Origin of the sequence: Pseudoalteromonas piscicida (assembly GCF_000238315.3) — a bacterium.
Classification (GTDB): Bacteria; Pseudomonadota; Gammaproteobacteria; order Enterobacterales; family Alteromonadaceae; genus Pseudoalteromonas; species Pseudoalteromonas piscicida.
The window spans coordinates 722,501-780,171 of the sequence record NZ_CP011924.1 but is presented as its reverse complement, the minus strand read 5'-3'; the positions used below and the strand labels follow the sequence as shown (position 1 = coordinate 780,171).

The 57,671-nt window shown below is 43.6% G+C and carries 38 protein-coding genes, 2 rRNA genes and 1 pseudogene (2 of these 41 running past the window's edge); 11 read left to right on the top strand and 30 right to left on the bottom strand.

Translation table 11 applies throughout. From position 1 onward, the window contains the following. A protein-coding gene (locus tag PPIS_RS03640; protein ID WP_010378037.1) for a response regulator crosses the window boundary here: on the top strand, positions 1–3,700 show its 3' portion. 32 nt of this gene lie to the left of the window's left edge; only the last 3,700 of its 3,732 coding nucleotides appear in the window; its start codon lies off the left edge, out of view; it ends in the stop codon at positions 3,698–3,700. A 99-nt stretch (positions 3,701–3,799) separates the two neighbouring features. Here PPIS_RS03640 and PPIS_RS03635 read toward each other — a convergent pair whose 3' ends face one another. After that, on the bottom strand, positions 3,800–4,474 hold the full coding sequence (locus PPIS_RS03635; RefSeq protein ID WP_010378035.1) for a DUF3334 family protein: 675 nt from the start codon (positions 4,472–4,474) through the stop codon (positions 3,800–3,802). 115 nt (positions 4,475–4,589) lie between these two features. On the opposite strand from PPIS_RS03635, the gene cmoA reads away from it, so the two are divergent. The 3 genes from cmoA to PPIS_RS03620 all read left to right on the top strand — a co-directional run bounded on the left by cmoA (position 4,590) and on the right by PPIS_RS03620 (position 6,949). Continuing rightward, positions 4,590–5,315 (top strand): carboxy-S-adenosyl-L-methionine synthase CmoA, encoded by a 726-nt coding sequence (cmoA, locus tag PPIS_RS03630; RefSeq protein WP_010378032.1) that lies wholly within the window; start codon positions 4,590–4,592, stop codon positions 5,313–5,315. Positions 5,316–5,323: 8 nt separating this feature from the next. Then, positions 5,324–6,292 carry a tRNA 5-methoxyuridine(34)/uridine 5-oxyacetic acid(34) synthase CmoB gene (gene cmoB / locus PPIS_RS03625; protein WP_010378030.1) on the top strand — a complete coding sequence of 323 codons (969 nt, stop codon included), beginning with the start codon at positions 5,324–5,326 and terminating at the stop codon, positions 6,290–6,292. Between the two features lie 183 nt (positions 6,293–6,475). Continuing rightward, positions 6,476–6,949 (top strand): hypothetical protein, encoded by a 474-nt coding sequence (locus tag PPIS_RS03620; RefSeq protein ID WP_010378028.1) that lies wholly within the window; start codon positions 6,476–6,478, stop codon positions 6,947–6,949. 76 nt (positions 6,950–7,025) lie between these two features. On the opposite strand, the gene adk is transcribed toward PPIS_RS03620, so the two are convergent. The 6 genes from adk to glk form a co-directional block, all read right to left on the bottom strand. Next, positions 7,026–7,670, bottom strand: a complete 645-nt coding sequence (gene adk / locus PPIS_RS03615) for an adenylate kinase (RefSeq protein ID WP_010378026.1) — start codon at positions 7,668–7,670, stop codon at positions 7,026–7,028. 168 nt (positions 7,671–7,838) lie between these two features. Continuing rightward, positions 7,839–8,843, bottom strand: coding sequence for a type I glyceraldehyde-3-phosphate dehydrogenase (gene gap / locus PPIS_RS03610; RefSeq protein WP_010378024.1), 1,005 nt, complete (start codon positions 8,841–8,843; stop codon positions 7,839–7,841). A gap of 17 nt (positions 8,844–8,860) precedes the next feature. Continuing rightward, a complete protein-coding gene (locus tag PPIS_RS03605; protein WP_010378022.1) occupies positions 8,861–9,481 on the bottom strand; it encodes a bifunctional 4-hydroxy-2-oxoglutarate aldolase/2-dehydro-3-deoxy-phosphogluconate aldolase in 621 nt (206 codons plus the stop codon). Between the two features lie 23 nt (positions 9,482–9,504). Then, a complete protein-coding gene (edd, locus tag PPIS_RS03600; RefSeq protein ID WP_010378020.1) occupies positions 9,505–11,358 on the bottom strand; it encodes a phosphogluconate dehydratase in 1,854 nt (617 codons plus the stop codon). Positions 11,359–11,881: 523 nt separating this feature from the next. Beyond that, on the bottom strand, positions 11,882–12,901 hold the full coding sequence (locus PPIS_RS03595) for a LacI family DNA-binding transcriptional regulator (RefSeq protein ID WP_010378018.1): 1,020 nt from the start codon (positions 12,899–12,901) through the stop codon (positions 11,882–11,884). A 10-nt stretch (positions 12,902–12,911) separates the two neighbouring features. After that, a complete protein-coding gene (gene glk, locus PPIS_RS03590) occupies positions 12,912–13,913 on the bottom strand; it encodes a glucokinase (RefSeq protein WP_010378016.1) in 1,002 nt (333 codons plus the stop codon). A gap of 318 nt (positions 13,914–14,231) precedes the next feature. Here glk and PPIS_RS03585 point away from each other — a divergent pair, with 318 nt between their 5' ends. Next, positions 14,232–15,251, top strand: a complete 1,020-nt coding sequence (locus PPIS_RS03585; RefSeq protein WP_010378014.1) for a LacI family DNA-binding transcriptional regulator — start codon at positions 14,232–14,234, stop codon at positions 15,249–15,251. Positions 15,252–15,326: 75 nt separating this feature from the next. On the opposite strand, the gene PPIS_RS03580 is transcribed toward PPIS_RS03585, so the two are convergent. The 5 genes from PPIS_RS03580 to PPIS_RS03560 all read right to left on the bottom strand — a co-directional run bounded on the left by PPIS_RS03580 (position 15,327) and on the right by PPIS_RS03560 (position 25,762). Further along, positions 15,327–17,723 (bottom strand): glycoside hydrolase family 15 protein, encoded by a 2,397-nt coding sequence (locus PPIS_RS03580; RefSeq protein WP_010378012.1) that lies wholly within the window; start codon positions 17,721–17,723, stop codon positions 15,327–15,329. Positions 17,724–17,733: 10 nt separating this feature from the next. Continuing rightward, on the bottom strand, positions 17,734–19,233 hold the full coding sequence (locus PPIS_RS03575) for an MFS transporter (RefSeq protein ID WP_010378009.1): 1,500 nt from the start codon (positions 19,231–19,233) through the stop codon (positions 17,734–17,736). Between the two features lie 3 nt (positions 19,234–19,236). Continuing rightward, positions 19,237–21,111 carry an alpha-amylase family glycosyl hydrolase gene (locus tag PPIS_RS03570; protein ID WP_010378007.1) on the bottom strand — a complete coding sequence of 625 codons (1,875 nt, stop codon included), beginning with the start codon at positions 21,109–21,111 and terminating at the stop codon, positions 19,237–19,239. Positions 21,112–21,230: 119 nt separating this feature from the next. Continuing rightward, positions 21,231–22,745 carry a tryptophan halogenase family protein gene (locus PPIS_RS03565; protein ID WP_010378005.1) on the bottom strand — a complete coding sequence of 505 codons (1,515 nt, stop codon included), beginning with the start codon at positions 22,743–22,745 and terminating at the stop codon, positions 21,231–21,233. Positions 22,746–22,903: 158 nt separating this feature from the next. After that, a complete protein-coding gene (locus PPIS_RS03560) occupies positions 22,904–25,762 on the bottom strand; it encodes a TonB-dependent receptor (protein ID WP_010378003.1) in 2,859 nt (952 codons plus the stop codon). A 635-nt stretch (positions 25,763–26,397) separates the two neighbouring features. Between PPIS_RS03560 and PPIS_RS03555 the strand changes: the two genes are divergently transcribed. Then, positions 26,398–28,020, top strand: coding sequence for an alpha-glucosidase family protein (locus PPIS_RS03555; protein ID WP_010378001.1), 1,623 nt, complete (start codon positions 26,398–26,400; stop codon positions 28,018–28,020). Between the two features lie 27 nt (positions 28,021–28,047). Here the strand turns inward: PPIS_RS03555 and PPIS_RS03550 are convergent, their stop codons facing one another. The 7 genes from PPIS_RS03550 to PPIS_RS03520 form a co-directional block, all read right to left on the bottom strand. Further along, positions 28,048–29,658 carry an EAL domain-containing protein gene (locus tag PPIS_RS03550; protein WP_010377999.1) on the bottom strand — a complete coding sequence of 537 codons (1,611 nt, stop codon included), beginning with the start codon at positions 29,656–29,658 and terminating at the stop codon, positions 28,048–28,050. Between the two features lie 110 nt (positions 29,659–29,768). Beyond that, positions 29,769–30,068, bottom strand: coding sequence for an integration host factor subunit alpha (gene ihfA, locus PPIS_RS03545; RefSeq protein ID WP_010377997.1), 300 nt, complete (start codon positions 30,066–30,068; stop codon positions 29,769–29,771). Between the two features lie 2 nt (positions 30,069–30,070). Continuing rightward, complete coding sequence (pheT, locus tag PPIS_RS03540) at positions 30,071–32,458, bottom strand: phenylalanine--tRNA ligase subunit beta (protein WP_010377995.1); 2,388 nt, start codon at positions 32,456–32,458, stop codon at positions 30,071–30,073. Between the two features lie 13 nt (positions 32,459–32,471). Beyond that, on the bottom strand, positions 32,472–33,452 hold the full coding sequence (pheS, locus tag PPIS_RS03535; protein WP_010377992.1) for a phenylalanine--tRNA ligase subunit alpha: 981 nt from the start codon (positions 33,450–33,452) through the stop codon (positions 32,472–32,474). Between the two features lie 83 nt (positions 33,453–33,535). Further along, entirely contained in the window at positions 33,536–34,240 is a 705-nt protein-coding gene (gene hda, locus PPIS_RS03530) for a DnaA inactivator Hda (protein ID WP_010377990.1), read from the bottom strand. A gap of 1 nt (position 34,241) precedes the next feature. Then, entirely contained in the window at positions 34,242–35,303 is a 1,062-nt protein-coding gene (locus PPIS_RS03525; protein ID WP_010377987.1) for a DUF2066 domain-containing protein, read from the bottom strand. A gap of 123 nt (positions 35,304–35,426) precedes the next feature. Further along, positions 35,427–36,599, bottom strand: coding sequence for a sensor domain-containing diguanylate cyclase (locus PPIS_RS03520; RefSeq protein ID WP_019647573.1), 1,173 nt, complete (start codon positions 36,597–36,599; stop codon positions 35,427–35,429). Positions 36,600–36,778: 179 nt separating this feature from the next. Here PPIS_RS03520 and PPIS_RS03515 point away from each other — a divergent pair, with 179 nt between their 5' ends. Continuing rightward, a complete protein-coding gene (locus tag PPIS_RS03515) occupies positions 36,779–37,219 on the top strand; it encodes a VOC family protein (RefSeq protein WP_010377984.1) in 441 nt (146 codons plus the stop codon). A gap of 68 nt (positions 37,220–37,287) precedes the next feature. Here the strand turns inward: PPIS_RS03515 and PPIS_RS03510 are convergent, their stop codons facing one another. The 8 genes from PPIS_RS03510 to dapB all read right to left on the bottom strand — a co-directional run bounded on the left by PPIS_RS03510 (position 37,288) and on the right by dapB (position 48,409). Further along, positions 37,288–38,040, bottom strand: a complete 753-nt coding sequence (locus PPIS_RS03510; protein WP_010377981.1) for a substrate-binding periplasmic protein — start codon at positions 38,038–38,040, stop codon at positions 37,288–37,290. Between the two features lie 226 nt (positions 38,041–38,266). Next, positions 38,267–41,065, bottom strand: coding sequence for a collagenase (locus PPIS_RS03505; protein WP_010377979.1), 2,799 nt, complete (start codon positions 41,063–41,065; stop codon positions 38,267–38,269). Between the two features lie 252 nt (positions 41,066–41,317). Beyond that, a complete protein-coding gene (locus tag PPIS_RS03500; RefSeq protein ID WP_010377978.1) occupies positions 41,318–41,593 on the bottom strand; it encodes a hypothetical protein in 276 nt (91 codons plus the stop codon). A gap of 149 nt (positions 41,594–41,742) precedes the next feature. Then, positions 41,743–42,348 carry a hypothetical protein gene (locus tag PPIS_RS03495; protein WP_010377975.1) on the bottom strand — a complete coding sequence of 202 codons (606 nt, stop codon included), beginning with the start codon at positions 42,346–42,348 and terminating at the stop codon, positions 41,743–41,745. Positions 42,349–42,503: 155 nt separating this feature from the next. Next, positions 42,504–42,980, bottom strand: a complete 477-nt coding sequence (gene greA, locus PPIS_RS03490; RefSeq protein WP_010377973.1) for a transcription elongation factor GreA — start codon at positions 42,978–42,980, stop codon at positions 42,504–42,506. 47 nt (positions 42,981–43,027) lie between these two features. After that, positions 43,028–46,246, bottom strand: a complete 3,219-nt coding sequence (gene carB, locus PPIS_RS03485) for a carbamoyl-phosphate synthase large subunit (RefSeq protein WP_010377971.1) — start codon at positions 46,244–46,246, stop codon at positions 43,028–43,030. A 16-nt stretch (positions 46,247–46,262) separates the two neighbouring features. Continuing rightward, positions 46,263–47,399 (bottom strand): glutamine-hydrolyzing carbamoyl-phosphate synthase small subunit, encoded by a 1,137-nt coding sequence (carA, locus tag PPIS_RS03480; RefSeq protein ID WP_010377970.1) that lies wholly within the window; start codon positions 47,397–47,399, stop codon positions 46,263–46,265. Between the two features lie 206 nt (positions 47,400–47,605). Beyond that, on the bottom strand, positions 47,606–48,409 hold the full coding sequence (gene dapB, locus PPIS_RS03475; protein ID WP_010377967.1) for a 4-hydroxy-tetrahydrodipicolinate reductase: 804 nt from the start codon (positions 48,407–48,409) through the stop codon (positions 47,606–47,608). 434 nt (positions 48,410–48,843) lie between these two features. Between dapB and PPIS_RS03470 the strand changes: the two are divergent. The 3 genes and pseudogenes from PPIS_RS03470 to PPIS_RS03460 all read left to right on the top strand — a co-directional run. Further along, a pseudogene (locus tag PPIS_RS03470) lies at positions 48,844–50,034 on the top strand (Na+/H+ antiporter NhaC family protein); the annotation flags it as partial. A 158-nt stretch (positions 50,035–50,192) separates the two neighbouring features. Next, positions 50,193–51,506, top strand: coding sequence for a Na+/H+ antiporter NhaC family protein (locus PPIS_RS03465; RefSeq protein ID WP_010377965.1), 1,314 nt, complete (start codon positions 50,193–50,195; stop codon positions 51,504–51,506). 73 nt (positions 51,507–51,579) lie between these two features. Continuing rightward, complete coding sequence (locus tag PPIS_RS03460) at positions 51,580–52,359, top strand: hypothetical protein (RefSeq protein ID WP_010377963.1); 780 nt, start codon at positions 51,580–51,582, stop codon at positions 52,357–52,359. A gap of 313 nt (positions 52,360–52,672) precedes the next feature. Here the strand turns inward: PPIS_RS03460 and PPIS_RS03455 are convergent, their stop codons facing one another. Continuing rightward, positions 52,673–53,692, bottom strand: coding sequence for a tetratricopeptide repeat protein (locus tag PPIS_RS03455; protein WP_010377961.1), 1,020 nt, complete (start codon positions 53,690–53,692; stop codon positions 52,673–52,675). Positions 53,693–53,884: 192 nt separating this feature from the next. Here PPIS_RS03455 and PPIS_RS03450 point away from each other — a divergent pair, with 192 nt between their 5' ends. Continuing rightward, positions 53,885–55,423 (top strand): FAD synthase family protein, encoded by a 1,539-nt coding sequence (locus PPIS_RS03450; protein ID WP_010377959.1) that lies wholly within the window; start codon positions 53,885–53,887, stop codon positions 55,421–55,423. Between the two features lie 133 nt (positions 55,424–55,556). On the opposite strand, the gene rrf is transcribed toward PPIS_RS03450, so the two are convergent. After that, positions 55,557–55,670, bottom strand: a 5S ribosomal RNA gene (gene rrf / locus PPIS_RS03445). 115 nt (positions 55,671–55,785) lie between these two features. Next, positions 55,786–57,671 (bottom strand): 23S ribosomal RNA (locus PPIS_RS03440) (it continues 999 nt past the right edge of the window).

The following is a 57,671-nucleotide window of genomic DNA, read 5'->3' as shown; positions in this document are numbered from 1 at the left end:
ACTTTTCGCCTTGATGGCAGCCTTAGGAAGCGCAACGCTTATCTACTACTCAACAACCACTCATAGCACACTCGCGACCGACGTTAATACCGCTTATCACAACCACCTCTCACTTGAGATATATAGCAAAGATAAAAACGCCCAATGGCTCAATGATATCAAACCTGCACCAAGTCACTCATTACCACTACCGCTACAACAAATTTATGAAACCCAAGCAAGATTAAAATCTCAATTTTTAGCAAACACGGTTGAACAGGTCTATTTACCTCAAAGTTATCAAAACGCCATCTCACAGCTGCCTCTCATCGCAAACGCTGAACTCGAAACACATACTAATCAACAACTTAAAATACTGTTGATTACTGGCCTTGCTTTCGCGGTGTTAACACTATTTTTAAGCTTTTATGTTTGGTTTATGCGCACTAAACATTTCTCCCCACTCTATCGCATCGTCAATACGTTACGTGAACAAGCGTTAAACGGCGCCCCTCTTTCAGTAACCCCCACAAACAGTGACGCAGATGTAAAACGCCTCACACAAGCTATCCATGCTGCCACCACCTCTCAAAGCCAAAAGTTGGCGTCAGCCGCAATTATCGAAAACTATAATCGCGAACTAAAATCCATCACTGGTTCCGAGCCTATCGTCCGCCACGCACTAGAGTTTATTTCCAATGAGTTCAATGCACCGAGTGTTTGCCTCTATGCCAATTCAGAAGACGACACCTTGTCGTTAGTGAAAAGCCACGGAGTGACACCAAGCCAATCAATTATTGCGTCCACGATAGCGCTTTGCGCAACAAATAATGAACCGCAAGTACAACAAGAACCGTTGTGGCTCAAAGAACAAGAAGTTGAAGTGAAGTTACAAAGCCGTTATTGCTTTCCACTAGCCATCGGTAATCATGTAGTTTATGTGCTACTAGTCGGTAGTGCACAGGCGTTGATAGACAGCCAATTTGAAGCGCTTGAGTACTTGTGTAAGGACTTAAGTCTCGCGCTTGCTATTAATGAAAATATCGAAAAACAACAAAAGACAGAGTCGGCCTTAAGCGAACAACTTGAACTTACCCACCACATTATCAATGCTATCCCAAACCCTACATACTATCGATCTACTGACGGGGTATTTATGGGGGTAAACAAGTCCTTCTTGGCACTGTTAGATCAATTTGAAGTAGACGTGATTGGCGCCAAACTAGACGAGATTTTTGATTTAGGAATAGCCAGTCTATTTGAGTCCAAAGCCCACGAAATTATCACCACAACCCAAGAGCAAACCTACGAAGTACTATTACTCGATGGCCAAGAGCAAGCTCGGGAACTGATTGTATACGAAGCGCCATTTTTTAATGAAAATGGCGCTGTAGCTGGGATTGTTGGTATGTACCTTGACGTGTCGGAGAGGAACCAACTACAACGCGAGCTCATAGAAGCGAAAGACTTGGCCCAAAACTCGGCAAAAGCGAAAAGCGAATTCCTCGCCAACATGAGCCATGAAATTAGAACCCCAATGAACGCGATTATTGGTATGTCTCATCTCGCACTTGCGACCGAATTAAATGCAAAACAGCACGACTACGTATCAAAAATAGATACTGCGGCAAAGCAATTACTGAGATTGATTAACGATATACTCGATTTTTCAAAAATCGAAGCTGGCAAAATCGAGTTAGAATATCAGGCCTTTTCAACAGAAAAACTACTCGACAATGTCGCCACCATCGTCAGTGTAAAAGCCCAAGAAAAACAACTAGAGTTAGTCTTTGATATTGACTCACAAGTGCCCTACTGCGTGATTGGCGATCAGTTTAGAATAAGCCAAGTACTCATCAATTTAGCGGGTAACGCGGTTAAATTCACAGAAACCGGTGAGGTTGTTATTCGTGTTGCCCTCGTCAATGTCGAAAAAGGGTTAGCGAAAATTAAGTTTAGCGTCAAAGACTCCGGTATTGGCATGAATAAACGCCAGCAAAAAAACCTATTTCAATCTTTTTCTCAAGCAGACAATTCAATCACCCGAAAATATGGCGGTACTGGGCTTGGCCTCACAATTTCGCAGCAACTGGTCAAGCTTATGGGGGGAGAAATATATGTTGAGAGTGAGGAAAACGTCGGTTCGGAGTTTTATTTCACATTAGAAATGGAAGTCAGTGACGAGCTGAGTCAGGCGAAAATGGCGTCGACCCACTTATCAGAGCTATCAGCAACAATTATTGACGATAACCAACATGCATTGGACGTGTTAAGTGGTATGCTAACAAACTTTGGTATGCAAGTTTGTTCTTATTTGGACCCTCATAAAGCATTAAATCAATTCGTCCTAACACAAGATTTACCCGATCTTATTTTCGTCGATTGGCATATGCCAAAATTAGATGGCATCGAGATGATCACTAAGCTGCAATCGCAAGTCGATGTGTCACAAAGTAAGTTTATTTTAGTCACAGCTTATGGTCGGGAGTTAAACCTGAGCGACAGCCAAGCCAGTTTAGTCGATGGTGTACTTTTAAAGCCGATTAATCCGTCAAACCTTGTGGACGTTATTCAAAATGCCGTATTTGACTCACCAGAAGTAAGAACCACTATCACCAAAAAAGAACAAACGATTAGTAAACAAGCACTAAATGGTTTATCGATTTTGGTTGCGGAGGATCAACCTGTTAACCAGGAGATCGCAGTGGAGATCTTATCTAGCTTCGGAGCTCAAGTGGCGGTCGCTGATAATGGGCAAGAAGCCATTGAGCAAGTTCATAGCAAACATATAGATATTGTTTTAATGGATATGCAAATGCCAGTGATGGATGGCATTACCGCGACGCAAAACCTTCGTATAGAGTTCGATAAAAATACACTTCCTATTCTCGCGATGACCGCCAATGCCATGGAAGAAGACATCCAGACTTGCATCGATGCTGGTATGAATGACCATGTCACCAAACCCATCGACGTAGAGCAACTCGTTAAAAGCATTTTGAAATATGCAAGCGCTGAGACCAGTAACCTTTTAGCAACGCCAGTAGCAAACCCAACAGAAGTCACAGCAGAGGTAGAGGAAGTTGATGAGGTCATTGAATTTGAAGGCATTGATATTGCCGAGGGTATTGCTCGAGCCGCGGGCAACCAAAAGGTTTACTTCGATATCTTAGAAAAGTTCCTATCCCAGCAGATTGAAGAGCTGATCAATTTAAAACAGGCGTTAGCCATTGAGAATTTTGAACTTGCACATAGCATGTTACATGCATTAAAAGGCGCTAGCGCTAACCTTTCGATTGTTAGGCTGACTGAAGAGTTTAAGCACATTGAGGCTTCTCTTAATGTCCGCCCACCTAATGCAAGCGAAATTGACGAGCTGATTAAATACGTTAGATATGCATTAGAACAATGCCAAAAGCGCCGTAAAAAAGAAGCGTCTCAGCAGGTAAAAAATGTAACGAAAAACAACGAAGAAAAAGGTGGCAATATTCAATTAGAGGAACTCATCCAGCTTGCGTGTGCGTTAAGAGATTATGATACTCAAGCCACAGAGCTAGTAGACTCAATTTCAGTAAGTAGCTATTTGACGGAACCAGAACTGCAGAAATTAAAAACTGCCATCGCCCGCTTTGAGTTCAATGAAGCCTTTATGATGCTAACATCCATTAAGCATGTAGAAGAAGCACCTGAGCTTAATGCAGGAAAAGGCGCACTGCATTAGTGCCATTACTATATATTTTATCCGAGGGCGAAATGAAGATTTTTACCTAGCAGAAAGGCCACATCTGTGGCCTTTCTGCTAGGTGCTCTAAATACGGTTTTACAGTCCTAACTGATCCATAAAGTCGTCATCTACAACATCTTCTTCCTGCGGCTTCGCTGGCTTTTTCTTCTCAGCCTGACTTGCAATAATGTCATCTGGGTCTACCGACTCTGCAATATCAAAGTCATGTAGCTTAATAAATTCAGTTTTATCCATTGCCAATTCAAGATAGAAAATATTCTGGCCTTGAGTGGTAAAGGTAACGCGTCTTGCCTGCGGGCGATCCATTGTTGTGTCTACCGAGATCTGCACCTGTTTGTTGATAGCCATCATCTTAGGTTGGTTTTGCGTGATAGAGGTATGTAGCTGCTCACGTACTTTGTTGGTGAAATCACCAACAATCTGGTTCATCAACTCACCCAATACATTGGCAACGTCATCGGATAAATGACTATGCGCAATTTCTTCTTCAGGCATGCCCATGTTGCGCATGTAATCGGTATACACCTCCATTGCTGCTTGCGCGGTAAAATTAGTTACGACTAAACCGGTAAAGCCGCCATCAAACAATACGAAACAGCCGATGTCAGGCCTCATACAGGTACGAGTGATCTTTTGTACCATCGCGGAATAGTTAATTTGGTTGCCGCTTGCCGACGACAGAACTTCTGTTACTGAGTGGCATAGCGTTGAGAGAATGTCTTCTGTGCTAATCACTTTGCTTTTCGCCATTTTTGGTCTCATATTTACTTCTTATTATTAATAGTAGCCAAGCTACTGAATTTATCACTGACTATCCAGCATAAAATGCTAAAATAGCGAGATTATTTTCAAAGAGAGATTCAATGTGACGGGCAAAGACAGTATTTATGCCACTGAGCAAGCAGTAAAAGATTTCACTTTCGACGCCAATGTCGTCGAAGTGTTTCCAGATATGATCCAGCGCTCAGTGCCGGGCTACGCGACAATAGTAAGCACAATGGGCAAACTTGCGGGTACTTACGCGCAAAGTAACTCAAACTTATATGACTTAGGCTGCTCTTTAGGCGCGGTCACGCTAAGCATGCGTAGAAATATAGATAAAGAAAACTGTCATATCATTGCCGTGGATAATTCACAGCCTATGGTAGAGCGTTGCCAACTGCATTTAAAAGGCTTTAAATCTGACGTCCCAGTCTCGGTCACTTTAGGTGATATCAATGAAATAGAGATTAGCAATGCATCTGTCGTTGCGATGAACTTCACCCTACAGTTTATCCCACCAGAAAACCGCAAAGCGGTTCTCGAAAAAATATATCAGGGTTTAAAACCTGGTGGCGTACTGCTATTAAGTGAAAAAATCCGCGGTGAAAACGGTACTAAAGACAACTTACTTATCGACCTTCACCACGACTTTAAACGCCACAATGGCTACTCAGAATTAGAGATCAGCCAAAAACGCACCGCGATTGAAAACGTGATGCGCACGGACTCATTAAGTACCCATATGACAAGATTAGAGGATATTGGCTTTAATCAAACTCAAGTGTGGTATCAGTGCTTTAACTTCTGCTCAATGGTAGCAATAAAATAGAGGCAATTATGAATCATTGGTTTACCGACTTTTATGCAACCATTGCGAAAACCCCTTTGAGCCATTGGCTAGAAACGTTGCCTGCGCAGCTTAGCCATTGGCAAAAAGAAGCCCAACATGGCGACTGGCCGAAATGGGAAAAAGTCATTAAAAATCTACCTGAGATCTCAACCACCCATGTTGATATAAAAACCAAGGTTGAGATAGGTACTGGCGAAGACGTCAATGAAGGTCATCAAAAGCAGTTAACACATTTACTAAAACGCATGATGCCATGGCGTAAGGGACCATTTCATTTACATGGCGTCCATATTGATACTGAGTGGCGCAGCGACTGGAAATGGGACCGACTGCTCCCCCATATCAGTGACCTTCATGGCCGTAATGTCTTGGATATCGGCTGTGGTTCTGGTTATCACTTGTGGCGTATGCGCGGTGAAGGCGCAGAGCTTGTTGTTGGCATTGACCCTTCCGATCTATTTTTATGCCAATTCCAAACTATTAAACACTTTAACCCCGATCCAAACGTGCATTTACTACCACTAGGTGTAGAGCAATTGCCGGAGTTAAAAGCATTTGATACTGTGTTTTCAATGGGCGTGCTATATCACCGTCGTTCACCAATCGATTTTTTAGCGCAGCTAAAGTCTCAGCTAAGAAAAGGTGGAGAATTGGTGCTAGAAACACTCGCCATTGAAGGCGATGTAAATACAGTATTGGTGCCGACCGATCGCTACGCCAAGATGCGCAATGTATGGTTTATTCCAAGCTGTGATGCATTAACATTGTGGCTTGAGCGCGTGGGCTTTAAAGACATCAAAGTGGTAAACAAAGACGTTACGTCGTTAGACGAGCAGCGCCAAACTCCTTGGATGGAAACAGAGTCGCTTGCTGATTTCTTAGATCCAAATGACACCAGCAAAACCATTGAAGGCTACCCCGCTCCGCTCCGTGCTATATTTATCGCAAAAGCGTAAAACTGGTAAGGGGCATCAGCCCCTTACTCATAAGACTCATCAAAACAAAACCATAACCCACTGATTTAGTTGCATTAACTTACAATTCCAAGGTTGACCTAAACATTCTCCCTTCATTACAATCACGCCGTTATGCAGTTGCACTGCGTAGCTTGAATTAGACTATACAATAAGGAATTGTTAATGAAAAAGATGTCTCTTACCGCCCTCTTCATTTCTTCACTCGCGCTAAGTGGTCAAGCAATTGCTGACAACTTTATGATCACGAAAGAAAAACAACCTAGTCGGATGCTAGTATTAAGCTCAGCAGGCGGTCTTTCAACCACAGAGTTTTCTGTATTAAACATCGATTTAAGTGATATCCCATATGGAAGTAAAACGGGTACTATCACTGGAGTTAGCTATACTTCAGCGGGTTACGCCGATCCTGGCAATGAAACGGTGGAGCTTTGTTTCAGTCGTGCATACAGCACGACACCTTTCAAGTGTATTGAAATTAATCCTAACGATTCAGGGAATACAACTACGTTTAATGGTGAGGCATTTAAAGCGGGTATTTCAGCCTCTATCGTTCATAGAGTAGAAGCCACAGGCAACTTCCATTATGCAGAGCCAAGTCGAAAAGAAAGTATTACTTTCCACTACAGCACTTATTAAAACGATTTAGCTAGTTTAGAAATAATGTAGGAGTCTCTTTGGACTCCTACATGTTAACCAAGCGAACGCTTAATTATTAACCCAATAGTTCACCTAACTGCTTGCTCACCGCATCAACAGCTTGTGTACCATCTAGTTTGTGATATTGCGTGTTACCAGCATCCGCTTCTGCACTGTAGTAGTCTACTAGTGGTTTAGTTTGCTCATGGTAAATCGCTAGACGTTTACGGACTGTCTCTTCAGTGTCGTCATCACGAATGATTAGGTCTTCACCCGTTACGTCATCTTTGCCTTCTACTTTAGGCGGATTGTAAACGATATGGTAAACACGACCAGAACCTGGGTGTACACGACGACCGCTCATACGCTCAACGATGATCTCATCTGCCACATCAAATTCGATAACATGGTCAACTTTGATGCCATTTTCTTTCATTGCGTCTGCTTGTGGAATTGTGCGTGGGAAGCCATCAAGCAAGAAGCCATTTGCACAATCTTCTTTTGCGATCCGCTCTTTTACCAAGCCGATAATGATTTCATCAGATACTAGTTGACCTGCATCCATGACTTTTTTCGCTTCAAGACCCAGCGGAGTCCCTTCTTTGATAGCAGCACGTAACATGTCGCCTGTCGAGATCTGAGGGATCCCATATTTGTCCATTAGAAATTGAGCTTGAGTACCTTTACCTGCACCCGGCGCGCCTAGCAAGATGATGCGCATAATTGAATCCTCGTTTGGAGTTATTGGTATTTGTGTGGTGAATTTTTCCATATACGCTGCCGATCCTCAAGGAACTTATACTAATTGATAAGGAAGAATGGCAATTTTTCCGTCAAAAACAAAAAAGCTCCGCGATCTGCAGAGCTTTTGGTTAGAAATTAATCCTGATTATAAAAATGCACCTAGTGCTTTAACTTGGTCTAGCATGCGGCAAGAGAAGCCCCATTCGTTATCATACCAAGCCATCACTTTTACCAGCTTTCCATCTACTTTGGTTTGTGTTGAGTCAAACACTGAAGAAGCTGGATTGTGGTTGAAATCGATAGAAACCAAAGGTAATTCATTGTACTCAAGGATTGCACTCATCGCGCCCTCAGCGGCCGCTTTGATTGCTGCATTCACTTCTTCTTTTGAAGTGTCACGCTTGGCAACAAACGTTAAATCAACCAGTGATACGTTGATAGTTGGCACACGAACCGCCATACCATCTAATTTGCCAGCAAGTTCAGGAAGCACTAAGCCAACTGCCTTTGCCGCGCCCGTTTTCGTCGGGATCATAGACTGAGTGGCACTACGCGCACGATATAAATCAGGGTGGTAAACGTCTGATAGATTCTGATCGTTGGTGTAGGCATGAATGGTTGTCATGCTACCTTGATCAATACCAATCGTATCATTCAATACTTTTGCAATAGGCGCAAGACAGTTTGTGGTACAAGATGCGTTAGAGATAATGGTTGATTCAGCATTTAGCACTTCGCTGTTAACGCCATGAACAACCGTTGCATCCATATCTGTGCCCGGCGCAGATACAATCACTTTTTTCGCACCGGCTTCAATGTGTTTAGCCGCAGCTTCACGAGAAGTGAACAACCCAGTACATTCAAGCACGATATCAACGTTTAGCGCTTTCCAAGGAAGATTTGCAGGATCACGCTCTTGCGTTAGCGTGATTTCGTCACCACCGATAACGAGAGTGTTGTCGTTAAGAACAACCTGCTCTTGAAAGCGACCATGTACAGAGTCAAATTGAGTCAAATGCGCGTTTACGTTTGCAGGTGCGAGGTCGTTGATGGCAACGACTTTGATGTCTTTATTCTGACCTGACTCGTACAGTGCACGAAGTACGTTACGACCGATACGTCCATAGCCATTAATTGCGATATTAATCATGATAACTGTCCCCTAATCTATTTTACTTCACTTGCTTGTTTCGCAAGCGCCTCAATGGCTTGCCAGTCTTTGTTTGCGATAAGTGCTTTATCAAGCATCCAAGTACCGCCCACACATACCACATTGTCGAGTGCAAGATACTTAGGTGCAGTTGCCAACGAAATACCACCCGTTGGACAGAATTTTACTTGTGGAATTGGCCCGCCAATGGATTTAAGCATTGGTGCACCACCTGCAGCTTCTGCTGGGAAAAACTTTAAGAATTCAAAACCATGACTCGCAAGCTTCATCACTTCGCTTGGCGTTGCAGCACCAGGAAGAAATGGAATACTTGACGACTTAGCCAGTTCCAATAATTCGTCATTGACACCTGGACTTACCATGAAGTCAGCGCCGGCTTCTACTGAGGCATTAAAGGTTGCCTTATCCACTACCGTACCAGTACCAACATAGGCGTCAGGTAAAGCCGCTTTAATGTCTTTTACCGCTTGCGCTGCCACCGGAGTACGAAGTGTAACTTCAAGTGCTTTTAAGCCACCATTAAACAATGCCGTGGCAAGCGGCACCGCGTCTTCTAGGTTATCAATAACGATAACCGGAACCACTGGTGCTGCTGACAATATCTCTTTAATACTCATGCTCACCCTCATTCCCACTGTTATTATTCTTCGATGCCAAATGAGCATGCGCCTTGATCTGCACTGCTCACTACGTGTCTAAATCCTGAGAATAGCTCTCGACCTGTTCCAAATGTTTGAGATTGCGGTGAAAGCTGTAATTCGCGCTGTGCCATTTCTTCATCAGAAACATGTAGCACTAATTCGCCTTTTGGTGCATTTAAGGTGATCAAATCACCTTCGTGCACTTTTGCAATTGCACCACCTTCAACCGCTTCCGGTGCAAGGTGGATCGCCGCAGGTACTTTACCCGACGCACCAGACATACGACCATCAGTCACAATCGCCACTTTAAAACCTTGGTCTTGTAATGTAGCCATGACAGGCGTCAGTTTATGTAACTCAGGCATACCTTTCGCTTTAGGGCCTTGCTCTTTAATCACGGCAATAAAGTCTTGGTTAAGCTTGCCAGCAGTAAAGGCTTCTTGTAATTCGCTTTGAGAGCTGAATACTTTCGCCGGTGCAGTCACCGTTTGGTGCTGCTCTTGTACCGCAGACACTTTAATCACCGCTTTACCCAAATTACCATTAAGTAGTTGCAAGCCGCCTTGCTTGTTAAATGGATTTGCTACTGGGCGAAGCACTTCTTCATCCAGTGAATTCTCAGGTACTGGTACCCACTTCACTTTGGCAGGACCTTGATTATCGCTGATGATAACATTGCTGTTGATATCCAGTAATGGTTCCATCGTATAAGCATCAAGCCCTTCACCCACAATCGTTTTTACGTCATTGTGTAAGAAGCCGCCATCTCTTAATTCACGCATTAAGAAGCCCATGCCACCAGCTGCTTGGAAGTGGTTTACATCGGCATGACCATTTGGATAAATACGTGTTAACAACGGCACTACTTCAGACAAATCCGCCATGTCTTTCCAAGTGATTTGCACGCCAGCTGCTTTTGCCATTGCGACTAAGTGAATGGCATGATTGGTAGAACCACCAGTAGACAACAGACCGACCAAGCCATTGATCACGGTTTTTTCACTCACGATATCCGCAAGTGCATTGCCGCTTTTACCGTCAAGTAGCTGAGTTAGCATGGTCTCAACCGCACTCGCCGTTAAGCCATCTCTTAATTCTGTGTATGGATTGATAAATGAGCTACCAGGTAAATGAAGACCCATGATCTCCATTAACATCTGGTTCGAGTTCGCCGTACCGTAGAAAGTACAAGTACCTGCACTGTGATATGAAGCACTCTCAGCTTCCAGTAACTCTTCTCGGCTGACTAAGCCCTGTGCAAACTTTTGACGAATGCGTGCCTTTTCTTTGTTCGGGATCCCTGATTGCATTGGACCTGCTGGTAAAAAGAAAATGGGCAAATAGCCAAAAGATAAGGCACCGATTAATAATCCTGGGACGATTTTGTCACATACACCAAGACAGAAAACCCCATCGAAGACATCGTGTGATAATGCCACCGCAGTTGACATGGCAATTACGTCACGAGAGAACAACGACAGTTCCATGCCATCGCGGCCTTGGGTAACCCCGTCACACATAGCAGGTACACCACCCGCTACTTGCGCAGTCGCGTCAAACTTGTTTGCCACTGCTTTAATTAAATCTGGATATTCTTTATAAGGTTCGTGCGCAGACAACATGTCATTGTACGAATTGATAATTGCTAGGTTCGGTTGCTCGTCTTCTTTCAGACGTGCTTTGTCACTGCTTGAGCAAGCAGCCATTACGTGTGCTAGGTTTCCACAGCCCAGTCCTGCTCGTACGCGCGTTTGTTTTTTTGCTTGTTGGATTCGAGCTAAATAGGCTTGACGTGTTGCTTTGCTTCGCTCAATGACGCGTTCGGTGACTTCCTGAATTCGTGGATGCAACATATTACTGACTCTCTAGTGTTAGAGGAAAAAGGCTCTGCACGATTACCAGCATTCGTGGTAATCCTTGTACAGAGCTGCTTTGATTTACCCGTTCAAAGGTACGCTATCAGGTTGTCTCTCACCCCAACCTGACACCGGTGTCACTATATTTACGCATAAAGCTGACACCGGTGTCAACCCTTCTTATAAATTTAGTCTAACTTTTTAAAATGACCAAATTATAACCACTTAAAACTTTACCGGTATCTGCGGTATTAAAATCATTACCTAACTGATTTTATTAGTAATTATTATGACAAAAAGATTAATATTAATGATTGAGCGAAGTCATTATTTGATAGTGAAGTTATCAATGAGCCTAAACTTGGCAACATGACCTTTAATCGATGGACAAGCGAGCCTGATAATCACGACATAAATCTGCGCATTTATCTAGTCCGCAACGTTTTCCCTAGTAGCTGCGAAAATAAAAAGCCCAACGGCTAAGCGTTGAGCTTTGGGGCAAGTATAAAAATTGAAAAAGTTATGAATTCGAGCGCGCTTTCGTCGACTCTCGAGTAATGAGTTTAGCTTCTAAAACTTGCTGAAACGGTGCTTCTTGCGGCTGAGATATATGCTTAATCAGCTCTTCTACCGCTATCCGAGTCATTTCTTCCACAGGCTGTGCTATCGTCGTCAGACCCGGCCAAATATGCCTTGCGATAGGTGCGTTATCAAACCCAGCAATAGATAGCTGCTCGGGTACTTTGATCTCTCGCTGCGTAGCAAGTTTTAACACGGCCGCAGCCATGTAGTCGTTCGATGCAAATACAGCCGTTGGTCTTGGCTCTAAGTCCAATATGGCTTTTGCACTGTCTGCACCTGAGTGATAACTAAAGTTACCTTCTGCAACTAACCGCTCTCGATATTCAATACCATGCTTTGCTAGTGCTTTTTGGTAACCAGAGAAACGATTTTCCGTGGCACTGTGATCAGGGTGACCTTTAATAAAGGCAATTTCGGTATGACCTAAATTAATCAAATGCTCAGTTAACTCAAAAGCACCCTGCTCATCATTACTGCGAATTGAAATCGAATCATCGCCTTCAATGGCTGAAGCAACGCGTGCATAGGGAATATTACGCTGCTTTAAAAAAGCAATAAGCTCGTTGGAGTCTGAAAATGGCGGAGTAAGCACAATACCATCAAGTCTCGATGTGGTAAGCAGCTGATCAACATTGTCGATAAGGTCTTGGCCGCGCAGCTCACAAGGATGTATCAATAAATTGTAACTATGTTTCTGACACGCTTCCAGCGCACCGCTTTGCACTCGCGTGATATAGCTTTTTGATGGGTTGTCGTATAAACAACCGATGATAAAGCTACGATTTTGTGCCAAACCTCGTGCAATAGGGTTAGGCTTATAATTCAGCTCTTCAAAGACCTTCAGGACTTTTTCCCGTGTTGCAGGACTAACATTTGGCTCGTTATTTAATACCCGAGATACTGTCTTTTTAGACACTCCGGCATATTCGGCAACGCTATTAATAGTTACTTTTTTCATCGATTTTCCCTTAAGCTCGGCGTCGCTCATGGATACATGCTGCTGCGCCAATCAGTGGGATATTATCTTGTACCACCAAAGTAACTGGAATTTGGCTTGTGTACTGTGACATCATGCCTTTTTCGGTAAAGCGTTCAACAAAGCTACTTGCTTGTAATCGCTCTTTCATCCGCGGCAAGATCCCACCACCTATATAAACACCACCTAAGGCACCAAAAGTCAGTGCTAAATCGCCAGCCACACTACCCATCCAGTCACAGAAGTGACTCAATGTTGCATCGCACACTTTGCACTCTTTCGCGAGCGCACTGATCTGCGCCGCATTAAGATCTTTTGCTTGCTCACCACGCACTTCTGCCATGGCTTTGTAGAGTCTCGCAATACCTGGGCCTGAAAACACCGTCTCGACTGAGACATGTTGAATACTTGCGCGCAGCACCGTTAACAGTTCTTTGTCTAAGGCGGTAACCGGTGCGAGCGAGATATGTCCCGCTTCACAGCTCATCACCGCGCTGCCATTAATATCTCTAGCAAGACAAGCCGCACCAAATCCAGTACCAGGACCCATTACACCGATATTTGCGCCTAGCTCAGGCTGACCTTGCTTAATCACTAGGTTTTTCTCTAGTGCTAAGTAGGGCGCCGCATAGGCAAAAGCAGCAAAGTCGTTGATCACGGCAAGTTCGGTAAAATCGAACTGGGCTTTGATGTCTTCGGAATTAAAATGCCAACCTAAATTAGTTAAATGAACTTGCTGAGATTTGATAGGACCGGCAACCGCGAGACAAGCTCGGCTTGGCTGCGCTACAGGTAGCTCAGTTAAATATTTTTGGATAGCGGATTCAAAAGACTGGAATTCAGCACTAGGAAAAGTGGCTTGATGCGTAATTACAAAATGGTTAGTTCGCGTATCGAAATCTGACACGATTGCAAATCTGGCGTTTGTTCCCCCGATGTCGGCAACGACAATCGGCTCAAACGGCACGGATGAATGGCTTGTTGTCTGGCTCATATTATTATCTCTTTATCACTGCGATTATGCTTGGGCTAACATCAGGGCTGCCAGCACACGTCCTGCAATTTATTGTCTCAACTCGCCAAAATTTGCACGCCTTGGCTTTTGTTCTTACCTGTTATTCTGTTAATTTGGTAAAAAAATGCTGCCCTTGGCATGGGGCAGCCAAATACGTTTTGACAACAAAATGATAAAACATCGACATTATGACACCGGTGTCAGACTGTATCAATAAAAATTTGCAAATTCGGTGAAATTGGTTGAAAAAAAAATTGAATGGCTGACAATGTCATTGTCTTAAGCGTTGAGAAGAACATGAAAGGTAAAGCAACTTCATTTGATATCGCCCATTATGCTGGCGTTTCGCAATCTACGGTGTCGCGCGCCCTAAGAAATAGCCCTTTGGTTAACGAAGAAACTCGTCGTCGCGTTCATGAGATTGCTAAAAAGCTTAACTATAAGGTCGATAAAAACGCGAGTAATCTGCGCACTCAGCAAAGCAGTACATTAGCTTTGCTGTTATTTGAAGACCCCACAGAAGATGAGTCGCAAATTAATCCTTTCTTTTTAAGTATGCTTGGCAGTATTACCCGAGCGTGTGCAAAAGAAGGCTATGACCTTTTAGTATCGTTCCAATCGACGAGCAGTGATTGGCATGCCGATTATGAGGATAGTCACCGTGCTGACGGGTTAATTTTACTAGGCTATGGTGATTACATCGATTACCAGTCAAAGTTACAAACTCTACTCGACAACCACACAAAGTTTGTTTGTTGGGGGGCAACGGTTGATAACCGTCCAGACCTCACTGTGAGCTGCGACAATTACGGTGGTGGTGTATTGGCTGCAAAGCATTTAATCGACATGGTCAGAACAGATTGTGCTTTTATTGGCGATGCTTCGGATCACAGCCCAGAATTTTTTGCGCGCTTTAAAGGCTTTAGAGACACCCTTAAAGCAAAAGGTATTGAGGTGAGCGACCGTAAGATGGCAAATGCGATTTCCACAGAAGACTCTGGGTATCATGCAACTCGCTCCTTAATCGCCAACAATGTTAAATTTAACGCGCTTTTCGCAGCTAGCGATCTCATTGCTATTGGCGCGATTAAGGCGCTTCAAGAAGCAGGTGTTCGCGTCCCTCATGATGTCCATGTCGTTGGCTTCGATAACATTGCCGCAGCGGGTTATGTTTCTCCCTCTTTAACTACTGTGCAGCAAAACACCACATTGGCAGGACAAATGCTGGTCGATAACTTACTTACGCTTATCCGAGGTGAAGCGGTAGCCTCTACCCTCTTACCGCCCAAACTTATTATTAGACAATCTTCGCGATAGCTAGATCTTCAGCGGAATCGAATAAAAAATGCCGAACCCATCTTCGGCATTTTTTATGTGTTTACTTACTGTTTGTTATTTCAGTTTACTTTCTACGATTGGGTAGTGATCCCACACTTGTTTTTCATTAAGAGAACGTACTAACTTTACGTATTCAGCATGTGTCCAGGCCAAAGGCGTCGCCGAGTTCGTTCCTTCGCCAAGTTGATAGCCAAAGGTATTTTTACCCACACCATCCCATACTTGCTCAGGTAACATCATGCCTTCATTAGCAAAGTGCTCCATCCCCTTCACATAAGTATTTTGTATTTTGCTCTGTTCATCCGCACTTAACTCACCATCAAGCAGCGCCAGCGCAATATCATAGTGACCACGCTCTCCGGTAAAGAAAGGCCACACTCGACCGCGTTGGCCATCGGTATTCTGACCATTTTCGGCATAGTTGATACCGCGCTTCTCATCTTCACCATAACCGTCGTTACCGTAACGGCGGTACCCTGGATAACTATTAACATCGCCGTCAAATTTAAAGCTATATTTTACTCTTAAGTTTTCAGCTATCGATTCATCATCGTATTCAGGTATAGTAGCCACGATGCTCGGAGCGTCAGCCCCTCTAACCCCGTATCGCACAAGTTCTAAGAAGCCACCGTCGATGATCTGCTTCTTATCCATTCCGCTGCGGCCATTATTGGCATTTAAGGTCGTACTGGAATTAGGGTTTTCGTCTTGTCCAATACGGAAGAAGTATTGACCGTCACTGTGTTTGCTTTGCAGATTCCCTTTGGTTGTGAACATGAATGACTCAACATCACGATTGTACTGCTGCGCCGTCGCGAGGAATTTCTCTTGTCCCGCTTTATCACCGGCCAATTTAGCAATGTCGCTCGCCGTCACAAGGCCTGCAATGATTGCCGCGGTAGTCGATGGTGAATAGCCATTTTGCTCTTCCCAACGCTCTTGTTGCGTCGCAGGCGGTGTGATTTGCGTGTCATTCCACAATATTTTAGCCAGTCCCCCTTCAACTAAGAAGTTAGCTGCAGGCTTTAACATCTTGTTGTACCAATAAACCAATCTATCATCGCTTAGCACACCCGCTTGCCATAGTTTCCATGCCAGCATAATCGGCATTGCCGTTTGGTCAAGTTGGACACCAACCCACTCAAGCTCGCCATCTACGTGCGTTTTTTGTAAGAACCAGCCAGTATCGCCATGGTTACCCGGTGTTTTATCCGTAACTTGCACTTTTTCTAGATACTCAAAAGCAGTAAGTGCTGTTTGTGTATCTCCCATCACCAAAAATGCCATCGCTACTTGATAAAAATCACGCACCCATACTGCTTTATAACCGGTATGGCCTTGCTCTGCTGGCACTGTGTCACCCCAAGGATTTGACAACGATGCTATCAGCGCACCGGCATGGGTTTTATCTTCTTGCGCCTTAAGCACAAGCGCACTGGTGTAAAGTAACTTGCCGTTATCTGCGGTATTTGCCGTCATGGACTTTAGTGGCGCTAAACTTTCGAGATAATCTTGCCAGCCTGTCGCTTCACCTTGACCATTATAGTCAGCCAGTACCTTATCGTAACCTTTGGCTAATGTGGCTTCCCCTTCAGCAAAGCTTTGCTGCTGAGAGTGACCAAAACTCAAGGAAAGGTCAAAGGTGCTGCTGCCCTTTACTTGCCCCAAGTTTGCCAACCAGTTAACGTTGCCACTCTCTTTGCCTGTAGACGCATAAGCTTGGGCTATATGTCCTGTAGACTCAAGTGACGCTAAATTATCGCTGGTGCCAGTAAAACCGACAGATGCTTCGACAAAGCCGGTTTTGCTCTGCAATGAGAGATAGTTCTTACCTTCCCATGCTAGCAAACCTTGCTCTGTCACTTTTGCAAAATCGTTTAAGCCATTGTTATTCACGTATGGGTTAACGTTCACAAAAGCCTGTACATCTTTGAGATCAGTATCTACTTTTGCTCTTACAAACAAGGTTTGTCCATCAGGGTCGGTGAAAATATGCTTTTCAAGAGTAAAGCGACCTTGTTTGTCCTTGCTTAAAATTTTGTAAGCAAGCGATAACGGTCTTCCACTAGCATCTTTATAAAGATAGTCAATCGTGACATCTAGAGCGTCAGTATCAGATTCTTTCACTGCAAAGCCGTCACCCACGATGATAAATTGCATGTCTTTGATCTGCGCTTGGTGAATAAGTCCAAACATGGTCTCTGTGATCATCCCTTTTGCAACAGAAAACCATACCTTTGAAACTGTTTTTGTAGCCGTAGAATCACTGTACTTGCCGTCTTCGTACGCTTCGTACGACGTACCAATCCCCGTTTTTCCAGAGTATGACCAATAAGGTTTAACGCCAGGTGCACTTGGTGCCGTCAGGGTTTCATTGCCAGATTGCTGTGATCCGCAACCCATGAGGCCTGCACTTACCAAGGCTAGTGCGATTGTTGATAGTTTAATCATCTCGTTCTCCTTATTGAGCCTTTATCGTGACTCTTGAAACAGCTAATGCAGCGAGTAAAAATGACACGCCTCCGATGACGAGTGCGAATATCGGTTGGTTATCAAAACCATGACGTAGAATTAGACCTAGAATACTGGCGGCGAGTAATTGTGGGATCACGATAAAAAAGTTAAAGATCCCCATAAATACACCCATTTTGTTGCTTGGCAAAGCGTTACTTAACATCGCGTAAGGTAATGACAAAATAGATGCCCAAGCAAAGCCAATGCCCAGCATTGGCAACCAAAGTAATGTGGGGTCAGCGATAAATTTGAAGCTAATTAAAGACACGGCGCCAAAAAACAAGTTAGCTGCATGCGCCCCTTTGAGACCAATGCGCTTAACCATGAATGGGATCACCATCGCAGCAATAGCAGCAAAGCCATTGTAGGCTGCAAATAACACCCCGACCCAATCAGCACCGTCGTTATAAAGCTTGCTCGTTACATCTGACGTACCATAGTGATGGCTCGTTACCGCTGAGGTGGTGTAGATCCACATGGCAAATAGCGAAAACCAGCTAAAAAACTGCACCACAGCAAGCTGCTGCATGGTCTTTGGCATCGTAAATAAGTCAAAAATAACATGATAAAAACCATTACTTACGCGCTGTTTTTGCTGCATCACATGCGCAATGACAAATACAATTGCAAAAGCGATTAGCAGCCCACTAAGCAAATACAGCTCTTTTTCAAGGCCAAGAAATGCAACGGCAAACAACACGATAACACCAATGAAACCGCTCACCGCACTGCCTTTTAAAAAGTTCACAGGTAAGTCTGACAGTGTTGCGCTTTGCGTATTCATTTGCGCTTGTTCAAAGGCTGCGAGTTGCTCAGGGCTATATTCTTTCGTTTTTAGAATCGTCCACAATACGGAGATGAACAAGATAGCTCCCCCCCAGTAAAATGCGTATTTTACCGAGTCAGGGATTTGTCCTGCAGGAGCTGTGTTACTCACCTCAAACCAATTGGTCATCATCCAAGGCAGCGCAGACGCGACCACGGCACCAACACCAATGAAAAAGCTTTGCATCGCATACCCTGTAGCACGTTGCTTTTCATTCAGATTATCACCTACTAATGCTCTAAACGGCTCCATCGTGACGTTGATAGACGCATCCATTATCCACAGCATGCCCGCCGCAATCCATAGTGTTGGAGAATTGGGCATGATGAAAAGCGATAGCGTGGTAAGGATAGCTCCCCACAAGAAAAATGGTCTTCTACGGCCAAGTTTTCCCCATGTCCTATCACTCCAGTAGCCGATAATTGGCTGCACGATTAAACCTGTTAAGGGCGCTGCAACCCACAAAATAGGGATGTCATCGACCTTAGCACCGAGGGTTTGAAAAATACGACTCACATTGCCGTTTTGCAGTGCAAAACCAAATTGGATCCCAAGAAACCCAAAGCACATATTCCATATCTGCCAAAAACTGAGTTGTGGTTTTTGTTGTTCTTGTTGCATAGGTTACTTCTCTAATTGATAAACCACGCTGGCAAGCGGTGCTAGCGTAATCGTTGCGTTGGCGTGCTCGCCATCAGTTGTTGGTTGTAATTGTAAAGTCGGGTGTGACTCTAAAATATCGTTATAAACACCATCCCACTCTTTAGGCAGATTTACGGTGACTATTTGTTCTTGTTCTGCATTAAAGTTGCTCACGACCAACAGCTTTTGTTGACCTAATTTACGGCCAAATGCCATAACTGTTTCAGCATTGCTTGGCATCTCAGCAATCAGAGCGACTTGCTGGTATTCACCAGCCGCAATTGCCGGCTGTTTTGCAAGGTTGAGTAATTTGACGTAGTAATTACGAAGTGCCTTTTGCTCATTTGAAAGTAGCGCGCCATCAAATTTCCCGTCATTCATCCATTTTTGATGTTCGGGTACACCAATATAGTCAAAGATACTGGTTCTGCTTGGACTGCCGAACCCCGCCTGCTCAGAGCCGTCTTCCCCTAATGTTTGTCCAAAATAGATCATTGATGGTGCTGTGCTTATCAGGTGACTAACCACCATAGCGGGTTTACCTTTTAGCGGATCGCCTACAAATTCAGGGCTTGCGATACGCTGCTCATCATGATTTTCTAAAAAGTGCAACATATGTGGAGCAATATCGGCTACCGATTGATGACTATCCAACACAGCTTGGGCACTACCTTTGCCTTGCATTAACGCCTTCAAGGTGTCGTAGAAACCCACTTTGTCGTAGAGGTAATCCATCTTACCTTGCTTGATATACGGGCGATATAAAGCGGGGTTATAGACTTCTGCAAGCAAGAAAGCTTCAGGGTTTTTTGTTTTAATCGACGAGTTTAGGAAGCTCCAAAACTCTACTGGCACCATTTCCGCCATATCGTAACGGAAACCGTCTACACCCTTTTCTAACCAAAAGTGGGTAATGGCTTGGAATTTGTACCAACTATCTGGCAATTGCTTGTGTTGCCAAAATTCAAAGTGCGCACGATAATCTTGCTGAGCATAGTCATCTGGCAAGCGGTCGAAGTCGTAACTACCGTCAGGCTTCACACCGTAATTCACTTTGACGGTTTCATACCAATCATTAATATCAGGCTTTGCCGCACGAGCACCGTTACCGGTCCACTTTGCTGGATTTTCTGCAAATTTGCCATCCGCCAATGGATGAGATCCACCACCTAACACCTGATAGCCTTCACTCGTTGGTACGGTAAACTCCTCACCAACCACATAATAAAAATTATTGTCCCGAGCATATACAACTTGCGTGTCATCATTGGTGCCAAAATCAACAGTTCCTTTAGGCGCACCGAGTGACTCATAGTTACGAGCGACATGGTTTGGCACAATATCAATGATCACTTTTAAGCCGGCGTCATGTGTACGTTTGATTAAGGCTTCAAATTCAGCCAGTCGCGCAGAAGGATCGTTCGCAAGATCAGGGTTAACGTTGTAGTAATCTTTTATTGCATAAGGTGAACCCGCTCTGCCTTTTACAACATCAGGATCATCTTGGCTGATCCCATACTTGCTATAATCCGTCACTACTGCGTGATGGAGCACGCCGGTATACCAAACATGGGTCACACCCATCGCCTTGATTTGTTGTAATGCCGTAGGAGTAAAATCAGAAAACTTACCTACTCCGTTTTCCTCTAGCGTTCCCCAAGGTTTGTTCACTGCCTTGGTGTTGCCAAAGAGCCTTGTGAAGACTTGATAAACAACGGGTTTGCTCACTGGTGCCACTTCCGATTGCAATGTCATTTGTTCGGTTTTTTTATCAACTGGCTTGGGGCCACAGCCGCTTAAACTTACTGCACCACCCAAAAGCGCTGACACAGCCAATAGTAGAGATTTATTTTTCATAGTGTTGTCATAATGCTGTTTTAAAAGAGTCTACTTGCGTAAACGAACGTACTGAACCCATTACATATGTATTCAGCGAGACCCTTAATTAGATTTTATTTATAACGATAAATACCAAGTTACTTGTGAACATTTGCCACAAAGCTTTCTAGCTCCATTCGGTGATCTTTAAAATTCAATCCACATCGTCTGATGAAGTCATTCACTTTTTCAATGTTATGTTGGTTTGCTAGGGCATTGCCTGACTTAAGCTGAGCTTGTTCTGGGTAGATACCATAACCTGCCAATAAACAATGCCAGCTGACTGAAGGGTAATATTGCTCAACGTTTTGGCGAACTAATTCATCCGATAAGTTGTTACCAGAAACCCAAGTCTGTAAAATTTGATAGAGTGACCGCGATAAGTGGTTATTGTTGGCATTATCAAGCCAGTAGTTGGTGTCAGTGCGACTATTCACACGATAATGAGCGACGATATAGTCTCGAATAGCCTGATACCGTTCGCTCAAAGCGCGGTTGTGTTTATCTCTGTTACCATCGGTAAAACCCGCATCTTGGTAGCATTCAATGAAACTTTGAACGGTTTCTTGGACTATATGCAAAGCGGTTGCTTCTAATGGCTCTATGAAGCCCTGAGATAAACCAATCGCTATGCAGTTTTTACTCCAGTGCGCTTTAACTTGCCCGACTTTCATTTTTATATGTCGAGCTTCTACTTCTGAGTCCAACAAACCCAAAGCAGCCCTTAGCTCGGTTTCGGCTTGATCCGCATCGCAGTAATGCTGACTATAAACATAACCATTACCGATACGGTTAGTCAGTGGAATGTGCCAAGACCACCCAAATTGACGCGCAACAGATTGTGTTTCGGAGCGAATTGTATCAAGTTGCTTGGTAGGTATAACGACCGCAGCGTCGTTAAATAAATTGGACTCGAATGACTCAAAACCTACACCTAAAGTGTGTTGTAGCAGTAAACTTTTGAAGCCCGAGCAGTCAATAAAGATATCACCAGAGATTTCTGTACCATCAGACGTTATCAGTGCCGCAATATCACCATCAAGGTGTTTTCGAACGTCGGTAATTGTGGCATCAATGTGTTTTACATTAAACTCAGCCGCTTTGCGAGCCAACAACTGGCCTAGCAAAGCAGAGTCAAAGTGATAACCATAATTAATTTCGAATGGGAAGCTTTCTGCAGCAATTGGGGATTTATTTAAATCAGCCAAGTGAGTCGCTAAAAAAAAGTGGTCTGGGTGGCCCTCTACGTCAATCGCCTTACGCCGAACAAAGCTGTTATGAAAAAAAGCCGGTGCACTGTAGTCATCAGGTTGTGCAGGAAAGGGGTGAAAATAGCTAGAAAACCCAGGTTTTGTCGACCAATCTATAAACCGTATGCCATTTTTATAGGTCGCATTACAAGCCGGCATCCACTCGGCTTCCGAGATACCTAAATAGTCCATAAATCCTTTGAACTGCGGAGTAGACCCTTCACCAACACCAATAGTCCCGATGCTAGAAGATTCAACCACAGTGATTTCTATCGCTTTATCTGCCCAGCTTTTTGCCATCATATTCGCGGCCATCCAACCTGCAGTTCCACCACCTAAAATCACTATTTTCTGATTTTTCATCGCCTTCGCACCTTAAACCTATTAAAAACCACGTATTGAAAGTGAAACAAACATATCAATTTAGATAATTGATGATAACCACTCATTGCGCTTTGAGCGATTATAAAAAAGCCACCAAAGCAGGTGTTACTTTGGTGGCCATGGATGCTTGCAACTAATTAGAAGCTATAGTTAAACCCTAAATAATACTGGCGACCAAACTCTTTGTACTCACCAGTGGCAAGTGCAGTACCATAGTTAGTGGTATTTGGCTCATCAGTTAGGTTATTAACCTGTAAGACGGCTTCCAAACCATTCTCAAAGTTGTACGATGCCTGCCAATCAACCACAGTATATTCATCAGCCCAAGCTAGAGAAGAGCCACCAGGTGAAGCCCCTTCATACACATACTCATCACGGTAACGGATATTCAGGTGTGTTGTGAACGAGTCTATGTTCCAAAATACCGTCGCACTCCAAACATTTTTTGATAGACCCGGGAGTGGCAATTGCTGATCAGGGAAGTTACCACCGCCATCTACCGTTGTTTCGCTCTCGGTATATGAATAGTTAGCGTTAAAACCTAAGCCTGAAAAGACGCCCGGTAAATTATCAAACATCGTGGTATAGGCAAGCTCGATACCTCTAATGTATCCACCTTGATCATTGTTCTGAGTCGTTTGGTATTGACCTGCAACGAACCCATCAGGAACCTCTAGGCCAATATCAGCCCAGTCAACTTCACCTTCTTGATAAGTGATACTTTCAATCAAAGATTCAATATCTTTCCAGAATATAGCGGCAACAAAAGCACCACCATCTTCAAAGTAACGCTCATAAGATAAATCAATTTGAGTCGCTCTAAACGGGTCTAAATTTGGGTTACCTTTGGACCACACATTATAACGAGGACTAGTACCATCATTTGCGGTGTCAGCCCAAGAACCTGCACCACCTCTAAGCTGGTAGACAGGTGGACGGCCAATAACTTCTGCAGCTGCGAACCTAATTTGGTCTGTGTCACTCACTCTGAAATTGAGGTTTAGTGAAGGCAATGTGTCTGTATACTCAGGACCATAATTAACATGACGATAATCGGTTCTTTCAACGCCATTGTCATCGATGATTGAGTCACCAACTTCATCGCCTTGGATCTGTTGAATGCCTATTGATTTCGTATCAGTTCTTACTACACGAACGCCAAAATTACCCGTCACTGGTATGTCGGCAATTTCAGTATCTATATTTGCCATAATATAACCGGCTAATACTTCTTCTCGAACAGCTCCACTTTCAATGAGCGTCCAATTGTGGCCCCAAGTTTGTTGCGCCTCATAATTACCCGGACCAAATACTTCGTTAGCGATACCTTCAAGGTCTAATTCCAAGTATTGGAAGCCTCGAGTATCTCTAACCGAAACATATCCCGTCAAATCGTGAGGAATACACGGGTGGTTCTGATCATTAAATTCACAGCCTTTGTTCGTGACGATAGTGCCATCCGGTAACTGATAACCGTTTTGACCTTCGCGTGCGCCCCATCTAAATGTCGAGCGTTGATCAGTAAATTCACGATCAGACCAACGCGCACCAACTTCAATCGAAGAAATAAAGCTGTTCTCAATAAAATATTTAAAATCAACTTTAACGCTATCTAACTCATCTGTGTACTTGTGAGGGAATTGTTCCCAGTCACCCAGTCGCATATTAGATAGGTCGGTATACCCATTACCAAGTGTTAACAGTGGTGAGTCTTTCTCTCTTTGTTCAAAAGAAAACGTTTGATTTCTTAATTCTTGCCAGGTGTTAACTAATGTTCCATCTTCCAGTGTAGAGGTACCGTATTCGTATGCATGCATTGAAGCAATCATATCTCTACGCGTTTTTTCCCCTTCACTATGAGCCCAGTCGAACTTTAATTCCCACGAATCTGTCGTATATTGCAAGTTTAAGCCAAAGCTGTCGGTGGTTGAGTCCGTTGATTGGTCTTCAGAGCGCATCTCAACCCATGGGCCATTGGGATCCGTAATAGTTACATCCCCAGCGACTAGAAAACCATCTTTAACAACTGCATTGTCAACCGTATACAACGAGTTAATATCTTTTGAGAATCCTTCAATATTTAAGCCGCTCTTTTTATCTTCCGATTCAAACTTAGAATGGAAATAATCAAATTGGACTTTGAATGCGTCTGTTGGCTGATACACCAAGGTGCTTAACAGGCCAAGTCTTTCATCGCTGCCTTTGGCTGAGCGATATTGAAAGCCATTGACCGAGCGCTCTTCAGTACCATCACCATCAAAATCTTGAGAGCGTGTAGGAGCATGCGCTGAGATATCAATTGCGTTATTTGGTTGGTTTAGATACGCCCCACCAATAGCAAATCCAAGTGTCTCATTTAGGAATTTACCTCGGTATGAAAAACTAATACGTTCGCCTGTTGAATCCGCGCCTACATCTGACGCTGCATCATTGTAGGAATATCTTACCGAAGAATTAAAATTATGTTCTTTTTCAGCATCGAGAGGGTTTGCTGTTTTAAGCTCAACCGTAGCCGCAACACCGCCTTCAATCAGCGATGCCTTTGGTGATTTATACACTGCGGCTTGATTAATTAATTCTGACGGATATTGGTCGAATGAAATCCAGCGACTACCTGCGGTATACCCACTGGTGCTCGCCTGTTCACGTCCATTTAATGTGGTTTGAATAAAGTCGCCGTTCATCCCGCGAATATTAAGTTGCGAAGATTGCCCACTTGCTCTTACCGCGGTGATCCCTGGTAGACGGCTTAGCGAGTCAGCGATTGACACGTCAGGTAAGGAAGCTAAGTCTCCAGCATCAACTACTTCTGCAATGGTGTCGCTAAATCTTTTTTTATCGATTGAGGCGATGATACTGCGCGAGATACCTCGAACTTCGATCACCTCAACGTTATTTTCTTCATTATTAGCAGTGTTATCTTCAACAGGAGCAGCATGGCTCACACCCGCAGCAATCAGCGCAAGCGTTAGCATACTCGGTTTGAACTTAGACATAATGTTTTATCCCAATTAACCATATTATATTGTGCGATTTGTTCATCAGGCGTGCAAACTGATGAAAAAACAAACGAGCACAGTTGTTGTCAGTCAAATACTAGCGGCTGATTAAATTTGTAAACAACTTTATGCATACGTATTCAAAGCTAGTGCATTTCAACGAAATTTACAGGCTTTTTACAGGAATAAAACCCAACCTTATGATAAATATATATTTTTATTAGTTAAGGTCATAAGACCGACCGCATTTATTTTCCTGCTTTAATTTCACTAAATCTTAACTTTCATGGGCTATTATTGTCGACTGAGCATCAAAATATCCTCAACATGTCATCACTAGTCATACCCAAGTTGAATTGGTCTTACCAAAAACTCTCTCTCGAAAAGCTTTATTTATCTGGTTATTCCTTTTTAAAGGCCAATATTGGTAAATTTATTTTATAAAATAAAATTATGTAAATGACTTATCATAAATTTACCCAACAAAACCTGCATACGTATGCAGGTTTTTTACAGCCCCATGTGCATGACGTATTCTTTGGCAAAATTAGTGGTGAAAGTGCCTAGCATAGTATTTACTTGATACTCAGCACTGCCAAAGAACAAACACGCACATAGCCTGGAGAAAGTGCATGGCAAATAATGAATGGTGGAAAGGCGCGGTTATCTATCAAATATATCCGCGTAGCTTTCAGGACAGTAATGCAGATGGTATTGGCGACTTACAGGGTATTATTCAGCGACTAGATTATATTAAATCGCTTGGTGTTGATGCTGTATGGATTTCACCATTTTTTAAGTCACCGATGAAAGACTTTGGTTATGACATTAGCGACTATCGCGATATCGATCCTATGTTTGGTACACTCGACGATTTTGACACGCTTATCAGCGAAGCACATAATCGTGATATTAAGATCATTATTGATCAGGTACTTAGTCATACCTCAAATCAACACCCGTGGTTTGTCGAAAGTCGTGAAGACAAAACAAACGACAAAGCAGATTGGTATGTATGGGCCGATGCCAATCCAGACGGCAGTCCACCAAACAATTGGCTATCCATTTTTGGTGGTGTTGCCTGGCAGTGGGAGCCTAGACGTTGCCAATATTACCTGCATAACTTCCTAACTGAGCAGCCGGATCTGAACTTTCATCATCCTGAAGTACGTAAAGCCGTACTAGACAACGTCGAATTTTGGCTTAAAAAAGGCGTTGATGGATTTAGACTAGATGCTATCAACTTCTGTTTTCACGATAAGCAGCTTAGGGATAATCCAGCTAAGCCTATTGAGCTTCGTCAAGGTCGTGGCTTTAGCGAAGACAACCCTTATGCCTTTCAGTACCATTATTACAACAATACGCAACCTGAAAACTTACTATTCATGGAAGAGATCCGTGCCTTATTAGATAGATACCCAGGCACAGTTAGCTTAGGTGAGATAAGTTCAGAAGACTCTTTGCAAACAATGGCAGAGTATACGGCCGATGGTAACAAGCTACACATGGGTTATAGCTTTGAGCTCCTAACTAACGACTATAGTGCAAAGTACATCCGAGAAACGGTTTCTCGCCTAGAGTCAGTCATGACCGAAGGTTGGCCATGTTGGGCATTTGCAAATCACGATGTAGAACGGGTAGCAAGTCGCTGGAGTATAGATGGCAAGGTAAACGATACACAAGTCAAAATGCTCACCGCCCTTCTCGGTTCATTGCGTGGTAGCGTCTGTATGTATCAAGGCGAAGAACTAGGACTTGGCGAAGCCGCCGTTGCCTTCGAAGAGTTGCAGGACCCATATGGCATTACCTTTTGGCCAAACTTTAAAGGCCGTGATGGCTGTAGAACGCCGCTTCCGTGGACGAAGGCAAAAACCAATGCTGGCTTCTCAGAGTCTAAGCCTTGGTTACCAGTTTCTGAAGCACATGCTCTACGAGCAGTAGACGAACAAGCTGTAGATAGCAATTCAACGCTCAGCTATTATCAAGCATTTCTACAGTGGCGAAATGCACAACCTGCACTAAAAACAGGTGACATTGAGTTTATTGATACCCCAGAGCCAGTATTAGCTTTTTACCGTAAAACACAAACCCAGACATTGCTGTGCGCATTCAACTTAGCAGCTACTCAGCAAAGCGCGACACTTCCTGAAGTTGCATTAAGGCAGTGTGAGCTGAAGCACCTAAGTGGCACGGCAAGCGCAAATGTACTAACACTTGGTGCATTTGGTTGCTACTTCGCTGAAGTTTTATCATAGTTGGGCCTTGTAATTAAATAAGAGCGGTTAAGCCGCTCTTTTATTATCTAACACTTTATCCATCTCACGCTGTAGTTGCGGCAGTTCCAGTGCTTTGAAATAAAGCCAACCTTGATGAATATTCACCCCCCGGCTTTTGAGATAACGAGCTTGAGCTTGGGTTTCTACCCCTTCAGCAATCAGTTTTTTATCCAGCTTTTCCGCCATATCAATCACGGCCGATAAAACCGGGGATTGCAAAGTATCTAGGCCAATTGATGCAACAAAGCTCTGATCTATTTTCAGCAGGTCAATCGGAAAACTTTGTAAGTATTGCAAACCGCTATATCCCGTGCCAAAGTCATCAATCGCGATTTCTATTCCAGCCCGTTTGAGCTCAGTTAGTACCGTTTTCGTTTGAGCCTGCGTCAGCACATCACGCTCAGTTAATTCAATAGTCAACGAGGATATTTGGCTTTTTGCAGCAAGTAAGGCGTCGATATAGCGTTTAGAGCCCAGAAGTAAACCATTAACGTTAAAAGACACCTTAAAGCCTGGCTGAGCAACTAAGATGTCCGTCAAATCACGCACAGCGTTTTCGACTTGTGCTATCGAGATATCTAAAATAGTACCATCACGCTCAGCTTCTGGCACAAAGTAAGCGGGGCCGAGCACACCTTCAAGTGGATGACGCCAACGAATGAGTACTTCCACGCCCACTATCGATGGCAACTCTGCATTAACAAGAGGCTGATACACATTAAATAACTCATCATTTGCCAATGCTCTTAATATTTGTGTTTTACTGCTTAGCTGGCGCTTGTCATAACTGATCAATAACAACGTGAGGCCAACCCAAGAGGCGCAATACAACACACTCCAAAGTACTAGCCACAACCACCCTAGACTCACTAGTTGCTCATCATTTTTTGCAATGATTAAGCTCATCTGCGGCAAACTCGGAATAGCTGCAACGTACGCAAACTTTACCTTTGCATCATCAAAGAGTCCTTCTACTGCGCGGCTATTAGCAGTCGGAAATAGTTTTTGGCGGATTGGCAAAGCATATTTACCATTTAAAAAAACCGGCACACCCGTGCTATTGTCCACCAAGGCAGCAAAATCGGTATTATGATGAGCCGAGATATCAAGCATACTCTTTAGCCAATGATCCGGCATCAACACATTTACCTCATAACCATCGTCTCTCGTGCGCGCTAAAACAAAAGCAGGAAGTTCTAAATAGTCGGTAATGATTGGGCCATAGTATCTAAGTCCAGGCTTTTTTATTGGGGCACTGGTATTCACAGGTGGAGTGAGTTGCCCAAAAGAATTGCAGACCAATTTCCCGTTACTATCTACGATCCCTATTTCGCTCATGCCTGGGTTTTCAAAAACCAATCTACGCATGTAGTGTAGACCGTCAGGGTCGCAATGTGGAGAAAGGTGGATGGCGTGTTTTAAGGTATCGTCTACAACGACAAACTCTTTGTTGATGTCAGATACAATTCGACTCGCTACGGTGACAAGATTGGATTTAGCGGTCTCTTTTTGATGCACATAAGTGAAGGCGGCCACAATTGAAAATACAAAGGTGCAAGACAACCAAGCAATAAAGATATTCTTAAACAACTTGCTTAAGGAGTGTGCTCCTCGCATAAGCTCCTCACTCCACGGAACGCAAACAGGCGCAGAGTGTAGCTTGAATATGTGACAAAACTATTTCAATATAAAAAAAGCCTTGGTATCACCACCAAGGCTTTCTAATATTACAAGTTTTTGCTTGTGCCGACCTCAACACGGGTTTTTAACTTTTGGCCAGGCCTAAAAGTTACCACGCGTCGCGCAGAGATAGGAATATCTTCCCCAGTTTTTGGGTTCCTACCTGGGCGTTCCTTCTTGTCGCGAAGGTCAAAGTTACCAAACCCAGAGAGCTTTACTTGCTCGCCGTTTTCTAGCGCTGAGCGGATTTCTTCAAAAAACGCTTCAACTAAGTCTTTGGCATCTTTCTTATTGATCCCCAGTTTTTCAAATAGGTGTTCAGCTATGTCGGCTTTAGTAAGCGCCATATCTAGTCCCTCAACGATGCATTGAATTGTTTGGCCAGTTCGGCCACCACGTTTTCTACAACCGCGTTGATGTCTTTCTCTTCGAGCGTTCTATCAACCGCTTGTAATGTTAGAGCAATGGCTAAACTCTTATGATCAGGTTCAACCCCTTGCCCTTTGTACACATCGAATAAGTTTAGGTCAACTAATTGATTTCCGCCAACTTTCTCAATGCACTCTAAAATATCGCCTATTTTTACGTCATCTGCAACTAAAATAGCAATATCTCTTCTATTTGATGGGAATTTCGAGATACTAACTGCTTCTGGAAGCAAGCGATTTTCTAAAGCAGCCATGTCGATTTCAAATACATATGGTGTATCTTTAAGCTCTAACGGCTTTAATAGCTGAGGGTGAACTGCACCGATGAAACCAACCTTTTTACCGTCTGCATAAATTGCAGCTGATTGACCAGGGTGCAAACCATCGCTCGCTTCTGCTTTAAAGCTAAAGCGTGCTTTATCGTTACAAAGCGCAAGTAATGCTTCTACATCGCCTTTCACATCAAAGAAATCCACTTTACGTGAAGGCACTGACCAATGTTCACTGTGCGTATTACCATACGCGATACCACCGATCACAGCGGTTTGACGTACGCCGTTTTCTGCGTTGTCGTCTTTGATAAACTTAAGGCCCGTTTCGAATAAGCGAATACGCGATTGTTGACGATTTTGATTATAAGAAACCGCATTGATCAATCCTGTCATCAGGCTTACACGCATTGCTGACATTTCAACCGAAATTGGATGCGGAAGAATTAATGCATCTGCTTCTGGGTGTAGCTGCTGTTGTGCTTTTGGATCAACGAAGCTATATGTGATGGCTTCTTGATAACCACGGCTTACTAACTCATCTCTAAAGCGTGCTACTGGCAAACGTGCTTCTTGATGGTCTGTCATCTTTAACGCAGCGGTTGGCGCCACATTTGGAATATTGTTGTAGCCAAATACGCGCGCAACTTCTTCAATTAAGTCTTCTTCGATACTAATGTCGAAGCGATAGCTTGGTACTTGAGCTTGCCACTGGCCGTCTGCAAATGTTACCGCTAAGCCCAAACGCGTTAAGATATCTGATACTTTAGCATCTTCGATATGGTAACCAATCACGCGGTCTAAACGCTCACGGCGTAAAGTCACTTGACGCTCTTTTGGTAAATCAGTTTCTGACACAGCTTCAACAATCGGCCCTGCTTCACCGCCAACGATTTCAAGTAGCAAGCCTGTTGCTCTTTCCATCGCATCACGCTGCAGTACCGGGTCTACACCACGCTCATAACGGTGCGATGCATCAGTATGCAAACCGTAGCTGCGAGCCTGGCCTGCAATCGCAAGCGGTGCAAAGAACGCGCTTTCTAACAAGATGTCTTTTGTCTCGTCACTAACACCCGACTGTTCACCACCAAAGATACCTGCCATCGCAAGTGCTTTATTATCATCAGCAATCAGTAGTGTTGATGGATTAAGCTTCGCCGTGTTGCCGTCTAACAATACTAGCTCTTCATTCTCAAAGGCATTACGTACTTTAATTCCACCTTCGATTTGGCTTAAATCGAACGCGTGCATTGGGTGACCTAGCTCAAGCAACACGTAGTTCGTAACATCAACAACTGGATCAATTGAGCGTACACCGCAGCGGCGCAGTTTCTCTACCATCCAAAACGGGGTCTCTGCTTTAACATTAACGCCCTTGATCACACGACCTAAGTAGCGTGGACATGCTTCGCTGTTTACCAATTCAATAGAGATTTTATCATCAATCGTTGGCGTAACGGGCGTGATAGCAACTTCGGTTACGTCGATGCTGTTTAGTACCCCAACTTCACGAGCCAGACCTTTGATCCCCAAACAGTCGCTACGATTAGCCGTTAAATCGACATCAATCGTTACATCGTTCAAGCCGAAGTATTCACGAATATCTTGACCGATTGGCGCATCCATAGGGAGTTCTAAAATACCGTCTGAACTTTCCGCCATACCAAGCTCTTCAAACGCACACAGCATACCGTGAGACGGCTGACCGCGAAGTTTAGCTTTCTTAATTTTGAAATCGCCTGGAAGCGTTGCGCCCACTTTAGCAACCGCCACTTTTAAACCGGCACGGCAGTTAGCGGCACCACAAACAATATCTAGTAGTTCGTCTTCGCCTACGTTTACTTTTGTTACTCTAAGTTTATCAGCATCTGGGTGTTGACCACATTCAACCACTTCACCGATAACCACACCTTGGAAGTCACCGGCAACTGGGTCTACACCATCAACTTCTAAACCAGCCATTGATAATTGCTCAGATAACGCATCAGTATCAATTGCTGGATTGACCCACTCGCGTAACCACTTTTCACTGAATTTCATACTTTTGTCGCTCTTATCTGAATTGGTTTAGGAATTTTAAGTCGTTTTCGAAGAAAGCTCTTAAGTCAGTTACGCCATAACGTAACATCGTCAAACGCTCAACCCCCATACCAAAGGCGAAACCAGTGTATTTTTCAGGGTCAATGCCTACCGAGCGTAATACGTTCGGGTGCACCATGCCGCAGCCTAGTACTTCAAGCCATTTACCATTTTTACCTTTTACGTCCACCTCAGCTGAAGGTTCTGTAAACGGGAAGTATGAAGGACGGAAGCGAATTTCCATATCTTCTTCAAAGAAGTTGCGTAGGAAATCGTGCAAAATTCCTTTAAGTTCTGTAAAGCTCACGTTAGTGTCGACCATCAAGCCTTCAACTTGATGGAACATTGGCGTATGTGTTTGATCGTAATCGTTACGGTATACACGACCTGGCGAGATAATTCGCAAAGGCGGCTGCTCAGCTTCCATAGTACGGATCTGAACGCCACTGGTTTGTGTACGTAGTACCAGTTTAGGATTGAAATAGAAAGTATCATGATCGGCACGCGCTGGGTGGTACTCTGGAATATTTAGCGCGTCAAAGTTATGAAAGTCATCTTCAACCTCAGGGCCAGATTTAACAGCAAATCCTAGCTCACCAAAAAACTGCTCAATACGTTCAATGGTGCGAGTAACTGGGTGAAGGCCACCAGCTGGCATTGTACGACCCGGCAACGTCACATCAATCGTCTCAGCTGCTAGCTTCTGCTCAAGTGCTGCATTGGCTAACGCTTCACGTTTTACCGTAATCGCATCTTGTACTTGGGTCTTAGCTTGGTTAATCACTTGACCTGCATCTTTACGCTCTTCTGGTGCTAGTTTGCCTAGCGTTTTAAGAAGACCTGTGATCTCACCTTTTTTACCAAGGTAGTTAACTCTAACTTCCTCAAGGTGCGCAATTTCGCTTGCCTGCTCAACGGCTTCAAGCGCTTGCGCTAAAATATTTTCTAAATTCATTGTCTACCTGATCTTTGCTGAGGTAATTTGCTGTTATTTAATCTCTTATGATAACTGAATTGCAAGGCGATATTCTAGCCCTGTTACAGCTTTAAAGTGGCTTTTATAAAAGGAATTGTTAACTTTCTTTGCGCAGCCATGGATGCGTGATCGAGTTTATCCAACACATCAAGTAAAGCGCGCATATCACGACTCAATCTCGTGAGCAAAAATCGCGCACATTCATCGGAGAGCTCAAGGCCACGCATGTGTGCTCTTTTTACTAAGGCTTCGGCTTTATCATCATCACTCATCGAGCGGATCTGAAAAGTCGTTCCCCAGGTTAGACGCGATTCTAAGTCTGGTAGTGACAAATTCAGCATGTTGGGCAACAGATCGGCAGTAACCACTAGGCATTTGCCTTTTTCATTAAAACGATTGAAAAGGTTAAATAAGGCTTTTTCCCACGCTTCATCTCCTGCAACCAAATGTACATCGTCTATACAAACTACATCCAATGCATCGAGCCCATCTAATACCAAGGGGCCAAAATCCAAGACTTCTCGCATCGACAATAAAATAGTCGAGAGTCCAAGCTCTTGCGCTTCAATGCACGTGGCATAAAGCAAGTGCGACTTGCCAGAGTCTGCCAATCCACACAGGTAAGTGTACTGAAATCCGGCTAAACGACGGGCAAGACCATTTTTTAAGTGGCTTACCTCTAATGACGCTTCACCGCCAAAATAAGAGGCAAAGGTTTCGTCATCAGGCAGTGTCACTGGCAACGCCATTTGACGTGGCGATTCCATCCTATTTGCCCACCCAATTATATTTAAGGTTGTCTTCGTCTGCGATTTGATAATAGGCTCTCGGGTCTTCGTACGCCTTAAAACTTTGCTCCAATGCAATGGTTTTACGCAAATCTGATACGCTTGAGGTATGTTCAATCGCAAACTTCACAGCTGTTTTCGCACGGTAGATCACATCGACATCCACTACAGTACTCATAGATAGCAAACGACGCTTCGCCATTTCTACATCCGTAAATGACTGTAATTGCTCAACAACGATTTCAGTTCGATGGGCTTCTAAAGTGAGATTAGGATTGATAACATATTTCTGAGCTAAGGTGCTAGATAGCTGGTTCACCATATCAATAATAACTTGCTGCTTGTCACCGACATATTGCTCAGGCTCAAAATATTCGGCATCAGTGTAGCGCCAATCTAGCTGCCAAGAATTTGTATGGGGAGGCTGGAACAAGCGTGCGGTGATAACGCGCTCCGCCTCATAACGCAATGACGCTTCCTCTACTTCGTTAGAAAAGTTTCCCCATACCTCTGCGATACTCACATTGCTGCGATCTTCAAGATCCATCAAAGGAACAACCACTGGCACGCCCCATTCGTCTGCGGTGTCATAAATCAGGCGTTCGAGTTGAGGGTAGCTTTCTTGCGTAACAAACTCTCGGCGGAAATTATCTTCAATCACCATCCAAATCGCGACCATAGGACGGCGGTTACCCCAAAGCGGTAGACCAGCTTCTCTGACTAGATCTTCGACCTTACCAGGCTCAAACTCCACCTTTATTTTGGTTACGCCTTGTCGATCATAATATTCATATCTCAGCATGTAATCTGAGATGCGCTTAAGGCTCGCTTGGATAGAAGGGTGAGAAAAATCATCGGCTTTACCTGTGAGCTTTTGCAACACTTTTAATAATGCCTGTTGGCTCGCTTGCGCTCGCGTTGCGCGAGATTTGTCGCTAACACTCAGCGAGGCTTCATATAAATTTTGAACTTCTACTGCTTTTGCCGTCATAGCAAAACAAAACAGTGCAATAAGGATCAGCCTGATGATCATAATGTCCATGTTTTTCTGACTATAAAGCCTGATCCTAAATCAATCATCTGCTTAAAGCAAAGGGCAACGAGCAATATCATGAAATTTTATAAAAACATGATAAATAACAAAATATTAATCTTATATTCAGTGTTATTTGAAGCTAAATGAAACCTGATTCTTGCCCTTTCCTTTCGACTCATAAAGCGCTTGATCCGCTACTTTTAATAACGATTCCGCACTGAATTCCATGCCCTCAGAAACCGCCATGCCGATGCTACACCCGACATTGACCAACTCACCATTGGTAAGCAAGATATCTTCATTTATCACACTCAAAAGGCGATTTGCTAAGCTTTCAAGCAAGTCTCTGGCAATTTTTTCATTAATCACAAAGACAAACTCATCTCCACCAATACGACAAACAAAATCATACTCTCGTAACGCTTCTTGTAGACGTCTTGCTACGTGTACCAAAACCTCGTCACCACTATGATGGCCATGATTATCATTAATCGGCTTGAAGTTATCTAAATCTAGATACCCTAAATATACATTTACCGGCTGTCGCATCGAGCGAGCAGACATTTTATTCAGCTCGTTAAAAAGGTATTTTCGATTCGCCAATTGCGTAAGATTATCGTGGTAGGCATCAAACTCTAGCTTTTCTTGAAGTGATTTGCGCTTTTCGACTTCTGTTCTTAACTCTTCTAAACTCACACTAAGTTCACGGGTGCGTTTTTCTACCATTGCTTCCAATTCAAGCTCATGGGTTCTAAGTGCTGTATTCGCGTCAATGAGTGCTTGCTGGTTTGCAAATGCATCCATCGCAGAGGCAATAACATGACTAACGGTATACAACAAATCCACCATGGCTTCTGAATATTCATCGCTACGACGGTAAGATTGGATCACAAACGCGCCTAAATGCTTGTCGCGATTGATTAGCGGAAAGCACAACCATTGCTTGGGGAAACTGCCTAACATTTCAATAACCCCTTTCTCGGTCAATGCCATCAAAGCATGCTCAGAATAGTTCTTTACACTGTCAGAGCGCAGCGCATAACTAGTAAGCGTTTTATCTATTTCTGTGCTAGTTAGACTATTTAATTCCTCGAGCGAAATACTGTCTTTGACATCATGGAAATAGGGAAATTCAAACTCGCCATCTTGTCTTTGCAAAACCACATAGAAATTGTCCGCGTAATTAATTTTTTGCACAATACAGTGCACATTCAACAAGAAATGCTCCAAAGATTCGCTGGTGTTTAAGCACGAAACGATATCTGTCATGCTATCTATTACTTCAGGAAGTTCTGCCATCATTGAGCGCCCTTGTGATACATTAATTCTCAATCTGACAAAAGCTTAACTAGCAGTACTAAAAATTACCAGAAATCAATTACTTTTTTATCCGGTCATCTAGGTGCCTGAGGTCTGTTGACCTTTCAATCTGATGTGTAACACTTTAAACTTTGCTGACTAGAGTCTAAACGGAATACATAATGAAATACTTACATACCATGGTACGTGTACGTGATCTTGACGAATCAATGAAGTTTTATTGCGACCTCTTAGGTCTCGTTGGAGTGAAACGTTATGACAGTGAACAAGGCCGCTTTAGTTTAATTTATCTCGCCGCCCCTGATCAAGTTGAGCAGGCTCAGCAAAGCTTTTCTCCTACTATCGAACTTACCTATAACTGGGATCCGGAAGAATATAGCCGTGGTCGTAATTTTGGCCACTTGGCCTTTGCCGTAGAAAACATTTATGCACTTTGCCAAAAGCTGCAAGATGCCGGTGTGGCTATCAACCGACCACCCCGCTGTGGTCACATGGCATTTGTTAAGTCTCCAGATGGCATTTCTATCGAGTTACTCCAACAAGGTGATGCATTGCCTCCAGCTGAGCCTTGGCAGTCAATGGAAAACACGGGTAGTTGGTGATCACGAAAGCACCGGAGCGATGTATCTAACCTGAAATAAGAATAGCTACTGCTCCTTTTCCCCTTACTTTAATAAGCAAGATGGTAGCTTTTAAGCAATTTCACCAATTGCTTTTTGAAAGGCTTGGAATCTAACACCCGTTGTAGCGCCTCAAAATCCGATGCTGAATTTTTAGGCGCCAATATTGCTCTAAAATAGGTTTCATGGGGATTTTGAGAAAAGTGAAACACTCGCTTCCAACCATTTTTAGCAACAAGATATTCTGTCGTAGAGCGACTGACAATGGCAATACTCACCCGCCTTTTGAGGATCATCTCCAATAGTGCTTCTTCGGAATTTACGTTCACTCGCTGGATATTGGCTTGCTCCACTCCTTGGTCCAAGTGGCGATAGTAGTACCCTGCAATGGCGCCAACTTGATTACCGTACAATGAGCTAGGGTGATAATACTCAAACGGTTGCTCTACATGCGAGACGAATTCGTCCGTGTCATACATTAACGGGCCGCTCCACAAATACTTTTGTTTTTTGCGGTCATCAAACCAAGCCGGGTTTACTCCTAAAATAAAACCTTTGAGCGTTTGCTGTTCGAGCTGCTTATCTAAGCGTTTACGTGGTACGAAACGTACTTCGACCTGCAGCTCTTTTTGCACGGCATTAATCAGTTTTGCTAAATCAAAATAAAGACCTTTTTGCGCTTCTAGATCAATAATATAGGGCGGCTTATGATGATATACGTAAAGAATTTGGGTTTCAGCGGCTGTCACTGAAAAGGCCACCATTAACCAAATGGAAATGGCAATAAAGTACTTTTTTAACACTGAGTGCCTCGTGTCTAACCTAAACTTTTAATACAGTCTAAAACTACAGCCTAGCTCCTTCTCGGCACATCCGTTAATTCCTTTTGCATGTTTTTAAATGAGCAAAGGGACCAAAGGCCCCTTATTTTACAAAAATATAACAAAAACAAATTATGAACAAGTAATAACTGTGATCTGTATCACCCGTTTAATTACTTTCCATTATTTCTGCCTTAGTATTAGGCAATTACTGACAACCATCTTTATTATAAGACACCTTCAGCGCTGCCCCCGTTGGTGCGCCTGACACTTTCAAGTATCCCCAATATTCAGATTGCGCACTTATCTCAATGCACTCTCGGTTACCTTGATTGAACGAGCTTGCGTCCACATTAGTGCCGTTTGGCCATCCTGCATTGCTGTATTCAAGACCAAGATCGCCACTACCATGGGCTGTTTTGATCACCACCGATTGTTGACCACTTACATTCTCAAGGCTAAACCACATCGGCTCTTGGCTTCCAAGGCAAATTGTTTCACCTGCAGCTAATCTACCATTAGAGACACTACCCTGCGACTGACATACGTCCTCTATTGTTGAACTTGTTACGATTTCTCCTAACAACTGCACATTTTCAAAGCGATTATAACCATGCAGCATAATGTAATAGGTGCCAGCGGTAGGTGTAGTAATTTCACATACCTCTTCGTTACCGGATTGGTATGGTCTGCAATCATACTCGCTGAATGTTGGCGCCGAGCCTAACTTAACGTAAAGATCGGCATCTCCTGTGCCTCCAGACGTGCTGATGACTAATTTATCAGTGCCAGCAGCGACATCGATTGAAAACGCAACTTGTTCATCTTGCTCGCCCGCAACCGTGACAGGTACGCCAGACTGTAGTTTGTTTGATGTCGTTGCGCTTACAGTAGCCACTGTATTACTAGTGTGATTCAAACCGCTAGGATCGCTCACTGTTAAGCTAATTTGATACTCGCCTGCTTGCACATAACTGTGCGTGGGATTGGCTTCGTTACTTTGACTACCATCACCAAAACGCCACAGATAAGTGAGCGTGTCACCATCAGGGTCGACACTACCTTGGCTTGAAAATAGTATCGCTTGATTAACATCAGCAGAGTATGGACCATTAATCTCAGAAGTGGGTGCATTATTCTGACCACCAGCGGCAAGCTCGTTACACCATTGAACAAACTCTGATTGATACTGTGATGCGAGTCGGTCCATACGGGCTTGGTACGCATTCCAATTTGCTTGTCGCGTTTCCTGTCGCATTGCGAGCACTTCATCAAAGTGTTTTTCATACAGGAATCTCACACCTAAATAACCCCAACGGTAAATTCTATCTTGATCAAAACCGTCATACGTCGTGCTGAAGATTTCGGCTAGCGTATATACTGAGCCATCTTTGATTGTGTCTATTGCGGCTTGATTATCATTGAGGTTTGCAATGTACTCAGCCACCCCTTCACTCCACCAGACGATAGGCTTAGTCGGTGCATTGAAGTCACCATAAAGATCAAAACGCCCATCAAGATAATGTACGTATTCATGCTCTAAGTTCCAGATGTAATGATCCGGCTTTGCATAACTGGCCTCGTATGCAACAAAATTAGCAACGTTATTCACATCGCTAGGATTACCCTCTAAATACATACCACCGTTGTCGGTGCTGATTTTAAAAATGGCTTTGGCATATTTTTTATAGTCTGCACTGCTATTAAAGATATTCACTTGCAGAAAATCATTGTTATCATCGGCAACCGGTAGGCGGCCAGTTTCCAACATGGTGTGGAATCGCCCTTCTTCCGCTTCCATGGTTTGACACGCTGAAGTCAATTGCTGAGCGGTGAGCGCTTGTGCTCTAATCTTTATTGTATCGCTACAACTATGTTGTTGAGAAAGTACTTTGGTCTCAAGTTCTTTATCAAAATTACAAATGCCAAACTGGCTACAATCAGCATAATAGGTCGCGACATCAGCCGCAGCTAACCAGACACCATCGCCAAAGCCATAACTGTTATAACGCGAGAATAAAGCGGTTAATTGCGTGTCGACTGACTCTTGAATAGCTGCACCATTGTATAATTTAAGTCGAGCCAATTCGCTCGCAGCATTGATGATTAGATATTCAGAGTCTGAACTTACCATCCAAGTTTGTTCGGTGAAGCTCCCTAGTAAACTCACCAATTGTTGATCGTTTTTAACCAAAGCGACAAAGTTATCATTCCACTGACCACGATATAAGATAGTGAAAATGCCGTTTACCGCACTGCGCATATTCCACTTTTGAGCGTAGCTTTCATTCCATTTGGATAGCCATGCTTTTACAACTGGCAGATAGTGCCCTTGTAGTTCCGATGAGTCCATTGTAGTGATAGCCTCACCAAGTACTTTACCATGGGCATCATTGTCGTCGTAGAAATGGCTATTGCTAACAAAAGCATCCAACGCATCTTTAACAGCAGGCTTAACCCAAGTAGCAAAAGTCACCTGGTCATTGTAAAACTCAACGTAAAAGCCAGCGCGAATAAATAGATAAAGCGCTTCTAGGTCGGCACTGCCGTTGCCTGAATAGCTTTGCGAAAGCGACTTGGCATTTTGCGCCGCAGCATACATTTTATCTGAAGTGAATACTTGTGTTTGGATGCTGCTGTCAGCGGAAAACAAAGCATTGATACAGCTCGTGCCCTGTTGCTTTATTTCAGTAACAATTTGGCTACTGCTCGCATTTGCTAAGCTGTTTAAATCACACGCAGCAATCGCTTCACTTTGGCTTACGTCCATCGCTTGCAATAATGGCGTGTGTTTAGCAGATAGCAGCGGCATGCTTCTTGTTGGTGTGTGTGCAACGGGTGCTCTGTCATGCAAATCTTTGTGCTCATGGCCATGGGAAATGTTCGTTTCCACTTGAACCGGTGCATCGAGCGGCTTAAAGAGTCGCTGTGATTCTTGATATGCGTTGGCTGAATTTATCGCTGTAAGCGCAGATAGCGCCAAAGTGAGTTTTGTAATTTTCATCATTTACCTTTCCTGTTGTGTATCCAAACCCGATTGGGTTATAGGTTTTTAACACTAAAATTACAATGTATACAATATATTTTATATAACTTTATGGAATAGTGGCTCGACTGAAAAGCCACCATAATCTTAAAAACGAGTATCCAAAGGTGAAGGTTGTAGCTTATACATACACCCAATTGGTTGATCTTTATGATTAAAAATCCAACCAATTGACGAAAAGAAGGAATAAAAATTTATAGTGAGTGGAATAAATTAGATCTTATCAATATGGGAAATAGCGCCAGAAGTGATTTTTACTCTCACTCGATAAGTGGATAGCGTGATTGAATAAACACCGTCATTTGGTTTTTGTGCTAATAAATGCTGTAGCCCTAACAGCAACTCATCTGTATCGTTACCACTGCTGGTGTTTCTTGAATCTAGGTATTCTTTTCCCTGCTTCAGTGCCTTATCCAAAACCACTGAAGCGACTTGCTGAGTAGACTTATTTTTCAACGTCTTAAACAATGCGCTTTTTAATAAACTCATGGTTATTCTCCTGATAAAGATACCGATTCATACTAACATATCACTTATGAACCGGTGTCTAATTGGTTTTGGGAACAATCCGAGTGTAACAAGCTCGCACTAAAAGTCTAAAGCAAATTCGTTTCAAACTATGTCAGATGTCTATAATCCTATTCAATCTCAACTAAATAGTTTACTTGCTCAGCAAGTTGCTTACCGGAGAATAGCTTCGGTACAAAGTGTAATAGATTCAAGGAAAGCTGATGCTCTGAGCGAGTGGTATTTACTAAGCTGGGTAAAGTACCTAATTCGCTGCTTATATCGTGCCAAACGGGATTAGCCTCATTGAGCTTGTCATAAGCAATCGTATTGAACTCGAAATTTTCAAAATATTCATCAACTAAGAATAAGGGCTGAGTGAGCTTAAGCGAATCAAGTAACTCACGAGAGAAGCTTTGTCGAGCTTCTGAACTATTATTGGTAAAGAAGTGATCTGGTAGATTATAACCAATGATTAAATCAGAGCTTGCATACAAGCTATTGGTATACAACAAAGCAGTAAGAATAAGATAGGTATCGTATCTTGCTAAACTCACACCTTGCAAAAGCTCACTCTGCTTACTAAGGTCGATCGCACATCGACTACGCATGGTACGCCAAAAACAATGTTGATTCTGGGAGAGATCCCGCGCGCCAGCACCTGCCAAGCTAGATTTCCAACTCGACATAAACAATTCAAACCCTTGTGTTTTGAATTGATCGACTTCAAATGACATCCATTTCTCCTAAAAATGTTTGTTCCAAAAATACATAGGCATCAAACAAAGCTATAAGAATATAGAGAAATGGCAATTACACGGCATTACAGCAGCAAAAGTAGAAATGATTATTATAGTAAAAAGCCCGCGGATGCGGGCTTTAAAAGAAAGGATTACTTGTATTCAACTTCAATGATTTCATATTCAACAGCACCATTTGGCGTTTGAATATTCACCGTATCATCTAGTTCTTTTCCGATTAATCCACGCGCAATCGGTGAATTAACAGAAATCAAGTTGTTCTTAAGATCGGCCTCGTCGTCACCAACGATACGATAAGTTACTTCTTTGTCTGTATCTACATTCACAATAGTCACAGTACTACCAAAAATAACCTTGCCGTTGTTCTGCATTTTAGTCACGTCGATGATTTGTGCTGTCGAAAGCTTAGCTTCAATTTCTTGAATTCGGCCTTCACAAAAACCTTGCTGTTCACGTGCAGCATGGTATTCAGCATTTTCTTTCAAATCACCGTGTTCACGCGCTTCTGCAATATCTGCAACGATTTTCGGGCGAACAACTTTTTTTAAATGATTCAGTTCATCACGAAGCAATTCTTCGCCTCGTACTGTCATCGGAATTGATTGCATAAGTATCTCACTCATTGGCCAGAGCTGACGCTCTGGCCTTGTTCTTTTTAGTTCAAACGCTGGTGTAGTTCTTGAACAGAGTTTACAGAACTTCTGTCGTCAGCTTCATTCGCTGTACAGTTTGCAAACGCTGCATTTAGCGTAGTGGTGTAGTTAGTCTTATGCTGAAGTGCACCACGACGTAACACCTTCGAGTCCTCAATAGCTTGGCGACCTTCGGTAGTATTAACGATATAGCTGTACTCACCATTCTTGATACGGTCAAGAATATGAGGACGGCCTTCGAATACTTTGTTTACGCGACGTACTTCAATACCCGCTTCTTCAAGCGCTTTCGCCGTACCATTCGTTGCATCTAACTCAAAACCAATTGCTTTCATTGTCTTAGCTAGTTCAACTACGCGTGCCTTATCACCATTGCGCACAGATAGTAGCGCGCGGCCGCCACGTGGTAAAGTGTTTGATGCACCTAATTGGGCTTTTGCGAATGCTTCGGCGAAGTTTTCACCAACCCCCATCACTTCACCCGTAGAGCGCATCTCTGGACCACGCATTGGGTCAACACCTGGGAACTTAGCGAATGGCAATACCACTTCTTTTACACTGTAATATGGAGGGATAACTTCCTTCGTTACACCTTGGCTTTCAAGAGACTGGCCAACCATACAACGTGCAGCAACCTTTGCAAGTGCAACGCCTGTTGCTTTTGAAACGAATGGTACTGTACGAGCAGCACGTGGGTTAACTTCAATCAAGTAAACTTGGCCGTCTTTCACCGCGAACTGGGTATTCATCAGGCCAACAACACCCAGCTCCAGCGCCATATCACGGACTTGCTTACGCATCACGTCTTGAATATCTTGTGGCAACGTGTGTGCAGGCAATGAACAAGCCGAGTCACCCGAGTGAACACCTGCTTGCTCGATGTGCTCCATAATACCGCCGATGATAACATTCTCGCCGTCACAGATAGCATCTACGTCTACTTCAATTGCATCGTCTAAAAAACGGTCAAGTAGTACTGGAGCTTCATTAGAAACAGACACCGCTTCTGTCATGTAGCGACGTAAGTCGTCTTCATCGTACACGATTTCCATTGCACGACCACCAAGTACGTATGATGGACGAACAACCAGTGGGAAGCCAATTTCTTGTGATTTAGCAACTGCTTCTTCTAGTGAGGTTACCGTTGCATTTTCTGGTTGTAGTAGGTTTAGACGCTCTACAAGCTGTTGGAAGCGCTCACGGTCTTCTGCGCGGTCGATAGCGTCAGGAGAAGTACCAATCACTGGCACACCATTCGCTTCAAGATCTCGTGCCAGTTTAAGTGGAGTTTGACCACCGTACTGAACAATTACGCCTTTTGGCTTTTCAACACGGACAATTTCTAGCACGTCTTCAAGTGTAATTAGCTCGAAGAATAAGCGATCAGACGTATCGTAGTCTGTTGAAACCGTCTCTGGGTTGCAGTTAACCATGATAGTTTCATAGCCATCTTCACGCATCGCAAGGGCTGCGTGTACACAGCAGTAATCGAATTCGATACCTTGACCGATACGGTTAGGACCGCCACCGATAACCATGATTTTGTCTTTGTCAGAAGGATTCGCTTCGCATTCTTCATCATACGTTGAGTACATGTAAGCAGTGTCTGAGCTAAATTCTGCAGCACATGTGTCTACGCGCTTGTAAACTGGTAGAATTTCAAGCTGGTGACGCTTCTTGCGAATTTCTTTTTCTGATACGCCTGCAATTTCGGCAATGCGAGCATCTGAGAAACCTTTACGCTTCAAGCGGCGTAGGAAGTCTTTGTTTAGACCTGCCATGCCCACTTCAGCGATTGTCGCTTCATCTTTTAAGATGTCTTCGATTTGCACTAGGTACCAAGGGTCAACTTTAGTGAGTTCAAATACCTCTTCAACAGACATGCCGTGACGCATCGCATCAGCAATATACCAAATACGCTCAGCACCTGGCTCGCGTAATTCGCGGATGATCGTTTCTTTTGCGTTTGGCGCGTCTAGTGCAACGATTGGGTTCAGACCCGTTGCACCTACTTCTAAACCTCGTAGTGCTTTTTGTAATGACTCTTGTTGGTTACGACCAATTGCCATTACCTCACCAACCGACTTCATTTGCGTAGTTAGACGGTCATTTGAACCTGCGAATTTTTCGAAGTTAAAACGAGGGATCTTAGTCACTACGTAGTCGATTGACGGCTCAAATGATGCTGGAGTTGCACCACCTGTGATGTCGTTTTGAAGCTCATCAAGCGTGTAACCTACTGCAAGCTTGGCTGCGATTTTAGCGATCGGGAAGCCCGTAGCCTTCGACGCAAGTGCAGAAGAGCGTGATACACGTGGGTTCATCTCGATGATAACCATACGGCCATCAACAGGATTGACACCAAACTGAACGTTTGAACCACCAGTTTCAACACCAATTTCACGAAGTACCGCCATCGAGGCGTTACGCATGATTTGATATTCTTTATCAGTTAGCGTTTGTGCTGGTGCAACTGTGATTGAATCACCAGTGTGTACGCCCATTGGGTCGAAGTTTTCGATTGAACATACGATGATACAGTTGTCGTTTTTGTCACGAACCACTTCCATCTCATATTCTTTCCAGCCTAATAGGCTTTCATCGATAAGCAGCTCATTTGTTGGTGACAGGTCAAGACCACGAGTACAGATCTCGTCAAACTCTTCCATGTTATACGCAACACCACCACCGGTGCCGCCCATCGTGAATGAAGGACGAATAATACATGGGAACCCGATGCGAGTTAAGATATCGTGCGCTTCATCCATTGAGTGTGCAATTTCAGCACGAGGACATTCTAAGCCGATATTTTTCATCGCCGCGTCAAAACGCTCACGGTTTTCCGCTTTATCGATTGCATCTGCAGTCGCACCAATTAGCTCAACGCCATGTTTAGCAAGCACACCGTGCTTATCTAGGTCTAGCGCACAGTTAAGTGCTGTTTGGCCACCCATAGTCGGCAGCACTGCATCAGGCTTTTCTTTTTCAATGATCTTTTCTACCACTTCCCAGTGAATAGGCTCGATGTAAGTTGCATCCGCCATTTCAGGGTCAGTCATGATAGTCGCAGGGTTAGAGTTAACAAGAATAACTCTATAGCCTTCTTCTCTAAGCGCTTTACAGGCCTGAGCACCAGAGTAATCGAATTCACATGCTTGGCCGATAACGATTGGGCCTGCGCCCAAAATCAGAATGCTTTTTATGTCGGTACGTTTTGGCATTATTACTCCGGTCTAATTAAGCGTTGCGAGATTGCATTAATTCAATGAAATGGTCGAATAGCGGTGCCGCATCATGTGGACCAGGACTTGCTTCAGGGTGACCTTGGAAGCTAAACGCTGGCTTATCAGTACGGTGAATACCTTGCAGTGTGCCATCGAACAGTGACTTGTGCGTTGCACGTAGCGTATCTGGAAGCGTTGCTTCGTCAGCAGCAAAACCGTGGTTTTGTGCAGTGATCATCACGACATCACGATCTAAGTCTTTAACCGGGTGGTTACCACCATGGTGACCAAACTTCATTTTTACTGTTTTCGCACCAGAAGCGAGTGCTAATAACTGATGGCCTAAACAAATACCAAAAATAGGTGTATCTGTTTCTAAAAATGCTTTGATTGCTTCAATGGCATAAGTACATGGCTCAGGGTCGCCAGGGCCATTTGATAGGAAGATACCATCAGGGTTTAATGCAAGTACGTCAGCAGCGGAGGTTTCTGCTGGAACAACGGTTAACTTACAGCCTCTATCAACTAACATTCTAAGAATGTTCTTTTTCACACCAAAATCGTACGCAACAACATGGAATTTTTCTTCTTCAGCAGAAAGCGTTTTAAAGCCCTCGCCTAGAGTCCAGCTTGATTCACGCCATTCAAACTGAGATTCTGTTGTTACTACTTTTGCTAAATCCATCCCTTTCAAGCCAGGGAATGCTTGCGCCGCTTCTAGCGCTTTTTGCTCGTCGACTTCGTCGCCTGCGATGATACAGCCGTTTTGGGCGCCTTTATCACGTAAAATGCGAGTTAGTTTACGAGTATCAATATCTGCGATCCCTAAGATATTGCGTTCTTTCAAGTAATCACTCAATGATTGTTCGTTACGGAAATTACTCGCAAGCAGTGGTAAGTCACGGATCACTAGGCCTTTTGCCCAGATCTTGTCCGCTTCCTCATCTTCGCTGTTAGTACCGGTGTTGCCGATATGTGGGTAAGTAAGCGTAACGATTTGTTCCGCGTATGAAGGATCCGTTAAGATCTCTTGATACCCCGTCATTGACGTATTGAATACCACCTCACCGACTGACATACCGTCAGCACCGATAGCAGTACCGCGAAACACCGTGCCGTCTTCAAGGACTAACAGAGCGGATTTAGTCAAGTTAACCTCCTAATAGTAAAAAACGGGCGAAAGCAAAACGCTCAACATCCCGTCTACAAAGCGCTTGGTAACACGCAGTTATTAAAATTTTGGCAAATTCGTTATAGTCTACAGCATGAATGCCTTTTCGTCTAATATAAATCACAAAATTTATAAAAATAAGCCATTAAACTCTTTTTTTGCTTTAAAGCCTCAAAATGTTATACTTACTTCTTTAAATCTAGCACATCTTGCATATCATAAAGGCCTACTGGTTTATCTTTTAGCCACTGCGCAGCCCTTACAGCACCTGATGCAAAGGTCAATCTCGACGCTGCTTTATGTGTTAATTCAAGCCTTTCCCCCATTGTCGAGAAGTAAGCCGTATGTTCACCTACTATATCTCCCGCTCTGAGGACTGAATAACCGATTTCTTGTTGAGATTTCGCTTCATGGCTTTGACTTCGGTCGTAAACCGCAACCTCATCATGTTGCCAGCCTTTTGCTTCTGCAATCGCCTCTCCGATAGCGAGCGCAGTTCCTGAGGGCGCGTCGATTTTGTTGCGATGGTGCGCTTCGAAAATTTCAATATCCATGTCGTCAGCCAGCTTTTGTGCGGCTGTTTGTACTAGGTTCAGTAGCAGGTTAATGCCAACGCTATAGTTGCGAGAAAACACAATTGGGATATCTTTTGCGGCTTCCACCAACAGCGCCATTTCGTTTGCAGTCAGTCCAGTAGTACCGATCACCATCGGTTTTTTAGCGGCAATTGCAGCTGATAAATGCTGCTTCATGCCCTCTGGCAAAGTGAAGTCTATTAATACGTCAACATTTTCAAGCTTACTTTGCTCGGAGCTAAAACAGATATTTGCGTCTGCTTGAGGCTGCAATTGATTAACTGCTTTATCAAGATATTGTGAATTATCTCGTACAAAAGCGTTGGCCAGCTCTACTTGTTGCGACAAATAACAGGCTTCAATCAATGCTAACCCCATTCTGCCATTCGCACCGTAAATACCTATTCTTGTCATACGTTACCCTTTTTTATTTGCGATGTTGATTATCCAAAAGGCAGCAACGATGGCTAACCGGATAATAGAAATGTGTTTTTGCGGGAGTAGAGTTTACCGTATCTGTGTGTCATAGTCAGTTAAGTTGAAAATAATAAAATATTAGACTTTAGACGTCTAAACATATAAACTGCCGCGCTCACTCACCTATTGAAGTTGAGAGATTTTCATCTTATACCAATTGCATTAAGTAAATGGGCTACTTTGAAGCGGAAAATAGCTTTAGTAGCTAGGCAAAAATTTTGCTATTTAGTTGTTCTAAATGAGAAATTTTTAACGACGCTAATATGCTAATTCCCCGTTCAAATTGGTTGGAGAATTAATACAATTGGTATTAGGTGTGTTGTGCGGTTTTACAGCTGACTATTGGCTGTGCTTTATTGTTGGGGAGTGCTATGCAACCAAATTACAATCAAACAAAGGCAAAATTATCATTATTGCCGCTGTTGACCTTTGTAGGGATTTTTCTTGGCGCAGGATTGTATTTGCAATCGCAAGGCGTTGATTATGCGTTTTATCAATTAAAAGCTCCTGTCGCGATTCTACCAGCCATCGTTCTCGCTTTTTTACTTAATAAAGATACCATCAACCGCAGCGTCGAAACTTTTATTCAAGGCGCAGGACACAGCAATATTATCACCATGTGCCTCATCTATTTATTAGCAGGAGCTTTTTCTGCGGTTGCAAGTGCCACTGGCGGTGTTGACGCTGTGGTTAACGCCGGTTTATCACTTATTCCTCCGGCATTTTTATTACCCGGCTTGTTCCTTATTTCTGCTGTCGTCTCTACCGCAATGGGAACCTCCATGGGCACAATTGGTGCAATTGGACCTATTGCTGTTGCCGTCGCGATGAAAACCGGAATTGATCCAGCACTAATGGCTGGCACCATCGTTTCGGGCGCAATGTTTGGCGATAACTTATCTATTATTTCTGATACCACAATCGCGGCAACACGAACGCAAGGTTGTGAAATGAAAGATAAATTTAGAGAGAATCTTAAAATAGCCCTACCAGCGGCACTGCTGACTGTTTTACTATTGGTGTTTTTAACCCCAGAGCCGCAGGTTGTAGAAACCAAGCCGTTTGATTGGTTATTAGTTTTACCATACGTATTTATTTTGGTCTTGGCGGTGATTGGTATCAATGTCTTTGTTGTGCTCTTTAGTGGTATTGTGTTTGCCGGCTGTATGGGTTTTGTCGGTGACTATCAAGGCGCTGCATTCTTAAACGATATCTATAAAGGCTTTAGTGATATGCAGGAGATTTTCTTGCTGTCGATGTTTATTGGTGGTTTATCTGAATTTATTCGTATCAATGGCGGCCTAGATTTTTTAGCCAAACAGATCCAAAAAATTACCAGCATTATCGCGAAATGGCACCGTCAAGTAGCTGATCAACTGGGTATTGCAGCACTCGTGTTAACAAGTAACTTGTGTATCGCAAATAACACAGTAAGTATCATAGTTGCAGGCCCTGTTGCTAAAAAACTGGCTGAAGATGGAAAGATCTCAGCTAAGCGTTCGGCAAGCTTATTAGATATTTTTGCTTGTGTTATGCAAGGCTCTTTACCCTATGCTAGGCAAAAATTTTGCTATTTAGTTGTTCTAAATGAGAAATTTTTAACGACGCTAATATGCTAATTCCCCGTTCAAATTGGTTGGAGAATTAATACAATTGGTATTAGGTGTGTTGTGCGGTTTTACAGCTGACTATTGGCTGTGCTTTATTGTTGGGGAGTGCTATGCAACCAAATTACAATCAAACAAAGGCAAAATTATCATTATTGCCGCTGTTGACCTTTGTAGGGATTTTTCTTGGCGCAGGATTGTATTTGCAATCGCAAGGCGTTGATTATGCGTTTTATCAATTAAAAGCTCCTGTCGCGATTCTACCAGCCATCGTTCTCGCTTTTTTACTTAATAAAGATACCATCAACCGCAGCGTCGAAACTTTTATTCAAGGCGCAGGACACAGCAATATTATCACCATGTGCCTCATCTATTTATTAGCAGGAGCTTTTTCTGCGGTTGCAAGTGCCACTGGCGGTGTTGACGCTGTGGTTAACGCCGGTTTATCACTTATTCCTCCGGCATTTTTATTACCCGGCTTGTTCCTTATTTCTGCTGTCGTCTCTACCGCAATGGGAACCTCCATGGGCACAATTGGTGCAATTGGACCTATTGCTGTTGCCGTCGCGATGAAAACCGGAATTGATCCAGCACTAATGGCTGGCACCATCGTTTCGGGCGCAATGTTTGGCGATAACTTATCTATTATTTCTGATACCACAATCGCGGCAACACGAACGCAAGGTTGTGAAATGAAAGATAAATTTAGAGAGAATCTTAAAATAGCCCTACCAGCGGCACTGCTGACTGTTTTACTATTGGTGTTTTTAACCCCAGAGCCGCAGGTTGTAGAAACCAAGCCGTTTGATTGGTTATTAGTTTTACCATACGTATTTATTTTGGTCTTGGCGGTGATTGGTATCAATGTCTTTGTTGTGCTCTTTAGTGGTATTGTGTTTGCCGGCTGTATGGGTTTTGTCGGTGACTATCAAGGCGCTGCATTCTTAAACGATATCTATAAAGGCTTTAGTGATATGCAGGAGATTTTCTTGCTGTCGATGTTTATTGGTGGTTTATCTGAATTTATTCGTATCAATGGCGGCCTAGATTTTTTAGCCAAACAGATCCAAAAAATTACCAGCATTATCGCGAAATGGCACCGTCAAGTAGCTGATCAACTGGGTATTGCAGCACTCGTGTTAACAAGTAACTTGTGTATCGCAAATAACACAGTAAGTATCATAGTTGCAGGCCCTGTTGCTAAAAAACTGGCTGAAGATGGAAAGATCTCAGCTAAGCGTTCGGCAAGCTTATTAGATATTTTTGCTTGTGTTATGCAAGGCTCTTTACCCTATGGTGCACAAGCACTGCTACTCGGGGCCACGTTTAAAATCAGCCCTTGGGACGTATCTAGTTCTTCTTATTACTGTTTCATTTTGGCTTTCACCGCCATTACCGTTATCTGCCTAAGAAGAGATAAAGCATAATTTATTCGGTTTACGCGCCCAACTTTGGGCGCTTTTGTTATACTTTCATTTTTAACGCTATCCGAATTAATAAATGAAAATCAACACACTCATCATTTCCTCCTCACTCGCTTTTAGCACATTTGGTTATGCTGCTGATTGGAGTACAACACAACTACATATAAACCACGGTGATTTCAAAAACCCGTTTAGCAGAAGCGAAGCAACGGCAACGATTTACTCATTACAACATGCGTCTGGATATCGCTACGGCGATAATTTCTTCTTTATCGATTACAGCAAAGATGACCTTAGTGATGGTTACCAAGACGGTGACTTTTATGGAGAGTGGTATTCGAGCTTATCGATGTCAAAGATTGCAGGCTTTAAGTCTTCTTTCAACGCCATAGCTGACGTTAGCTTAACAATGGGTTTCAATGCAGCCGCAGACGCTAAGGTGATGAAATACTTGCCTGGTGTCAAAGTAAATTGGAATTTTGAAGGGTTCAATTTTTTCTCTTCTACCTTCACACTTTATCAAGACGATAGCCAAGGTATTAGTCATGGCGGTGCGCCTAAAGAAAGTGATAGCTGGATGATAGATCTCGCTTGGGGTTACCCCTTTACAATAGGCGAGCAAAAGTTCTATCTCACAGGTCACGTAGAGTATATTGGCGAGCGAGAGAACGAGTTGGGTAATGACGTAAAAGGCTGGTTGCTCGCGCAGCCAATTCTACAATGGGATCTAGGCAACGCGGTAGGTATGCCTGACAATCAGTTAATGTTAGGTGTTGAATGGCAATATTGGCGTAACAAACTTGGCACAGATACCAATGAATCTGTTCCCCAGCTACATCTAGCGTGGACTTTCTAACTCTGAACTCGCTTTTGACCTTTGATTTTATACCAATTTGACTTAATACTTGCTCAATTTGAGGAATTAAATCTGACGCTAGCTGTGTTAAAAATTTATCATTTAGAACAACTAAATAGCAAAATTTTTGCCGGGCTATCGACAAGATTTTTTTGCCTCAAAATAGACCACTTAATTAAGTAAATTGGTATTACTCTGTGATGGTTAAGTCAAAGGTACTCATTATTTATCAGCCCCTACCTGACTACATCTACCATTCAACGTATAAAAAACGGTGTTGTGCTCTACTGTGATCAGAGCTTTTTTTGATAGATTAGTGCTCACACCAAGATAGCGCAACTTCCAATAGCGAAGCGTTCGTCGATACACTGGCTGCCACTTGTTGCTGCTCAGACAACAACGTATTATAAAATGCTATCAACTCTGGGAGCTGCAATGTATAAACATATTTCTCCATATTGCTGCCGTAATCACTTTGGAGCAATACGGGTAAAGTCGAAATAAGAAACTCTACTTGATCTGTTTTTGGCTGTATGCCATTTCTACTTTTTTGAAAAATTAGCTCCTGCCAAGTAAACACAATAGATAATTCTTTATCCTCTAACGCACTTAGCTGAGTTTTCACTGTATTCATATAGCGTCTATAGTTTTTCCACTGATTGGCAAGCAAATAAACATTTAATAAATTTAACCCCGTATAGCTCGCCTCGTAAGCTTGCTCTGCTTTTTGATGATAGAGGAAAGCTTGCCTATATAGTCTTGCAGCATGCTGATACTTACTCATATCGAAATAAACATTAGCTAAGTTATTGTTAAGTGCCGCTTCCAGTTGTTCATCCTTCACCTCAGACAATGTCGGCGCTAAAATATCGACAGCTTCTTCTAACTGCCCTGTTGTTCGATATAAAACGGCAAGATTATTAACTATAAGTGGCCTTTGCTCGTGAGTTGAGTACTTAAGTGCACATTCATAGTTTTTTTGCGCAAGCGCAGGCTTACCTATTCGGCGATAGTAAATCGCGAGGTAATTTGCAATTTGCCCCTTTTCGGACTGCAAATACGCAAGCCACTCAGCATTTTCAGAAAATAGCGCTACTATTTCATGTATTCTGACCGTATCGTTTGTTTTAATTGCAGCTTCTAAACCGGCACGATGTATCTCATAGATGCCTTTAGAGGGTTGTGTTGGCAGTTTGAGCAGCGCTGCTTCATATACCCGAGTTGCTTGTGTTGGATTAGAGGTGTTTAAATCTTGAATAACCTGTAATGTCTTAAACAATTCATCAGGGGCGAGTACTGTCAGAGAAGAAACAATAATTAAAACTGGTAGCACTTTCGCTCTCCGATTTCCTGATTTAAAGTAATCATAGTGGAGCTTCCGCTGGTTGGCAAAATGCCCGAGCGTGCAGAAGCATAAAACTGCTAGCGACTTCACATTAAACACATCAAATCCATTAAAGTGGGTCATCAAAATATGGACTCTGTGACTACAAAAACTAAAAGTAGCCAACTAGGTATTTAATCGATGCAGAAAGATACAGCAATTCAACAGTCACAGCTTAATAAAAAGATGACACAGGCTATCGAGTATTTTACTTCGGGCCAAGACCAAGCAGCAGAACAAGCATTTCAGCAGCTATATCAACAGCAGCCCACCCAGCAGGTCATTTTATATCTCGCACAATTGGCACAACGAAGACAAGCCGGGAGTGAATGGATTGAACAACTTGAAGCACTGCTACATAAACACCCAGATGTACCAGATAGCTATTATATTCTCGCTCGTAGTTATCAACAAAACAGACAACTACCACTCGCCGCTCAAACCTTTTATCAAGCGCTAGGATGGCGCTTGCAGCATGACGCACTGACAAACATTGCAAAAGTTCAATCATCCGAAGTACCAATACATGAAAGCGCGAACTCAACTAAACTAACTCCTGAAAACGCATTACACCTATTACTACAAACGTTGTCATCCTTAAAAAAGGCGGGGTTTTATGCTTTCCCTACGGCTGGTAGTTTGCTTGGGTTAGAGCGTGAAGGTCAACTCTTAGAAAATGATAAAGATATTGATATTGGTATCGACTGGTCTCACATGGAAAGCGCAATCGAACATTTACAGCATCTTGGCTGGCAGGAAGAAGCGCAATCCTATGGACTTATAAACCCTCGGTGTTTTCGCCACCAATCAGGCTTGGTGCTTGACCTTTGCGGTTATGCCACAGAGCAAAGCACTGGAGACACCATATCAGGTTTATGGATGCGAGAAGTACCTTTTACTTGGAATAGAGTGACGCGTTTCTCTGCTATTCAAGTTGTGAGCATCAGCTCACCTGCCGGAGAAATTTGTTATCCCCAGTATCCAGAACAAATCTTACAAGCATTATATGGATTGGATTGGAAAATGCCTGACGCAAATTTTGATACCATCGTCTGCGCCCCGAATATTATACAAGATTCCTACTTATATTACTGTTATGCCTACTCTCACCTCTACACTGAGTGGAAAAAAGGCAACTTCAAAAAAATGCATGCCATGCTTAAGGTGCTATTACAATTCAAACCTCATGACGGTCTTTTAAAAAATCTTATGCAGTTCGTACAAAAGCAGATGAAATCACAACAGCCGTGCCGTGTTTTAGCGCTTGGTTTTTTTGATCTGCTTCACTCTGGTCACTTAACGTATTTGTCGTTAGCGAAATCACACGGTGACTACTTAGTTGTTGGGGTCGCACCGGATGCTTTTGCGTTAAAAAGTAAGGGACGACCGCCAATAATGGATCAAGACGAGCGCTTAAGTATTATTGAGGCATTAGCATGCGTAGATAAAGCGGTTTTAGTCGGTGCACCAATGGCCGATACTGAGCGAGCAGCGCACTGGATCGCACAACAAAGAGTAAACCTTGTGATCTGCGGTGATGAATGGCAACACACGCCCCGTTGGCAAGCATTGGAAATAGCTTTAGCACCACAAAATATTCGAGTTGTTTATATCCCTTATACCCAAGGAATTTCAAGCACTAAAATTAAAGAAAGAATACAAAGCTTTAATGAGAATTAACGCTGTGTATCTGGTAGGAGCGAGTTTACCTCGCGAGGTTTTAATTGCTTGCGAGGTTTTCTGTTTCTCAAATCTCTATACCCCAAACAGCAAAAAACCCGTCGCATTGCTGCAACGGGTTTCTCTTATTTGGCCCTGGCGATGTTCTACTTTCACATGGGTAATCCACACTATCATCGACGCTGTTTTGTTTCACTTCTGAGTTCGGCATGGGGTCAGGTGGGTCCAAAACGCTATAGTCACCAGGAAATTCTGTTCATCAATGAAGTCTCCCTCATCAATGTAAATCCGGAAAAAGCTATTAAATTCTTTTGTCTACTTTAGTCTATTAACTTCTGTCACTTAAACCACTTTGGCGTTGTATGGTTAAGCCTCACGGGTAATTAGTACGAGTTAGCTTAATGCCTCACAGCACTTCCACATCTCGCCTATCAACGTTGTAGTCTTCAACGGCCCTTCAGTTGACTCTAAGTCAAAGTGAGAACTCATCTCGAGGCCTGCTTCCCGCTTAGATGCTTTCAGCGGTTATCAGTTCCGAACGTAGCTACCGGGCAATGCAATTGGCATCACAACCCGAACACCAGCGGTTCGTCCACTCCGGTCCTCTCGTACTAGGAGCAGCCCCTCTCAATTCTCAAACGCCCACGGCAGATAGGGACCGAACTGTCTCACGACGTTCTAAACCCAGCTCGCGTACCACTTTAAATGGCGAACAGCCATACCCTTGGGACCGACTTCAGCCCCAGGATGTGATGAGCCGACATCGAGGTGCCAAACACCGCCGTCGATATGAACTCTTGGGCGGTATCAGCCTGTTACCCCCGGAGTACCTTTTATCCGTTGAGCGATGGCCCTTCCATTCAGAACCACCGGATCACTATGACCTACTTTCGTACCTGCTCGACGTGTCTGTCTCGCAGTTAAGCTTGCTTCTACCATTACACTAACCGTACGATGTCCGACCGTACTTAGCAAACCTTCGTGCTCCTCCGTTACTCTTTGGGAGGAGACCGCCCCAGTCAAACTACCCACCAGGCACTGTCCTCAACCCCGATTCAGGGGCCTAAGTTAGAACATCAACACTACAAGGGTGGTATTTCAAGGTCGGCTCCACAGAAACTAGCGTCTCTGCTTCAAAGCCTCCCACCTATCCTACACATGTAGGGTCAATGCTCAGTGCCAAGCTGTAGTAAAGGTTCACGGGGTCTTTCCGTCTAGCCGCGGGTACACAGCATCTTCACTGCGATTTCAATTTCACTGAGTCTCGGGTGGAGACAGCGTGGCCATGGTTACACCATTCGTGCAGGTCGGAACTTACCCGACAAGGAATTTCGCTACCTTAGGACCGTTATAGTTACGGCCGCCGTTTACCGGGGCTTCGATCAAGAGCTTCGCCTAAGCTAACCCCATCAATTAACCTTCCGGCACCGGGCAGGTGTCACACCGTATACGTCATCTTACGATTTTGCACAGTGCTGTGTTTTTAATAAACAGTCCCAGCCACCTGGTCACTGCGGCTCTCGTTTGCTTACAGAGCAAGTCCTTCACAAACAAGAGCGTACCTTCTCCCGAAGTTACGGTACAATTTTGCCTAGTTCCTTCACCCGAGTTCTCTCAAGCGCCTTAGTATTCTCTACCTGACCACCTGTGTCGGTTTAGGGTACGATTCAGTATGAACTGAAGCTTAGAGGCTTTTCCTGGAAGTAGGGCATCAACAACTTCACCACCTTAGTGGCTCGTCTCGACTCTCAGCCTTAGCAACCCGGATTTTCCTAAGTCACCAGCCTTCAGCCTTTCACATGGACAACCAACGCCATGCTTGCCTAGCCTGCTCCGTCCCCCCATCGCATTCATACCGAGTACGGGAATATTAACCCGTTTCCCATCGACTACGCTCTTCAGCCTCGCCTTAGGGGTCGACTCACCCTACCCTGATTAACATGGGATAGGAACCCTTGGTCTTCCGGCGGAGGAGTTTTTCACTCCTCTTGTCGTTACTCATGTCAGCATTCGCACTTCTGATATGTCCAGCATGCCTCCCGGCACACCTTCAGCCACTTACAGAACGCTCCCCTACCCCGCATACTTACGTACGCAGCCGTAGCTTCGGTGGTATGTTTAGCCCCGTTACATCTTCCGCGCAGGCCGACTCGACTAGTGAGCTATTACGCTTTCTTTAAAGGGTGGCTGCTTCTAAGCCAACCTCCTAGCTGTTTTAGCCTTCCCACATCGTTTCCCACTTAACATA

Coding starts and splice junctions, on each gene's coding strand:
- PPIS_RS03635 (WP_010378035.1), bottom strand. CDS start 4,474: ATGGCGAAAAGCAAAGTGATTAGCACAGAAGACATTCTCTCAACGCTA.
- cmoB (WP_010378030.1), top strand. CDS start 5,324: ATGAATCATTGGTTTACCGACTTTTATGCAACCATTGCGAAAACCCCT.
- PPIS_RS03620 (WP_010378028.1), top strand. CDS start 6,476: ATGAAAAAGATGTCTCTTACCGCCCTCTTCATTTCTTCACTCGCGCTA.
- adk (WP_010378026.1), bottom strand. CDS start 7,670: ATGCGCATCATCTTGCTAGGCGCGCCGGGTGCAGGTAAAGGTACTCAA.
- gap (WP_010378024.1), bottom strand. CDS start 8,843: ATGATTAATATCGCAATTAATGGCTATGGACGTATCGGTCGTAACGTA.
- PPIS_RS03605 (WP_010378022.1), bottom strand. CDS start 9,481: ATGAGTATTAAAGAGATATTGTCAGCAGCACCAGTGGTTCCGGTTATC.
- edd (WP_010378020.1), bottom strand. CDS start 11,358: ATGTTGCATCCACGAATTCAGGAAGTCACCGAACGCGTCATTGAGCGA.
- PPIS_RS03595 (WP_010378018.1), bottom strand. CDS start 12,901: ATGAAAAAAGTAACTATTAATAGCGTTGCCGAATATGCCGGAGTGTCT.
- glk (WP_010378016.1), bottom strand. CDS start 13,913: ATGAGCCAGACAACAAGCCATTCATCCGTGCCGTTTGAGCCGATTGTC.
- PPIS_RS03585 (WP_010378014.1), top strand. CDS start 14,232: ATGAAAGGTAAAGCAACTTCATTTGATATCGCCCATTATGCTGGCGTT.
- PPIS_RS03580 (WP_010378012.1), bottom strand. CDS start 17,723: ATGATTAAACTATCAACAATCGCACTAGCCTTGGTAAGTGCAGGCCTC.
- PPIS_RS03575 (WP_010378009.1), bottom strand. CDS start 19,233: ATGCAACAAGAACAACAAAAACCACAACTCAGTTTTTGGCAGATATGG.
- PPIS_RS03570 (WP_010378007.1), bottom strand. CDS start 21,111: ATGAAAAATAAATCTCTACTATTGGCTGTGTCAGCGCTTTTGGGTGGT.
- PPIS_RS03565 (WP_010378005.1), bottom strand. CDS start 22,745: ATGAAAAATCAGAAAATAGTGATTTTAGGTGGTGGAACTGCAGGTTGG.
- PPIS_RS03560 (WP_010378003.1), bottom strand. CDS start 25,762: ATGTCTAAGTTCAAACCGAGTATGCTAACGCTTGCGCTGATTGCTGCG.
- PPIS_RS03555 (WP_010378001.1), top strand. CDS start 26,398: ATGGCAAATAATGAATGGTGGAAAGGCGCGGTTATCTATCAAATATAT.
- PPIS_RS03550 (WP_010377999.1), bottom strand. CDS start 29,658: ATGCGAGGAGCACACTCCTTAAGCAAGTTGTTTAAGAATATCTTTATT.
- ihfA (WP_010377997.1), bottom strand. CDS start 30,068: ATGGCGCTTACTAAAGCCGACATAGCTGAACACCTATTTGAAAAACTG.
- pheT (WP_010377995.1), bottom strand. CDS start 32,458: ATGAAATTCAGTGAAAAGTGGTTACGCGAGTGGGTCAATCCAGCAATT.
- pheS (WP_010377992.1), bottom strand. CDS start 33,452: ATGAATTTAGAAAATATTTTAGCGCAAGCGCTTGAAGCCGTTGAGCAG.
- hda (WP_010377990.1), bottom strand. CDS start 34,240: ATGGAATCGCCACGTCAAATGGCGTTGCCAGTGACACTGCCTGATGAC.
- PPIS_RS03525 (WP_010377987.1), bottom strand. CDS start 35,303: ATGGACATTATGATCATCAGGCTGATCCTTATTGCACTGTTTTGTTTT.
- PPIS_RS03520 (WP_019647573.1), bottom strand. CDS start 36,599: ATGATGGCAGAACTTCCTGAAGTAATAGATAGCATGACAGATATCGTT.
- PPIS_RS03515 (WP_010377984.1), top strand. CDS start 36,779: ATGAAATACTTACATACCATGGTACGTGTACGTGATCTTGACGAATCA.
- PPIS_RS03505 (WP_010377979.1), bottom strand. CDS start 41,065: ATGATGAAAATTACAAAACTCACTTTGGCGCTATCTGCGCTTACAGCG.
- PPIS_RS03500 (WP_010377978.1), bottom strand. CDS start 41,593: ATGAGTTTATTAAAAAGCGCATTGTTTAAGACGTTGAAAAATAAGTCT.
- PPIS_RS03495 (WP_010377975.1), bottom strand. CDS start 42,348: ATGTCATTTGAAGTCGATCAATTCAAAACACAAGGGTTTGAATTGTTT.
- greA (WP_010377973.1), bottom strand. CDS start 42,980: ATGCAATCAATTCCGATGACAGTACGAGGCGAAGAATTGCTTCGTGAT.
- carB (WP_010377971.1), bottom strand. CDS start 46,246: ATGCCAAAACGTACCGACATAAAAAGCATTCTGATTTTGGGCGCAGGC.
- dapB (WP_010377967.1), bottom strand. CDS start 48,409: ATGACAAGAATAGGTATTTACGGTGCGAATGGCAGAATGGGGTTAGCA.
- PPIS_RS03465 (WP_010377965.1), top strand. CDS start 50,193: ATGCAACCAAATTACAATCAAACAAAGGCAAAATTATCATTATTGCCG.
- PPIS_RS03460 (WP_010377963.1), top strand. CDS start 51,580: ATGAAAATCAACACACTCATCATTTCCTCCTCACTCGCTTTTAGCACA.
- PPIS_RS03450 (WP_010377959.1), top strand. CDS start 53,885: ATGCAGAAAGATACAGCAATTCAACAGTCACAGCTTAATAAAAAGATG.